This window comes from Pseudomonas hunanensis (assembly GCF_013393325.1).
GTDB lineage: Bacteria > Pseudomonadota > Gammaproteobacteria > Pseudomonadales > Pseudomonadaceae > Aquipseudomonas > Aquipseudomonas putida_P.
Genome location: NZ_QJRC01000095.1, coordinates 451,050 through 506,849, shown reverse-complemented (window position 1 = coordinate 506,849; position 55,800 = coordinate 451,050). Strand labels below are relative to the sequence as shown.

General features: G+C 54.9%; 55 protein-coding genes and 2 pseudogenes (2 of these 57 running past the window's edge). 29 read left to right on the top strand and 28 right to left on the bottom strand.

All coding sequences use genetic code 11. The features are described 5' to 3' along the window. Together DM807_RS19105 and DM807_RS19100 are read left to right on the top strand one after the other, a co-directional pair. A protein-coding gene (locus DM807_RS19105) for a LysR family transcriptional regulator (RefSeq protein WP_179027739.1) crosses the window boundary here: on the top strand, positions 1-970 show its 3' portion. Its footprint begins 8 nt before the window's first position; 970 of the gene's 978 nt are visible here — the last part of the coding sequence; the start codon falls outside the window, past its left edge; it ends in the stop codon at positions 968-970. A gap of 169 nt (positions 971-1,139) precedes the next feature. Further along, entirely contained in the window at positions 1,140-1,280 is a 141-nt protein-coding gene (locus tag DM807_RS19100; RefSeq protein WP_179027738.1) for a hypothetical protein, read from the top strand. 81 nt (positions 1,281-1,361) lie between these two features. Here DM807_RS19100 and DM807_RS19095 read toward each other — a convergent pair whose 3' ends face one another. From DM807_RS19095 to DM807_RS19075, 5 genes are all read right to left on the bottom strand, one after another. Further along, positions 1,362-1,811, bottom strand: a complete 450-nt coding sequence (locus DM807_RS19095) for a MarR family winged helix-turn-helix transcriptional regulator (RefSeq protein WP_179027737.1) — start codon at positions 1,809-1,811, stop codon at positions 1,362-1,364. Positions 1,812-1,945: 134 nt separating this feature from the next. Continuing rightward, a complete protein-coding gene (locus DM807_RS19090; protein ID WP_179027736.1) occupies positions 1,946-3,334 on the bottom strand; it encodes an efflux transporter outer membrane subunit in 1,389 nt (462 codons plus the stop codon). 56 nt (positions 3,335-3,390) lie between these two features. Beyond that, on the bottom strand, positions 3,391-4,281 hold the full coding sequence (locus tag DM807_RS19085; RefSeq protein ID WP_179027735.1) for an efflux RND transporter periplasmic adaptor subunit: 891 nt from the start codon (positions 4,279-4,281) through the stop codon (positions 3,391-3,393). Positions 4,282-4,289: 8 nt separating this feature from the next. Then, a complete protein-coding gene (locus DM807_RS19080) occupies positions 4,290-4,511 on the bottom strand; it encodes a DUF1656 domain-containing protein (RefSeq protein WP_159266407.1) in 222 nt (73 codons plus the stop codon). Further along, a complete protein-coding gene (locus DM807_RS19075; RefSeq protein ID WP_179027734.1) occupies positions 4,508-6,481 on the bottom strand; it encodes an FUSC family protein in 1,974 nt (657 codons plus the stop codon). Before DM807_RS19075 ends, DM807_RS19080 begins: the two co-directional genes overlap by 4 nt. 387 nt (positions 6,482-6,868) lie before the next feature. Between DM807_RS19075 and DM807_RS19070 the strand changes: the two genes are divergently transcribed. The 3 genes from DM807_RS19070 to hpaR (DM807_RS19060) all read left to right on the top strand — a co-directional run bounded on the left by DM807_RS19070 (position 6,869) and on the right by hpaR (DM807_RS19060) (position 8,988). Then, positions 6,869-8,025, top strand: a protein-coding gene (locus DM807_RS19070) for an IS3 family transposase (RefSeq protein ID WP_179027733.1) whose coding sequence is annotated in 2 segments (ribosomal slippage) — positions 6,869-7,127 and positions 7,127-8,025 — 1,158 coding nt in all. Because the reading frame shifts where the segments join, the coding sequence is not laid out codon by codon here. A gap of 4 nt (positions 8,026-8,029) precedes the next feature. Next, entirely contained in the window at positions 8,030-8,287 is a 258-nt protein-coding gene (locus DM807_RS19065) for a Rossmann-fold NAD(P)-binding domain-containing protein (RefSeq protein WP_218647995.1), read from the top strand. Between the two features lie 278 nt (positions 8,288-8,565). Continuing rightward, positions 8,566-8,988, top strand: a complete 423-nt coding sequence (gene hpaR, locus DM807_RS19060) for a homoprotocatechuate degradation operon regulator HpaR (RefSeq protein WP_179027869.1) — start codon at positions 8,566-8,568, stop codon at positions 8,986-8,988. Between the two features lie 90 nt (positions 8,989-9,078). On the opposite strand, the gene hpaI is transcribed toward hpaR (DM807_RS19060), so the two are convergent. The 7 genes from hpaI to DM807_RS19025 all read right to left on the bottom strand — a co-directional run bounded on the left by hpaI (position 9,079) and on the right by DM807_RS19025 (position 15,171). After that, complete coding sequence (gene hpaI, locus DM807_RS19055; RefSeq protein ID WP_179027732.1) at positions 9,079-9,882, bottom strand: 4-hydroxy-2-oxoheptanedioate aldolase; 804 nt, start codon at positions 9,880-9,882, stop codon at positions 9,079-9,081. Positions 9,883-9,892: 10 nt separating this feature from the next. Next, a complete protein-coding gene (gene hpaH, locus DM807_RS19050) occupies positions 9,893-10,696 on the bottom strand; it encodes a 2-oxo-hept-4-ene-1,7-dioate hydratase (RefSeq protein WP_179027731.1) in 804 nt (267 codons plus the stop codon). A 96-nt stretch (positions 10,697-10,792) separates the two neighbouring features. Next, positions 10,793-11,203, bottom strand: coding sequence for a 5-carboxymethyl-2-hydroxymuconate isomerase (locus DM807_RS19045; protein ID WP_179027730.1), 411 nt, complete (start codon positions 11,201-11,203; stop codon positions 10,793-10,795). 54 nt (positions 11,204-11,257) lie between these two features. Continuing rightward, positions 11,258-12,181 carry a 3,4-dihydroxyphenylacetate 2,3-dioxygenase gene (gene hpaD / locus DM807_RS19040; protein ID WP_179027729.1) on the bottom strand — a complete coding sequence of 308 codons (924 nt, stop codon included), beginning with the start codon at positions 12,179-12,181 and terminating at the stop codon, positions 11,258-11,260. Between the two features lie 89 nt (positions 12,182-12,270). Next, the gene (gene hpaE, locus DM807_RS19035) at positions 12,271-13,731 is read right to left on the bottom strand and encodes a 5-carboxymethyl-2-hydroxymuconate semialdehyde dehydrogenase (RefSeq protein ID WP_043199800.1); all 1,461 of its coding nucleotides are present in this window, start codon (positions 13,729-13,731) and stop codon (positions 12,271-12,273) included. 5 nt (positions 13,732-13,736) lie between these two features. After that, positions 13,737-14,501 (bottom strand): fumarylacetoacetate hydrolase family protein, encoded by a 765-nt coding sequence (locus DM807_RS19030; RefSeq protein WP_179027728.1) that lies wholly within the window; start codon positions 14,499-14,501, stop codon positions 13,737-13,739. Positions 14,502-14,511: 10 nt separating this feature from the next. Beyond that, positions 14,512-15,171 carry a fumarylacetoacetate hydrolase family protein gene (locus DM807_RS19025; protein WP_179027727.1) on the bottom strand — a complete coding sequence of 220 codons (660 nt, stop codon included), beginning with the start codon at positions 15,169-15,171 and terminating at the stop codon, positions 14,512-14,514. A 317-nt stretch (positions 15,172-15,488) separates the two neighbouring features. On the opposite strand from DM807_RS19025, the gene hpaR (DM807_RS19020) reads away from it, so the two are divergent. Next, complete coding sequence (gene hpaR / locus DM807_RS19020) at positions 15,489-15,911, top strand: homoprotocatechuate degradation operon regulator HpaR (protein WP_159266359.1); 423 nt, start codon at positions 15,489-15,491, stop codon at positions 15,909-15,911. A 198-nt stretch (positions 15,912-16,109) separates the two neighbouring features. Here the strand turns inward: hpaR (DM807_RS19020) and DM807_RS19015 are convergent, their stop codons facing one another. The 3 genes from DM807_RS19015 to DM807_RS19005 form a co-directional block, all read right to left on the bottom strand. Further along, positions 16,110-16,961, bottom strand: a complete 852-nt coding sequence (locus DM807_RS19015; RefSeq protein ID WP_179027726.1) for a transporter — start codon at positions 16,959-16,961, stop codon at positions 16,110-16,112. A gap of 138 nt (positions 16,962-17,099) precedes the next feature. Further along, the gene (locus tag DM807_RS19010; protein WP_179027725.1) at positions 17,100-17,612 is read right to left on the bottom strand and encodes a 2,4'-dihydroxyacetophenone dioxygenase family protein; all 513 of its coding nucleotides are present in this window, start codon (positions 17,610-17,612) and stop codon (positions 17,100-17,102) included. 43 nt (positions 17,613-17,655) lie between these two features. Continuing rightward, the gene (locus tag DM807_RS19005; RefSeq protein ID WP_159266356.1) at positions 17,656-18,447 is read right to left on the bottom strand and encodes an SDR family NAD(P)-dependent oxidoreductase; all 792 of its coding nucleotides are present in this window, start codon (positions 18,445-18,447) and stop codon (positions 17,656-17,658) included. Positions 18,448-18,752: 305 nt separating this feature from the next. Between DM807_RS19005 and DM807_RS19000 the strand changes: the two genes are divergently transcribed. Beyond that, a complete protein-coding gene (locus DM807_RS19000) occupies positions 18,753-19,499 on the top strand; it encodes a helix-turn-helix domain-containing protein (protein ID WP_159266355.1) in 747 nt (248 codons plus the stop codon). On the opposite strand, the gene DM807_RS18995 is transcribed toward DM807_RS19000, so the two are convergent. Then, a complete protein-coding gene (locus DM807_RS18995; RefSeq protein WP_159266354.1) occupies positions 19,489-20,409 on the bottom strand; it encodes a LysR family transcriptional regulator in 921 nt (306 codons plus the stop codon). The genes DM807_RS19000 and DM807_RS18995 overlap by 11 nt on opposite strands. A gap of 113 nt (positions 20,410-20,522) precedes the next feature. Between DM807_RS18995 and DM807_RS18990 the strand changes: the two genes are divergently transcribed. From DM807_RS18990 to DM807_RS28175, 4 genes are all read left to right on the top strand, one after another. Next, a complete protein-coding gene (locus DM807_RS18990) occupies positions 20,523-21,584 on the top strand; it encodes an aromatic ring-hydroxylating dioxygenase subunit alpha (RefSeq protein WP_179027724.1) in 1,062 nt (353 codons plus the stop codon). Then, complete coding sequence (locus DM807_RS27960) at positions 21,577-22,536, top strand: PDR/VanB family oxidoreductase (RefSeq protein ID WP_218647994.1); 960 nt, start codon at positions 21,577-21,579, stop codon at positions 22,534-22,536. The genes DM807_RS18990 and DM807_RS27960 overlap by 8 nt, the downstream gene beginning before the upstream one ends. A 45-nt stretch (positions 22,537-22,581) precedes the next feature. Further along, a complete protein-coding gene (locus tag DM807_RS18980) occupies positions 22,582-23,481 on the top strand; it encodes an alpha/beta hydrolase (protein ID WP_159266351.1) in 900 nt (299 codons plus the stop codon). A 397-nt stretch (positions 23,482-23,878) separates the two neighbouring features. Next, positions 23,879-24,013, top strand: a complete 135-nt coding sequence (locus tag DM807_RS28175) for an NAD(P)H-dependent oxidoreductase (RefSeq protein ID WP_425326930.1) — start codon at positions 23,879-23,881, stop codon at positions 24,011-24,013. A 364-nt stretch (positions 24,014-24,377) separates the two neighbouring features. On the opposite strand, the gene DM807_RS18970 is transcribed toward DM807_RS28175, so the two are convergent. Then, positions 24,378-25,145 (bottom strand): class II aldolase/adducin family protein, encoded by a 768-nt coding sequence (locus DM807_RS18970; protein ID WP_179027722.1) that lies wholly within the window; start codon positions 25,143-25,145, stop codon positions 24,378-24,380. Between the two features lie 134 nt (positions 25,146-25,279). Beyond that, positions 25,280-26,341: an AraC family transcriptional regulator gene (locus DM807_RS18965; protein ID WP_159266348.1), complete on the bottom strand. Its 1,062-nt coding sequence runs from the start codon at positions 26,339-26,341 to the stop codon at positions 25,280-25,282. Positions 26,342-26,921: 580 nt separating this feature from the next. On the opposite strand from DM807_RS18965, the gene DM807_RS18960 reads away from it, so the two are divergent. Then, positions 26,922-28,169 (top strand): OprD family porin, encoded by a 1,248-nt coding sequence (locus tag DM807_RS18960; RefSeq protein ID WP_179027721.1) that lies wholly within the window; start codon positions 26,922-26,924, stop codon positions 28,167-28,169. A gap of 75 nt (positions 28,170-28,244) precedes the next feature. Here DM807_RS18960 and DM807_RS18955 read toward each other — a convergent pair whose 3' ends face one another. Beyond that, a complete protein-coding gene (locus tag DM807_RS18955; protein ID WP_179027720.1) occupies positions 28,245-28,844 on the bottom strand; it encodes an HD domain-containing protein in 600 nt (199 codons plus the stop codon). Positions 28,845-28,954: 110 nt separating this feature from the next. Between DM807_RS18955 and DM807_RS18950 the strand changes: the two genes are divergently transcribed. Both DM807_RS18950 and DM807_RS18945 read left to right on the top strand, forming a co-directional pair. Continuing rightward, positions 28,955-29,998 carry an AraC family transcriptional regulator gene (locus DM807_RS18950; protein ID WP_342356493.1) on the top strand — a complete coding sequence of 348 codons (1,044 nt, stop codon included), beginning with the start codon at positions 28,955-28,957 and terminating at the stop codon, positions 29,996-29,998. A gap of 362 nt (positions 29,999-30,360) precedes the next feature. Then, positions 30,361-31,695, top strand: a complete 1,335-nt coding sequence (locus tag DM807_RS18945) for an MFS transporter (RefSeq protein WP_159266344.1) — start codon at positions 30,361-30,363, stop codon at positions 31,693-31,695. Between the two features lie 117 nt (positions 31,696-31,812). On the opposite strand, the gene DM807_RS18940 is transcribed toward DM807_RS18945, so the two are convergent. The 3 genes from DM807_RS18940 to DM807_RS28170 form a co-directional block, all read right to left on the bottom strand. After that, entirely contained in the window at positions 31,813-32,727 is a 915-nt protein-coding gene (locus DM807_RS18940) for a LysR family transcriptional regulator (protein ID WP_179027718.1), read from the bottom strand. 129 nt (positions 32,728-32,856) lie between these two features. Next, complete coding sequence (locus DM807_RS18935) at positions 32,857-34,014, bottom strand: OmpP1/FadL family transporter (RefSeq protein WP_159266342.1); 1,158 nt, start codon at positions 34,012-34,014, stop codon at positions 32,857-32,859. A gap of 77 nt (positions 34,015-34,091) precedes the next feature. Continuing rightward, positions 34,092-34,280, bottom strand: a complete 189-nt coding sequence (locus tag DM807_RS28170) for a tautomerase family protein (RefSeq protein WP_159266341.1) — start codon at positions 34,278-34,280, stop codon at positions 34,092-34,094. Between the two features lie 371 nt (positions 34,281-34,651). Here DM807_RS28170 and dmpE point away from each other — a divergent pair, with 371 nt between their 5' ends. The 11 genes from dmpE (at position 34,652) to DM807_RS18875 (ending at position 46,411) form a co-directional block, all read left to right on the top strand. Next, complete coding sequence (gene dmpE / locus DM807_RS18925; protein WP_179027867.1) at positions 34,652-35,443, top strand: 2-oxopent-4-enoate hydratase; 792 nt, start codon at positions 34,652-34,654, stop codon at positions 35,441-35,443. After that, the gene (dmpH, locus tag DM807_RS18920) at positions 35,440-36,228 is read left to right on the top strand and encodes a 2-oxo-3-hexenedioate decarboxylase (protein ID WP_179027717.1); all 789 of its coding nucleotides are present in this window, start codon (positions 35,440-35,442) and stop codon (positions 36,226-36,228) included. The genes dmpE and dmpH overlap by 4 nt, the downstream gene beginning before the upstream one ends. A gap of 25 nt (positions 36,229-36,253) precedes the next feature. Further along, entirely contained in the window at positions 36,254-37,507 is a 1,254-nt protein-coding gene (locus DM807_RS18915) for an acyl-CoA dehydrogenase family protein (protein WP_179027716.1), read from the top strand. A 3-nt stretch (positions 37,508-37,510) separates the two neighbouring features. Next, the gene (locus tag DM807_RS18910) at positions 37,511-37,768 is read left to right on the top strand and encodes a tautomerase family protein (protein WP_159266338.1); all 258 of its coding nucleotides are present in this window, start codon (positions 37,511-37,513) and stop codon (positions 37,766-37,768) included. Beyond that, positions 37,765-38,682, top strand: coding sequence for an acetaldehyde dehydrogenase (acetylating) (locus DM807_RS18905; protein ID WP_159266337.1), 918 nt, complete (start codon positions 37,765-37,767; stop codon positions 38,680-38,682). Before DM807_RS18910 ends, DM807_RS18905 begins: the two co-directional genes overlap by 4 nt. After that, positions 38,679-39,776 carry a 4-hydroxy-2-oxovalerate aldolase gene (dmpG, locus tag DM807_RS18900; RefSeq protein ID WP_179027715.1) on the top strand — a complete coding sequence of 366 codons (1,098 nt, stop codon included), beginning with the start codon at positions 38,679-38,681 and terminating at the stop codon, positions 39,774-39,776. Before DM807_RS18905 ends, dmpG begins: the two co-directional genes overlap by 4 nt. Before the next feature lie 290 nt (positions 39,777-40,066). Then, complete coding sequence (locus DM807_RS18895) at positions 40,067-40,423, top strand: 2Fe-2S iron-sulfur cluster binding domain-containing protein (RefSeq protein ID WP_159266336.1); 357 nt, start codon at positions 40,067-40,069, stop codon at positions 40,421-40,423. Beyond that, the gene (locus tag DM807_RS18890; RefSeq protein WP_159266335.1) at positions 40,420-40,896 is read left to right on the top strand and encodes a GlcG/HbpS family heme-binding protein; all 477 of its coding nucleotides are present in this window, start codon (positions 40,420-40,422) and stop codon (positions 40,894-40,896) included. The genes DM807_RS18895 and DM807_RS18890 overlap by 4 nt, the downstream gene beginning before the upstream one ends. Beyond that, on the top strand, positions 40,889-42,379 hold the full coding sequence (locus DM807_RS18885; protein ID WP_179027714.1) for a 2-hydroxymuconic semialdehyde dehydrogenase: 1,491 nt from the start codon (positions 40,889-40,891) through the stop codon (positions 42,377-42,379). Before DM807_RS18890 ends, DM807_RS18885 begins: the two co-directional genes overlap by 8 nt. 114 nt (positions 42,380-42,493) lie before the next feature. Continuing rightward, positions 42,494-43,426, top strand: coding sequence for a catechol 2,3-dioxygenase (locus tag DM807_RS18880; protein WP_159266333.1), 933 nt, complete (start codon positions 42,494-42,496; stop codon positions 43,424-43,426). A gap of 390 nt (positions 43,427-43,816) precedes the next feature. After that, positions 43,817-46,411, top strand: coding sequence for a helix-turn-helix transcriptional regulator (locus tag DM807_RS18875; protein ID WP_179027713.1), 2,595 nt, complete (start codon positions 43,817-43,819; stop codon positions 46,409-46,411). Here DM807_RS18875 and DM807_RS18870 read toward each other — a convergent pair whose 3' ends face one another. From DM807_RS18870 to DM807_RS18860, 3 genes are all read right to left on the bottom strand, one after another. Continuing rightward, positions 46,412-47,359 (bottom strand): PDR/VanB family oxidoreductase, encoded by a 948-nt coding sequence (locus DM807_RS18870; protein WP_179027712.1) that lies wholly within the window; start codon positions 47,357-47,359, stop codon positions 46,412-46,414. 62 nt (positions 47,360-47,421) lie between these two features. Further along, positions 47,422-48,483, bottom strand: coding sequence for an aromatic ring-hydroxylating oxygenase subunit alpha (locus DM807_RS18865; RefSeq protein WP_159266330.1), 1,062 nt, complete (start codon positions 48,481-48,483; stop codon positions 47,422-47,424). 150 nt (positions 48,484-48,633) lie between these two features. Next, positions 48,634-49,713, bottom strand: a complete 1,080-nt coding sequence (locus DM807_RS18860; RefSeq protein WP_179027711.1) for an SGNH/GDSL hydrolase family protein — start codon at positions 49,711-49,713, stop codon at positions 48,634-48,636. Between the two features lie 47 nt (positions 49,714-49,760). On the opposite strand from DM807_RS18860, the gene DM807_RS18855 reads away from it, so the two are divergent. The 4 genes and pseudogenes from DM807_RS18855 (at position 49,761) to DM807_RS28160 (ending at position 53,224) form a co-directional block, all read left to right on the top strand. Next, on the top strand, positions 49,761-50,807 hold the full coding sequence (locus tag DM807_RS18855) for a GlxA family transcriptional regulator (protein ID WP_233454277.1): 1,047 nt from the start codon (positions 49,761-49,763) through the stop codon (positions 50,805-50,807). 99 nt (positions 50,808-50,906) lie between these two features. Beyond that, positions 50,907-51,605, top strand: coding sequence for an NAD(P)H-dependent oxidoreductase (locus tag DM807_RS18850; RefSeq protein WP_179027710.1), 699 nt, complete (start codon positions 50,907-50,909; stop codon positions 51,603-51,605). A gap of 53 nt (positions 51,606-51,658) precedes the next feature. Then, a pseudogene (locus DM807_RS28165) lies at positions 51,659-52,369 on the top strand (HAMP domain-containing protein); the annotation flags it as partial. Further along, entirely contained in the window at positions 52,361-53,224 is an 864-nt protein-coding gene (locus DM807_RS28160) for a methyl-accepting chemotaxis protein (RefSeq protein ID WP_425326931.1), read from the top strand. The pseudogene DM807_RS28165 and the gene DM807_RS28160, both read left to right, overlap by 9 nt. Positions 53,225-53,256: 32 nt before the next feature. Here the strand turns inward: DM807_RS28160 and DM807_RS28155 are convergent. The 3 genes and pseudogenes from DM807_RS28155 to DM807_RS18835 form a co-directional block, all read right to left on the bottom strand. Beyond that, positions 53,257-53,382 (bottom strand): annotated as a pseudogene (locus DM807_RS28155) (3-keto-5-aminohexanoate cleavage protein); the annotation flags it as partial. Positions 53,383-53,744: 362 nt separating this feature from the next. Further along, the gene (locus tag DM807_RS18840; protein ID WP_179027709.1) at positions 53,745-55,016 is read right to left on the bottom strand and encodes a tyrosine-type recombinase/integrase; all 1,272 of its coding nucleotides are present in this window, start codon (positions 55,014-55,016) and stop codon (positions 53,745-53,747) included. A gap of 151 nt (positions 55,017-55,167) precedes the next feature. Continuing rightward, positions 55,168-55,800: the 3' portion of a LysR family transcriptional regulator gene (locus DM807_RS18835; RefSeq protein ID WP_012272580.1), read on the bottom strand. It continues 282 nt past the right edge of the window; 633 of the gene's 915 nt are visible here — the last part of the coding sequence; its start codon lies beyond the right edge, outside the window — the gene reads right to left on this strand; its stop codon occupies positions 55,168-55,170.

Sequence of the window (55,800 nt, the reverse complement as noted above, 5' to 3'; positions counted from 1 at the left end):
CTTCAACGCTATTAATGTATTCGTTCATGTTGCAGACAAGGGCAGCCAAAGCGCTGCGGCGGATTCACTCCACTGTTCCAAGCCTCAAGTGTCGAGGGTACTGTGTGAGCTGGAGCAGCATTTACAGGTTAAGCTCATTCACCGAACAACCCGCCAGCAGGCGCTGACGGATGCTGGCGCACGCTTCCTGCAACGCTGCAGGCTCCTGCTGGAGGATCTCGAGTCTGCTCAATTGGAGGCTGTCCGTTCGCGGCAAGAAGTGGCAGGCACATTGCGTATGCATGCACCCAACGGAATAGGTAAGCATTACATCATCCCGTTGATTGCCGAATTCCGCCATCAACATCCCGATTTAAGTATTGATCTTACGCTGAATCCAACTCCGCCGGACATGCTGGCGGGTGGGTATGATGTGGTCATTCTGGACAGCTGTGAGATTCCGGACTCTGCATTCATCTGCCAAACACTAGGGCGCTCGTACAGTGTGATTTGTGGGGCACCAGAATATTTGGCGAGACGAAGCGTACCTCACACCTTGTCCGATCTTTATGCGCACACCTGCCTTGAATTGGATGACGCAGCATTTCCGCATGGGTGGGAGATCGCTGGGCTGGATGCTGCTAAGTTTGAGCTTGGTCAGCAAGCCTTCAAAACCAACTTGGCCGATGGGGTAGCTGAAGCTGCGAAAGCTGGTCTCGGTCTGGCATTGCTCCCAGGTCACGCGGCAGCAGCAGGTATACGCTCGGGGGAATTGATCCGGGTGTTACCGGACGTTCAGGCCCATCATCGAGGAATCACTGCGCTCTATCCCTCTCGACGTTTCCTTTCGGCCAACGTGCGTAAGTGGATCGAGTATCTCAAAGTACAGATCCCCGCGCGTCAGCAAAAAGATAACGAAATCTTGAGCAGGTTCACGCGATCTGATCTATCGCGTCCGCCATTGCATAAAGTACCTGTTTATAATTGGTAACGCGTAGAGTATGAACTAGAGCTTACAGATGAATGCTGCCTTTACGTACCCGACAAAAAAACCAATAGGGGGGTGTATGAGTTGTCTTATTTGCGCAGGCCATGCTCAATCGATCGATTGCCCGGCAGGTTGGGAGGAGCGGAGCTGCCCGGCATGTGGGGACTACCTGATGTCGCATGCACTGATCATGATGATGATGGAAGAAGGGCAGATTTTTGATACCCGCCGCATGCGTGAGTGGCTCAAGATTCGACGCAGGGTGACGCTCAAGCCGACCGTCGATGTGCTGGAAGCCATTTTGCTCAGTTAGGAGAGGGGCGCGGAGGCCGGTTCTTTGATGACGACTGGCCCCCTCACACGTACGCCACCCAGGACGTCGACGAAAGAGTTTTTATGATTTGCTTAGATGACTCAAAATCCGCTCTTCAAAGGCCCGCAGGGTTCTGACGGCTGATTCAATTTCATCAGGATCAATGCCTGCAAACATTTCTTCGCGCAGTTCAGCTAACTGGTGTTCTACGCGAGTGGCCAATACTTTGCCTGCGGGCAGCAAATGCAGGGGCTTGATTCGTCGGTTGTTCGAAATTTCCCGCCGCTCACAAAGCCCCAGGGCTTCTGCCTGGTCCAATGTCCGCAGCATGGCTGCGGGGTTTACTCCCGCCAATTCTGCTAATGTGCTTTGTTGTGCACCGTCTCCAAGACGTGCCAGCAGAACGACTGCAGTCGCCACCGGAAAAGGTATCCCACTGTCCGCTGTTGCTGCTGCTGAAGCCTGTATCCACGCTCGCCTGACCGGTTGCAGTGCATTAGTAAGTTCAAACAGCCAATTTGATTCGCTCATCTGAAAGACGTCCTGAAATTATTGCCTTGTAAATTATATGTCTTTGTCTCCTCGAGTCAAAAGCGGACTGGTCTGCGGGCTGCGATGCTCTCATTGGTTGGTAATTCCTTACAACGAAGGTAATTCCGGCCACGCTACCAGCCTCCGCCGAGCGCAAGGAAAATTTGCACGCGGTCGTCTGCCAATTGGCCGCGAGCGGCCACGAGTGCGCTCTCGGTGGCTGCTAGTGTGCGCTCAGCGTCGAGTCGATCGAGGGTGGACACCGTCCCGCCAATGCCTCGGCGGTGGACAATATCCAACGACTTGCGACTCTCTTCACGTGCGACTTCAAGATCACGATACCAGTCCAGATGGCCTGCATAGGTCGCCAGCGCATCTTCCGTTTCCTGCAACGCCTTGAGCACTACGGCATCGAAGCGCGCCAGTGCAATACGCTCTTCTGCACCAGCCGCATCGATGCGTGCATGAGCGAGCTGCCGGTTAGGCAATGTCCAGGATATGACCGGCCCCAGACTGTAGTGAATGGCGGCATTGGCTAATGCATCGGTACCCATGCGGGCTGTAGTGCCAAGCCCGGCGCCCAAGCTTATAGAAGGGTATAGTTCAGCCGTTTCCACCCCGATTTTTGCCGTAGCGGCAGCTAATTCGCGTTCGGCTGCGCGCACGTCGGGGCGACGCCTGAGCAAGGTCATTCCGTCTCCAACGGGGATTGGTCGGGTCAATTGCGGAGGTGTAACGCACTCCTGCAATTGTGTAGGGAAATTTTCCGGACGACGGCCCAGCAACACCGCCAACTCATAGAGCGAAGACTTGCGTTGCGCTTCCTGCAATGGGATCTCAGCTCGCAACTGGGCGAGGAGTGCGCGCGCACGGGATAGGTCCAGTGAGGAATAGATGCCAGCCGTCGCGCCGCGCTGCAGCAGCGTCAAGCTCTGTTGTTGAAGAGCAACCGATTGTTGTGCAACGGCTTTCCTCTCACCTAACGAACAGATTTTGCCATAGGCCCGCACGACACGGGCAACAACTGTTGTGCGTGCTAAGTCGCGAGCGGCGGCAGTTGCTTGCAAGCTGGCTGTGCTCATCTCAAGAGTACGGCGCAGCCGCCCCGCGACATCGACCTCGTAGGAAATGCCAAGGGAAATATCATACTGACCATGCGCTTCACCTGCGGGGGAAAGACCTTTATTGGAGGATTGTGTCCAAGCAATTGCCGGCGCACCTTCGGGGGTGGCGACGTGCGTCTGTATGCTGCCTTGGCTCTGAACACCACGCAACGCAGCCTCGGAGACTTCGATGTTAGCGATAGCGACGCGAAGGTCCGTGTTGTGCGCTATGGCCTCTGCAACCAAATCGTCCAGCGCTGGAGCAGCATACAGTCGCCACCAATCTGACGGTAAATCTTGAGATTCATAGATGAGCTCATCCGAGGCTTCAAACTCCACCTGTGGCTTTTGCGACAAGCCCGCAGGCAACTGCGGTAGTTGGTAGTCCGGTCCTACTGCAGAGCAGGCTGAGAGTAACATACAGACAGCCGGTATGAATCGCGGTAGCCATCGACGCGGAGCTATTATCGGCATGCTCATTGCGCCATTTCCATATCTTCAAGCTCTATGGTCGCGGTGCGTCCGGCAATCAGGTGAACGCCTTCTGGCACCTCATCCAAGGTGATGCGCACTGGAATTCGCTGTGCTAAGCGGACCCAACTGAAAGTGGGATTGATGTTGGCCAGCATCGAGCCGGTCGATGTGCTGCGCTCCCGATCTTCAATGCCGGCCGAGAAACTTTCGACATGGCCCGACAGCGGGCGCGTTTCACCCATTATCTGGACTTTTGCCAAGCTTCCCGTGCGTATGCGTGCGAGCTTGGTCTCTTCGAAATAGCCCGCGATGTAATAGCTGTCTTCATCTACCAACGCCATGACGGGCTGGCCGGCCATGGCATAGGCGCCGGGCCTGAGTGAGAAATTGGTGACGATCCCGTTGACTGGGGCGCGCACCCTCGCACGGTCGAGATCAATTCGCGCACGCTCAAGGTCTGCGGCTGCCTGCTGGCGCCTTGCTGCGGCTTCTTTGGCCGCGGTCACACGCTGGTCGAATGCTTGCGGTGGGACCACGCCTTGCAAATTACGATATCGGCGCTGCTCGCGCTGCGCTGCTTCGTTCTGCGCTTCAGCAATAGCCAAGACAGCTTCAGCAGTTTTAAGCGCATTGCTCAACCTGTCTTTATCGACCGTGAAAAGCAGTTGCCCTTTTCGTACGCGCTGGTTGTCGCGCACTGAGACCTCGTCGACGCGGCCCGATACATCAGCGGCAAGCGCGACTACATCCGCGCGCACTTTTCCGTCGCGCGTCTGCGGGGCATATGTGTAGTACACGTAGATATACCAGGCAGCCGCCAAGGCCAGTGCACTCACGCTGAGCGTACCAGCGGTCTTCAGTAATCGAGACGACAAGTTGGAAAAGACACTCATATCAGGGATCAGCCATGTAGCCAGTGCGGGGTGGCAACCAGAACTACGAAGGCCAACCCCACCAGGACGAAGAAAACAGAAAGATCGAACAGCGTCCGACGCCAGATGTAGCGATAAAGATCAAGCGCGGCTAACAGGCGCGACAACAGGAGGCGACCGAGGAATGCGATCATCAAACAGAGCATCAGAGGCGAGAAGAGTACGCCTGCCACATTCAGTTCACCCGTCATACCGGCTCCTTTACAGGCTGCTGCGCTGCGCATAGTGCAAGTCGTAGCCCTATGAGCCCCCTTACCAGGCTATCGGGATACGGCCTGGCCTGGCGCCATACAAGGGCGATGGTCGTATCAATGGCATCGGTGAGCTCTGGGGTAAGTGCGAGTTCGTCACCCTTCAACGCTTCTCGTATGCGAGCGAGCAGACCCTCGCATACCCGACGGCGTTGGCCAGTCACGCCCTCCAGCGCTCGACGTGTGCTGCCGACCGCCATCCCAAGGCGCAGCCAGGCCAGCAGGCCAAGGCGTTGATATTGCAGTTGGTCATCCGCAGTGATCCGTGTTGCCAAGGCTGCTGCACGGTCCAACGCGCGGTTGGCATATTCGCCCAAGCTCCTTGCATCAGCGCGGTAGCTCAGTTTCAAGACATCGCGTCTCTCGAGCTTTATGAACCGTTCGCGCAGGTGCGCCGGTCCCATGTGGCGAATGGTTACCAAACAGAAGTAGCCCGTCAGGATACCCAATAAGCTGCCGCTGGCCGTATCAAGGAAAACCCCGAATTCCAGAGGCGTGTACTGAGCTTGAAGATTGATATTGCTCAGCGCGATGGCCATCATCAGCACAGCCATTGGATTGGTAGCGGCCCAGGCGCCGAGGGGCAGCATTACCATGGCCAGGACGAGCGCCAGGGATGGGAAGTCTTGAGCGAAGGGCAGCAGCCCATAAGCAACCACCGCCGCCAGCGCAAGGGCTAGAGCGTTGAACTTGCCGAATTTACCAATAGCCTTGCCGGCTTCGTCCAGATGACCAAAGAACCCAATTGCCACCATGCCCATCAGCGTCGCGTTGGCGCCCTGAGTCCAGCCGGTAATACACCACAGTGCAGCAACGGCGCTATAGGCCAGCGCAGCTGCCAGAAAAACCCGCCGGGCCATATAAAAGTCCGGTTGCAGGGGAAATGGCGCAGTTCCATGTGCCAGCGCTTTAAGCGCTGGGCTAAGCCGTTGGGGCTTTGCCAACCCCTCGGCAAGATGCTGGATGGTGCCCCAGATGCGCAGCACATCGCCGGCGACGTGTCGCAGATTGAGTTCTATCAACGTCGGCCATTCGTCTGCGGCGCTTGGCGTTGCTTCTGGTGAGCGCAGGTGCTCGTCAAGCTGGCTGTCCTGTGTGTTCGCCACTCGCCAGGTTGCTTCCAGCCACGCCAGCATTCTGCTCCGGCGATCTGGCTCAAGGCAGTCGAGATGCCCCCTGATTGAAGAGAGCATGGGCATCAACTGCAGCAGCCGATGCTGGATGGCCACTGCGTATTCTCGCTCCTGCCGATTCACCATCGGGTCGTAATCCAATTGGCTCACGAGCAATGACAGTGAGGTGATGTCGGTGATGCTCTTCTGTTGTTCAAGGCGGCCCTGTTCGCTATTGGGGCGGACGAGAAATTCGTCTTCAAGCCAACTACGCATATGGGGAATCCATTGACGGATCCGTTGGTGCAGTACGGGAGCTAATGAGCGTGGTGCAAGGATGCTATCGACTATCCAGCAGCAGAAGATGCCCAGACCGATCTCCAGAACGCGCGCTGCAGCGGTGTCGAATATCAACTGCGGTTGATCGATGCTGGCCAGTGCAACCAAGAGCAGTGTGACGCCGAAGAGTTGGTAGCCATAAGCCCTCGGTGTACGGTCAAGTACGGCCCAGGCAAAGGCTGCACAAGCTATCAGCCCGCTGACGGCCACCAGCATCAAAGGAATGGTGCTCAACATCCCAGCCAGTATGAGGGCACTTACGCCACCACACAGCGTGCCGGTGAAGCGATAGACGCTCTTGGAATAGACACCGCCCGTGGTCGGATTCATCACTACGCAGCAGGTCACGACGGCCCAATAACTCTGCGGCAGTGCCAGATGGACTGAGAGCCAGTAGGCCAACATGGCAGCTAAGAATAATTTAATGGAAAAGGTCCATCGGGACCGTTCGAAGAACATCGGCCTTACACTCGCGAAGCGTGCTGCACGCACACCGGTTCAACTGAGCCGGAGTTCGCTTCGGAGCCAATAGCCACAAGTGGAGTGGGCATCGGACGTCGGTCAGTACACCCTTGATCAGTTAGCATGGAATGCCTCTGCCATCACGCGTCGAAGTCATGCTGAATCGGTCGCTCATCAATGAATCGAGAAGAATTTACAAGATAACGATTTACAAGGCAACTGTTAGCATGGCATCTATTTATTCCTGCTCAGTCTGCAACGCTCGAAGGTTGGCGACGCCCTACGCTAGGTGAGGATTGACAGTGGCAAGGGGAATGCAATGAATTGATCTTGCCCAGTCCCAGTGGACACCCCGTTAAGCGATAAACTGCAACGAGGTGAATCATGGCAAGACAAGCAACCCCAATGAAACAGACCCGCACCCGCCATTCCCAAGCCTACAAGGACGAAGCGCTGGCTTTGGCCGAGCGCATTGGCGTTAGCAAGGCTGCCGAACAGCTCGGCCTGCATGCTTCCCAGCTCTACGGCTGGCGGAGCAAGAAGCACCAGACTCAGGCCGGCAGCGAGCGCGAGCAGTCGCTGGCCGACGAGAATGCCCGACTCAAGCGGCTGTTGGCCGAGCACGCCGAGGAGCTGGCCATCGTAAAAAAGGCCGCCGCGTACTTTGCCAAGAGCCTCAAGTGAAGTACGCCTTCATGAGGACTCATACCGCGCATTTCTCGATCCAGGCCATGTGTCGCGTGTTGGGCGTTGCCCGCAGCGGTTACTACGCTTGGTGCTCTCGCAGGCCGTCAATGCGCCAGCGGCGAAGAGCCGAACTGGATCGGCAGGTCGCTCAGGCATACAGCGCACGCAAGGGCCGCAGCGGGGCTCCACGGCTGTGCCACGACCTGCGGGAAGCCGGCCTACCCTGCAATCGCAAGACGGTAGCCGCCTCGATGCAACGGCAAGGACTGCGTGCCAAGGCCGCCAAGAAGTTCAAGGCCACGACCAATTCTCAGCACTCCCTGCCAGTGGCAGAGAACTTGCTCAAGCAGGATTTCAAGGCATCTGCGCCAAATCAGAAATGGGTGGGTGACATCACCTACCTGCATACGGAGGAAGGCTGGCTGTATCTGGCAGTGGTCATCGATCTGTATTCACGGATGGTGATCGGCTGGGCCATGAACGAACGCATGACGGCCGACTTGGTTTGCTATGCCTTGCACATGGCGCTGTGGCGACGCAGGCAGCCTAATGACGTGATCGTGCATAGCGACCGCGGCAGCCAGTACTGCTCAGCGGCTTACCAGGAGCTGATCCGCGCCCATCACTTGCGATGCAGCATGAGCGTCAAAGGCAACTGCTACGACAATGCCTGTGCAGAGAGCTTCTTCCACAGCCTGAAGGTCGAGTGCATCCACGGCGAGCGCTTCACGAGCCGCGCCCAGATGCGTGAAACCGTGTTTGAATACGTCGAAACCGATTACAACCGCCAGCGGCGACACAGCACGCTGGGGCACATCAGCCCAGAGGCCTTCGAGGCCAGGATGTGTGCTTAAACCCGTGTCCACGGCTGCTGGGCAAGATCAAACCGGTAAGGAAGTTCCCTATGTGGACATTCCAGTAAATGATTACGCGGCGGCGCTCAAGCAGGCAGGACTACCGGAGGCTTTTGCTTTGGGATTGGCATCCTGGGATGTTGATGCCGCCAACGGCGCGCTATTCAATCAGGACCACCAATTGTCCAAGCTCTTAGGACGTCCTACTACGCCATTTGAGGACGTTGTCAAAGGTGAGCTGGGGCGGCTCGCGGCCCGATGATTCTTGATGTTCGCAAGAGATCATGCCATGGATAGCTGCTCCTCCAATCGCCGCCAAGGCGCCAGGAGGATAAGGAGTGAAGGCATTTGGGGGTACGTCGTGTGAGGGAAGAGCCCATCCATACGATTAGCTAGGAGCCCCATCTTTGGGTGTTCAGCGCCTCGACAATCGAAGTGGCTAGGTTGCCTGAGAATACTGGCAACTAATGACTTATTAATATATTAATGAATGTGCTGGCATCAGCCAGCACCATTCATTTACATGATCCTCAGGCCCGCATGCACCCCCGAACACCCTCACTCACCCTCACGCTTTTACAGGCTCGAGAAGCCACGATGGCATTCTTTCGCCCTTCATTGAATACTCATGAACTGACAGAACAACAATGGCGTGTCGTCCGTATTCTGCGCAGACAAGAGGAACTGGAAAGCTATCAGTTGGCGGAGCTTGCCTGCATTCTCAAGCTCAGTATGACCGGCGTCCTGAAGCGTCTTGAGCGAGACGGGCTGGTGGCCAGGCGCAAGTCGCAGGTCGACCAGCGAAGGGTTTTGGTCAGTTTGACAGTGAAAGGCCATCAGGCCTTTCTGGCAATGAGCGAGGAGATGAAGGACGGCTATGAAAAAATCGTCAAGCAAGTTGGTGAAGACAATCTGCAGCTACTCATGCAGCTACTCAATGACATGAAAAATATCAAGCCCTAAGCTAAAGGTCTTTGTCCTTTATTGGCTGACTAATTGAAGCGCTAACAGAAAACGGCGCCAGTGGCACCGCTTTCACCAGCAAACTAAAATTCAGTAGACCCCATCGCGTGCAGTGTTTTGTTGTGGGGCTTCCTTAAATTTTCCGACAAGGCCCTGAAGACCTCGCATCAGCACCGTGGTATCGACGCCGACTGCCACGAAGGCGGCGCCCAGCTCGATGTACCTCCGAGCCAGTTTCTCGTCCGCGCTGAGAATGCCCGCAGCCTTGCCCGCCTTGCCAATGCGCGCGATTGCGTCTTCAATCGCCGCCTGCACCTCCGGGTGCCCGGGGTTGCCCCGATGCCCCATGGCCGCACTCAGGTCCGCAGGCCCGATGAACACGCCATCCACACCCTCCACTGCAACGATCTCGTTCAGGTTGGCCAGGCCTTCCTTGTTCTCGATCTGCACCAGCAGGCACATCTGCTCATCAGCGTGGTCCAGGTAACCGGGGATGGTGTTCCAGCGCGAAGCCCGCGCTAGCGCACTCCCCACCCCGCGAATGCCCTTGGGCGGGTACTGCATGGCATTGACCAGTTGCTGCGCCTGTTCAGCAGTTTCCACCATCGGCACCAGCAAGGTCTGCGCGCCGATATCCAGCACCTGCTTGATCAGCGCGGTGTCACCGATCACCGGGCGGATCACCGCCTGGCTGGGGTAGGGCGCCACCGCCTGCAACTGGGCGAGCATGCCGCGCAGGTCGTTGGGCGCGTGTTCGCCGTCGATCAGCAGCCAGTCGAAACCGGCATTGGCCGCCAGCTCTGCGCAATAGGCATCGGCCAGGCCGAGCCACAGGCCGATCTGCGGTTCACCGCTGCGCAGGCGTTGCTTGAAGTGGTTGATGGGCATGTCCATGGGCAAGTCCTCAAACGAAGCGGCAGGCGATGGAGCCGAGCATGTCGTAGTCGACGTGGAAGGTGTCACCAGGGCGTGCGGCGACCGGGCGGGTGAACGAACCCCCAAGGATGATCTGGCCGGGCTGCAAGGTGACATCGTACGGGGCCAGTTTGTTGGCCAGCCAGGCAACGCCCTTGGCCGGGTGGTTGAGCACGGCGGCGCTGACCCCGGACTCCTCGATCACGCCATTGCGGTACAGCACCGCCGGCACCTTGCGCAGGTCGATTTCGGTGGGGCGTACGGCCCGCCCGCCCATTACCACACCGGCATTGGCGGCATTGTCGGAGATGGTGTCGAACACCTTGCGGGTGGCCTGGGTTTGCGGGTCCACCTGCTGGATGCGCGCGTCGATGATCTCCAGCGCCGGGATCACCCATTCGGTTGCGTCCAGCACATCGAATACGGTGACGTTCGGGCCCTTCAGCGGTTTGCCGAGGATGAACGCCAGCTCCACTTCAACGCGTGGCACGATGAAGCGCTCGAAGGGGATGTCGCTGCCTTCGTCGAACAGCATGTCATCGAGCAGGGCACCGTAGTCGGGCTCGGTGATGTTCGACGACACCTGCATGGCGCGCGAGGTCAGGCCGATCTTGTGGCCCACCAGCTTGCGCCCTGCGGCGATCTTTTTCGCGACCCAGGCGCGCTGGATGGCGTAGGCGTCTTCGATGGTGATTGCCGGTTGCTCCAGCGAGAACTGGCGCACTTGCTCGCGGGAACGTTCGGCCTGGTCCAGGCACTCGGCCGCTTGCTGGATGAAAGAGTTATCGAGCATCGTGAAATCTCATGGTTTGAGGGTTAACAAACCGCACAGCGAGTAGCTCCAATTGAATTACCGGTCACTGTGCGTGACTTGTCAGCACTCGCTGTTTCAGACGGGTCTGCTAAATAGTGGATGCAAACTGCTGTGCTTAGCGTCATAGACCTGTTCACGACTTTCGTCGATCTGCACTGTGATGCCGATCGGTCTCTGTCGCAGTAAATCGTCCAGATGACTTCTCAGTACGTGTAAAAGGCCGTCGCCGACGCGCTTGTGAACGGCATCGGAGCGGCCGCTACCCATACGTAAATTCGCGTAGAGAAACCCATAGGGGCCTTGACCGTCGGCTACCGCGCAGTGAGCGGCTGGATAGGCCAGCACGCGGGTACCGCCGGTGGGGAATACCGGCTTGCCGCTCTCGTCACGCTGTTCGAGCATGTTGTCGGCTAGGGCGCGGCACAGATCGGCGATCTTGGCGTCGGCTTCGAGGTCGGGGGTGTAGAGCAGAACCAGGTGGGGCATGGGGCTTCTCGGGGCGCGAAGTGCTGACCTCCACTCGGGGCGGCCAGCAGGTTTTCAGAGGCGGCTGGTGGACACTACGGCTGCCAGGTTTGCGGCCTGGGCCGGAGGAATGGCCGAGCCGTCTTGTGGAGTGACCGGGAAGATCGCGTTGATCTGACCTGTGCCAGAAGAGCCGAAGTAGGGCGTCACTACCTCGGCTTTGCCGTCGTAATTCGACCACCCGAGGGCGCCCATCAGCATCGCGGTATCATGCATGAAGCCCTCGCCATGTCCTTTTGCGGCGTACTCCGGAAGCATTCCGCAGAAGGCTTCCCACTCGCCGTCTTGCCACATCTGCACTACACGGTGATCGAGGGTTTCCAGGAACGGGCTCCACACCTTGGTGGCGAAGTCCGGCGCCTGTCCGTTCTGGGCGAAGCGGTGCGACAGTGAGCCGCTGGCGAGGAACGCCACGGTGCCATCGTAGTGGTCTTCCACCGCCTTGCGCATGGCCCAGCCCAGTCGGGCGCTGTCGGCCAGATAATGGGAAGTGCAGAGCGCCGAGACCGAGATCACTTTGAAGTGCTGGTCCTGGTTCATGTAACGCATCGGCACCAGTGTGCCGTACTCCGGGCCGAGAGTGGTGGCGTGGTGGGCCATGGTTTCGACATTGAAGCGGTTGCATTCTTCGGTCAGCAGCAGGCCGAGTTCACTGTTGCCGGGAAACTCATAGGGCATGTTGCTGATGAAGTGTGGCAGCTCGTTACTAGTGTAAACACCCGCGAAGTGCGGCCCACAAAGGACGTGGTAGTTGGCGTTGACTAGCCAGTGGGTGTCGAATACGACGATGGTGTCCACTCCCAGTTCACGGCATCGGCGGCTGATTTCGTAATGTCCGTCGATGGCCGCTTGGCGGAAACCCTGGCGTGGGCCCGGCAGTTCGGACAGGTACATGGAGGGGACATGAGTGATCTTGGCGGCGAGTGCCAGCTTGCCCATGATGTAACTCCTAATTGTTGTGAAGTCATCGAGTCGGTACCCAGGCTATCCGTCAGAACCGTCTACGTACCGACCCGATGACGAAAGTGTTACACCCCCCAACGAGGGATGTGGTGGCTGCCCATAGAAATACAGACGTTTTTGATTTCGGCAAAGACTTCGAAGCTGTACTGGCCACCCTCACGCCCGGTACCGGAACCTTTCACACCACCGAACGGCTGGCGCAGGTCGCGTACGTTCTGGCTGTTGATGAAAACCATGCCGGCCTCGATGCCACGCGCCAGGCGGTGGGCCTTGCCGATGTCCTGGGTCCAGATGTAGGAGGCCAGGCCGTACTCGGTGTCGTTGGCCAGTTGCAGCGCCTCGGCTTCGTCCTTGAACGGGATCAGGCACACCACCGGGCCGAAGATTTCTTCTTGGGCAATGCGCATCTTGTTGTTCACGTCGGCGAACACGGTGGGCTGGATGAACTGCCCTTTGGCCAAGTGCGCCGGCAGGTTGGCCGGGCGCTCCAGGCCGCCTGCGACCAAGCGTGCGCCTTCTTCGATGCCGATGCGGATATAGCCGGTGACCTTGTCGTAATGCTGCTGGGTGATCATCGAGCCGACCTGGGTTTTCGGGTCGGTCGGATCACCGACGATCAGGCGCTTGGCGCGGGCAGCGAACTCGGCAACGAACTGTGGATACACGCTTTCCTGGATGAAAATGCGGCTGCCAGCGGTGCAGCGTTCGCCGTTCAGCGAGAAGATGGTGAACAGCGCGGCGTCCAGCGCGCGTTCCAGGTCGGCGTCTTCGAAGATCAGCACCGGCGACTTGCCGCCCAGTTCCATCGAGTACTTTTTAAGGCCCGCAGTCTGCATGATCTTCTTGCCGGTGGCGGTGCCGCCGGTGAAGGAAATGGCGCGCACATCCGGGTGGCGCACCAGTGCATCGCCGGCAGTAGCGCCGTAGCCCTGGATCACGTTCAGCACACCGTTGGGGATGCCGGCTTCAACAGCCAGGCGGCCCAGTTCGTTGGCGGTCAGTGGCGACAACTCGCTCATCTTCAATACGGCGGTGTTGCCCAGGGCCAGGCACGGCGCAGTCTTCCAGGTAGCCGTCATGAACGGTACGTTCCACGGGCTCACCAGGCCGCACACACCCACTGGCTGGTACAGGGTGTAGTTGAGCATCTGGTCGTCGACCGGGTAGGTGTGGCCGTCCATGCGCGTACACACTTCGGCAAAAAAGTCGAAGTTGTGCGAGGCACGCGGAATCAGCACGTTCTTGGTCTGGTGGATCGGCAGGCCGGTGTCGAGGGTTTCCAGCTCGGCCAGTTTTGGCACGTTCTGCTCGATCAGCTCACCCAGCTTGCGCATCAGCCGGGCACGTTCCTTGGCCGGGGTATTGGCCCACTTGGGGAAGGCTTCCTTGGCCGCAGCTACGGCTTGGGCCACTTCTTCGGCGCCGCCGCTGGCAACTTCGCAAATGGCATCGCCGGTGGCCGGGTTGTAGTTGACGAAGGTGTCTTTGCTCTCGACCTCACGGCCGTTGATCCAGTGCTTGATCATGCTGCTCATGCCTTGTTGTTCTTGAAGAAGTCAGCTTCGCTGACGATACGGTTGACCAGGCGACCGACGCCTTCCACTTCCACCACCACTTCATCGCCCGGCACCACATCGGCCAGGCCTTCTGGCGTGCCGGTGGCGATCATGTCGCCCGGTTGCAGGGTCATGAAGCTGGAGAAGTATTCGATGAGGTGCGGAATGTCGAAGATCATGTCTGCGGTGGTGCCTTCCTGCTTCAGCTCACCGTTGATCCAGGTGCGCAGCTTCAGGTTGCTGACGTCTGGCACATCGGCCGCATCGACGATCCACGGGCCGACCGGGGTGGTGGCGTCGCGGTTTTTTACCCGCAGGTTGGGGCGGTAGTAGTTTTCCAGGTAGTCGCGGATGGCGTAGTCGTTGCACACGGTGTAGCCGGCTACATAGTCCAGGGCGTTTTCACGCTTGACGTTTTTTGCCGGCTTGCCGATGACCGCGACCAGCTCGCACTCGTAATGCATGTACTCGACGTTGTCTGGGCGCCAGGTGACCTGGTTGTGGCCGGTGTAGGTGCCCGGCGACTTGATGAAGGCCAAGGGTTCGGTGGGTGGCGCGAAGGCCAGCTCCTTGGCGTGGTCGGCGTAGTTCAGGCCCAGGGCGAACATGCTGCCGGTGGCCGGTGGCAGCCAGGTGACCTGGTCCTGATGCACTAGGCGGCCATCGGCCAGGCGCAGGTGATCGTCTTCGACAGTAACGTCATGAACCTGGCCGTCGAACTGGATACGGGCGTGTTTCACAGGTAATTCCTCACTCGGCGACGATGTAGTTGGTCAGCTTGCCCAGGCCGTCGATCTCGATATCGACGCGGTCACCTGGCTGGACATCGACGCGGCCCTCGGGGGTGCCGGTGATCACGATGTCGCCGGCGTGCAGGGTCATGAACTCACTCAGTTCGGCAATCAGTTGCGGGACGCTGCGTACCATGTTGGCGGTGCTGTTCTCCTGAGCGACTACACCGTTCACATACAGCTTCAGGGTCAGCTGATGTGGGTCGGTGATGGCTGATACCGGGACAAGGTCCGGACCTATGGCGCAGAAGCCGTCGCGGCATTTGGCCTTGACCGCAGGGCGGTAGTAACTGTCTTCCGGCAGGCTGTATTCATTGACGATGGTGTACCCGGCCACGTGCGTCAGCGCATCGGCCACGCTCACTCGGCTGGCGTCCTTGCCTATCACAACGCCTAGGGCAGGGCCCGGCTGGAGGCGTTCGCCGCCAGCGGGATGGATGACTTCTGCGCCGTGGGAGTTACGAGTGTTCGGGGTCTTGATGAACAGTACCGGCTTAACTGGCGCCTGTTTGTAGGGCGGCTGTTCGAACTCGGTAAGACGCTGCTGCAGCAGACCGTTGTAGTTCAGCGCTACGCCAAACAAGGTGCCGTTTGCAACGTCATGCAACGCATGGCTCATGCTTCTCTCCTGGCAGGTGGGGCAGCGCGCTGCCCCCAATATTCGTTAATGTGTTAACGTTATAGTTAATATGTTAACGAAGGTCAAGGGCTCTGCTGCCGATCTGACGCGAGGCAGCCGTCGTTGACCCTCACCTCAGGCTGAAAAACCCTGGAACCGATGTGCCGCGTCCGTCCTGCTCATTCAAAACTGTCTTCAGGCTCGGATGGAAAATGTGTGCTGCTTGTTGTTGGCGGTGACCGGGGGCATTCACAGTATTGTTGTTGATCGTTGATAATGACTCTATTCTTGCGAACTTCCATTACTAAGGTCCCACCATGTCCAGTACGCCACCTTCACTCACATTGAGCCTTCTCCAGGCCAGGGAGGCTGCGATGGCATTTTTCAGGCCATTGCTTAACGAACATGATCTGACCGAGCAGCAGTGGCGTGTTATCCGCATACTCAGCCAGCAAGGCGAGCTTGAGAGTCATCAGTTAGCCCAGTTGGCCTGTATACTAAAACCCAGTATGACAGGCGTTCTGAGTAGGCTAGAACGAGACGGGTTGGTGCTTCGGAATAAAAGTTCACAGGATCAACGGAGAGTCTTTGTCTCCCTTACTGAGGTGGGTGAAAGATGCTATACCTCTATGCGCGAGGGAATGGAGCGTAACTATCAGAAAATCCAATCTCAGTTTGGAGAGGCTAAGCTGCAGCAGTTAATGGATCTGTTGAATGAGCTCAAACGTATCGAGCCTTAAACCCGCACGCGATGTGCGACGCTGCCGCGTGGATCAAGCCGTCACGCGGCGCGTGCTGGTTAAAGGTTGCATTGGCGGCTAGGAGCTCGTAATCGCAGGCAGATAATTTCCTGCCCATGAACGGCACCAAACCTATGCGCCATCATTCATGTGACACTCTTGCGGCAAGTGGTGCTGAAATTCTTGATGCTACGGCGCTTAATAAGCGTATACGAATCTAAGCTGAAGAGAATTTTCCATTTTAGCCCCTTCACTGACTACCGTGTCGTGCATAAGCTGACCAAGTACTTGGACTTGGGGGGTAAGGGACGTGGCCAATGAAAAAACCAATGCTCCGTTATTTCGGTTGGTGGTTAAGGTGGTTCCCGAAAGTGAAGTTTTACTGCCCCAACTATGCCGATAGGTGACTGCAGCCCAAGTGTCTGGCGTTAAATGGTACCGCAGGTGGTTGTGAAGCTGGAATAATGGATCCTTGGAACTGCGTGTATGAACGCTTTTAGAATAAAATTCGGTTTCTGCAATGACATCCCAACTGATTTTCGAAGATAGTCTGCGTAGGTAGGCTATCTGGAAGTCTGCGGCATATCGATCATCGCTGAGAGAAAAACCTTCATTGCGGTGGCTACCGGTAGGGGCAGTGAAAAATGCCGACCAGCCCAGGTACCTATCGCGCTGACGATCAGCGATCGTCCAGACCGTTGCGCCAACTGATGCATCGCCAACCCCCGACATTTGATTGTTGTCGCCAATCCGCTGCCTGCCATAAGGGATAAAGAATTGCGGGGCCCATGTGTAGCCGGTGTTGAAAAACTGAGCGAAATGAACGTACTTGAAAACCCCTAGATCTAACTTCAGATCAAGTTTTTGCGGGCTCTTCTTGCCGTTGGTGTAATAGTCTTCAGCTCGGAGGTTTTGCTGGTAGAAAATCAGAAGGTCAGTGCCATTAGGTAATGCGGTGTAATCGCCGGGATCCGGTTTTACATCTGCCCAAAGCACATTTGAAAGGGCGAGTAGGCTGAAACTCGCAGCAAGGCGCTTAGTGTGTAACATTGTCGTCTCGGCTGTTATTTTTATTATTGATGAGTGCTATTCTCAGTCTCCAAGTGCGGAGCTGATCATGCTTTGATAAACGGATGAGCGGGCATTTAGACGCCAGCCTCTGTTGTGAGGCTGGCGCTTGTCATTTATTTAGTGCTCTTGAAAGTAACCAATTTGTCCGCCAGTAATGAACGCTGGGATGTGATCATTTTGGCTTCGGAGGGCTTTGGTCCAATCGTCATGCTGACTTTGAGCATCCAGCACACCAGTGATATTGCCGTGATCGTCGAGCAGTAGCATAGCGCCATATATGATGAATACGACATCAGTTTCTTCGGTGTTGTGGTCGGCGACCTTTAGCGTATGGACCGAACCTGGTGGCTCATAAAGGTACGAGCCTGCGGTGCTCGATGGCGACCCAACGTGCTCCAAATAGGTCCATTCACCCTTCAAGGTGTAGGCATGCACCGCGCCGGTATGTTTATGAGGGGGCAATTGCACGCCAGGAGCAAAGCTGATCCGTACGGCGAATACGCCACCCTCGACATCTGCCTGAAGTAACTTCAGGTTTAGACCTTCCGCGTAGTAGTCGCGGGCGAAGGGAAACGCGTCGGTGTCTACGTGCAACGACATAGGCAGTGGAGCATTCATAGAAGCGGTCATGGGTATCTCCTCGTTATTATATTTTGGCTTGAACTTACAGTGGCTACCCGTTGTAGGGAATTGTGGCCAGCGTGCCGCCATCAATCGGCAGTGCAACGCCATTAATGAAACTTGCATCGTCCGAGAGTAGGAAAACTACGCCAGCCGCGATTTCCTCAGGCTGTGCAACGCGATGCATTGGCGAAACGCTGCCCATGCCTTTCAGGCCTTTATTCAGGTCGCCGTCAAAGGTCTCATGAATGATTTTTCGCAGCATGGGGGTATCAACCATCCCAGGCATTACGCAGTTCAAACGAACATTTGTGCCAGCGAGGTCGGCGGCACCTGTGCGCACCATCCCCAGCACGGCGTGTTTAGCTGCGGTGTATGCGATCGAACCAGCTAGTCCACGTGCGCTCGCGATGGAGCCGGTGTTCACGATGGAGCCGAAACCTTGTTTCACCATGATCGGCAAGACATAGCGCATTCCAAGGAAGACACCTTTCAAGTTGACTGCTATGACCTTGTCAAAATCAGCCTCCTGAAACGTCAGAACTGAGCACATAGGCCCTTCGATGCCGGCGTTATTGAAGAAAAAGTCGATGCGGTCAAAGGTGTTGCTTGCCTGGGCAACGTAGGCCTGGACCGATGCGTCTTCAGAAACATCGGCTACCGCAAAGTCGCATTCGCCACCCAGTGCGCGGATCTCGTCTACCAACGTTTTGAGCGCGACTTCATTGCGGTCGACAAGCAGGAGCTGGGCTCCTTCGGCAGAAAGGCGTCTAGCGGTTGCACTGCCGATACCACCTGCCGCGCCGGTGATAATGCCCGCTTTGCCTTGAAAGTTACCATTCATCGTGTTGCTCGCTTTTGTTGTTGGTTTGAGCAGACTATAAGCATGATCGAGCGGTTGTTAACATGTGCATGAAAATTGCCCGGTAGGATTTGGTAAGCGTGGCAGGAATTGTCATCAGTAAAATGGGAGTGCAAATGCCTGGAGTACTTGAACGAAGCGAGGGAGCGTCAGCGTTTGAAGCCCTTCGATCAAACCCTAACGCGGAGTTGAAGTGGCGACTGGACGATGCACAGGGCAGACCAGCGGCGGCGATGTGGCATGCGAATGATCTGGAGCTCAGCGAGGCTGCCCTTGAGGAGGTCCGATTGACCTACCACATTGCGGGTAGTACCCGAGTCGACAGCATTCACCAAGGACGAAGAGCATGTGCGGGCGTCAAAGCGCGCTCCTTGGCCATCACCGGGCCCGGCTCTTACGAATGGCGATTGCACGGCACGCTTGATTTCGCGCAGCTTTATCTCTGGCCAGACAGTTCCGGCGAAGATGAGTCAACACTGGCAATCAAGCCCATGCCTGCCTATTTTCGTAATGCTTTAGGGGCTAAGGATCCTTGGATCGAAGGACTTTTCTTGATGCTCTTGTCCTATCCCCTCGAGGAAGGGCACCGTCGAGCGGAACTGCTGCGTGGTATGCACGAGAAGATCGTGGAGCATTTGCACCTGCGATACTCCACCTTGGATCGGCCCTCAGGCGTCAGCCGCCTGACGGTGCAAGGCGGCCTCTCCTCGGAGGTGCTTAGGCGAGTGCAGCAGGAAATGGCGGAGCATCTGTCGGATCCCCTACGGGTATCAGACCTCGCAAGACTCTGCGGATGTTCGGAGAGTCATTTTTATCGCGCTTTCAAAGAGTCTGCAGGCCGTTCACCCTATCAATACCTGCTGGATCTCCGTGTACAGGTCGCGCGCGACCAACTCGCGAAATCGGATGTGCCGATTTCTGAAATTGGCCGTAACGTGGGTTTCCCCAACGCAGCGAAATTCAGCGCGGCATTTGCGGACCGACAAGGTGTCACGCCAAGTGCTTACCGACGCCTCAATTCCATCAGCTCATGAAATTGTCAAAAAGCTCTTTCGTCATCTGGCGAAGCCAGATATTCGCGGGGTCGTGATGGTGTCGGGGATGCCAATACTGGCGCAGGGAAAATTTCGGTAGTGGCATCGGGGGCTCCAGCATTCTAACGGCATTGTAACGTTCAAAAACCCGGGCCAATTCCCTGGGCACGGTCGCGACCAAGGTAGGGTTGTTTTCAAGGATCATCGGCACCATCAGGAAGTGCGGAGTGGTGAGGTAGATGTCGCGTTTTACTCCCCCTTCGTCGATCGCCCGATCGTACAGGCCGCTTCGATCCGAGAGCGTCACAGATACATGCTGCATGCTAAGAAAACGTTCGATCGTAAAATCAGTTTGGGTCATCGTGCTCTTGTGGCTCACGATGCAGGCGAAGGTGTGGGGGAACAGTTCTTGTCGGAACAATTCGGGCGCTTCCAGATATGGCGAACCGAGTGCCAAATCGGCGTCTCCTGACTCCAGGCAGGCCGCAATTTTCTCGCTGGGGGCCTGGATCGTGCGGATGCGGCAGTGCGGAGCGATGCTTCGTAATCGCTCGATCAAGCGCGGCAAAAAAACCAACTCTCCCATATCGCTCATGCAGAAGCTGAAGACCCGCCGGGATGTAGCGGGATCGAAAGAAGCCTGAGTCATGAGCTTTACCCGCACAGTAGAGATGATCTCTAGCACCAGCGGGGCCAAGCCTTCTGCGTACGGGGTAGGGCGCATAACATCGCCAACTCTGACAAACAGGGGGTCGGCATAAAAATCTCTCAACCGACGCAGCGCGTGACTCATGGCGCTCTGGGTCAAGCCAAGCTGATCAGCGGCCTTGGTGACGCTGCCTTCACGTAATAACGCATCGAATGCAAGAAGAAGATTCAAGTCGAGTTTTCTTTCATGTATGTCATGCATGCTGTGTATGCGCCGTATGATCTGTGCGCATGCATGATCAGGTCATATCATCAATCTGGCAAGCCACCCCCGCGGTGGATATCTATAAAAAGAATTGGTGATGAGGTCTTTGTATGCTTCTGAAAAACGCCTGGTATGTGGCCGCTTGGTCGTCTGAGGTCCCCAGCGGGGGCTTTCTCGCCCGCACGCTTTTGAACGTTCCTGTGACCCTTTGGCGAGATACCAGCGGCAAGGCAATTGCGTTTGAGGACCGTTGCTGTCACCGCGGTGCTCCTCTGTCAAAGGGTCGCCTGGAGGGCGACAGTGTGCGCTGCATGTATCACGGCCTGGTATTCGACACCAGCGGTGCATGCATAGAAATCCCCGGTCAGGATCGTATTCCCCCCCAAGCCAAAGTGCGGACATTTCCGATCGTGGAACGGCACAAATGGATCTGGATCTGGATGGGCGATGTGGCACTCGCTGACGAGTCGCTAATCCCAGATACGCACTGGCTGGACGATCCCGAATGGAGAAGCTTGGAGGGGTATACCCACTATGCGACCAACTACTTGTTGATTGCCGATAATTTGCTCGACCTTGCCCACTTGCCCTATGTCCATCCGACTACTCTGGGCGGTGACGAAGCATATGCAGCCTGTATTCCTGAAGTTAAAAAGCTTCCCAATGGTGTACGAGTCACCCGTTGGGGGGAGGGCATCAAGCCTGCTCCTTTTGTGCAGAATGTGAAGAACTACCCTGGCATGGTGGACCGTTGGAACATCTACGACTTTATTCTTCCAGGTATTTTCCTGATGGATTCGGGCATGCAGCCAACGGGATTGGGCGCAAAGGAGGGCGCGCGCGTTGACGCGGCAGAATTCCGTAGTACCCAGGCACTGACACCGGAAACGGATACCTCGACCCACTATTTCTTCGCACAACCTCACAACTTCTCGCTGGACGAGCCTGCGGTAACAGAGGCGATCCATCAGCAGGTGATCACGGCCTTCAAGGAAGACAGTGAAATGATCCACGCCCAGGATCACAGTCTTAATTTGATGCCTGACTTCAAGATGATCCCTATTGGGGCCGATGCAGCGCTGTCCTACTTCCGCTGGCTGGTCGCCAAAACCTACGCCGCCGAGCAGGCAGCGTCGAATCCAGTACAAATTCAGGAGGTCGCTCGTGGCTGAGTGGCGGGAGGTCCGCATCGAGTCGGTCGCTCAGGTAGCAGAGGGCATTCTCGATATCCTGCTCTGTCCAATCACTGAGCAGCCGCTCGTACTCGCTGAGCCAGGCGCGCATATTGATGTGCGCCTGCCTAATGGTCTTATCAGGCAATACTCGATTCATCAGTGTCACGGCGCGGGTGGAGGCTACCAACTTGGCATCGGGTTGGCAGTTCCATCCAGAGGAGGCTCTTCGTTCATCCATGAGCACTTCAAAGCTGGACAAACTGTAGAGATCAGTGCGCCGCGCAATCATTTTGGTTTGGACACCAACGCTCCCGGCTATGTGTTTATCGCGGGTGGAATTGGCATAACCCCGATCTTGAGCATGATCCGATGGTGCGAGGTGCACGATAAGCCCTGGCAGTTGTTGTACTGTGCACGTAATAGGGCTCGTGCCGCTTACTACCAGGAGATACCAGCAGATCGGGTGACATTGCACCTTGATGACGAGCATCAGGGGCGGCCGGATTTGAAAGCCTTCATTGGCCAGGCCAGGCCAGGAGAGCATCTGTATTGTTGCGGCCCTGCACCACTAATGGATGCAGTTGATGATGTAGCCCGGGCGGTGATGCCGGCTCAGAATATTCATTTTGAGCGATTCTCCGCGCCTGTTGCAGATGTTGATTCGCAGCGAAACGGCCAGGACTCGAGCTTCACGATCGCATTGGCTCAGAGTGGCGTGGAATATACTGTGCCTGCCCAATCCAGCGTATTGGATGTGCTTGAAGCAGTGGGCGTATCAATGCCTTATTCCTGTCGGGAGGGGCTCTGCCGTACCTGTGAATGCACCGTGCTGGAAGGGGAGGTCGACCATCGGGATTACGTACTGAGTGATCAGGAGCGCGACAGTAACCAGGTGATGTTGCTGTGCGTCTCGCGGGCGCGATCCTCCAAGCTTGTATTGGATCTATAGTCGTACTTTTCCCGATGCAGTAGATCATGGTTATCGGAGTTTCTTATGAAATCAGCTGAGCTTAATGAGATCCATGCGCTCCTGAATGCTCGCAAATCAACCCCTCCAGGGTCTCTTCAAGAGGCGCGGAAAGGGTATGATCAACTGTGTGCAATGTTTCAGCCGCATGCGAGTCTCAGGTTTGAGTCGCTTGAACTGGGAGGGGTGCCAGCACTTCGTGGTGCCACTGCCAACTGCCCGACGGTGGGTAACACGATACTGTACGTCCATGGCGGTGGTTTCATGGTTGGCAGTGCAGCAGGTTTCAAAGGCCTTGCTGGCTCACTTGCGCTTCACGCAGATGCCCAGGTTTTTGTTCTGGATTATCGTCTCGCACCCGAGTATCCATTCCCTGCCGGACGAGATGACGTCCTTCGGGCCTACAAGGCGTTACTGGCAGCGGGGATACCTCCCCAAAAAATTGCTCTGGCTGGTGACTCTGCGGGCGCGCAACTTATTCTAAGCAGCCTGCTTGAGGCTAAGGCCCAAAACGTGAGTCTCCCTGGCGCCATCTTGGCGCTCTCGCCTTGGGTTGATCTAACCCTTTCAGGGGGCTCGCTCTACAGTAAGGCCGATGATGACGTATTCCTGTCTGCGGCCAAACTCACCGGATGCGCCCAGGCTTACTTTGGAGCGGGCAATGCTTCCGACGAGGCCAGCGTCGTACTGACGGGGGACTTGCAGGAGTTTCCACCGTTGATGATTCAGGTCGGTTCTGCAGAGATTCTCCTGGACGATGCGCTCCGCTTGGCCAATCATGCCATTTCAAATAATGTGATGACCCGTCTGGAGGTTTGGCCAGACATGTTCCACGTCTGGCACGCTTTTGCTCCAAGGCTACGGGAGGGGCGAGAGGCTCTGGCTCAGGCTGGTGAATTCTTGAAACAGCATCTCCAGTCTCACTGAAGCCATCAATTAGGCCGGTCGCTGTTCATGACCTGAACAGCTGCTGGTGGTTTTATGCAGAAGGTCTATTTCAGGCCGAAACTTAGGCCTTCTTGCTAGCCGCATGCTCCCGCGCACTCTGCAAAGAGCCTTCGAGCAAACGTGAGTTGTCATAAGTGCGTCTGATCGTGCAAGCGACACGAGCTTTCCGAAGCAGATTGGGAGATGGTCGAAGACCTCTTCACCGCTTATCGAGTACATGTGGTTGAGACCACGGATCCTTACGCGATCAATTTCAACCCTGTCGCGAGCAAAATCGGATTTTCAGAAGCGTGCTGGTCGAGACTATTTAGTATACGCAATTGAGCAAGGCCACCCCTATCAGAATGGTTAGATCCGGGAGGACATTTGAGCTGAGGTGGAAAAGTTACGGAGGTCTGACCTGTTGGTCCTGAACTCCCCCATCTATTGGTTCTCAATGCCTGCGATGATTAAGGGGGGGCGAAAAGGTCTTCCTATCGAGGCTTTTCTATGGGCTTCGACGGATTTTTAATCACGGCGGCATGGAGGGAAAGCAAGCGCTGGTCTGTGCCAGACTGGTGGCCGGGAAGCGATGTTCGGATACCCTGGAAACTATTCTGACGCCTTTTCTCAAAGGCCCCTTAGGCTACGCTGGGGTTGACGTGCTTGAAAAATTTTTCAACTTCCATATTCCATACTTGGATAGCAGCGTACGCAGCGAGGTTTAGGCCGAGTGGCAGGCCTGCCTAGTGAACCTGTCCACTCGCCAAGCGCTACCTATGCCAGACCTTGCGCATTACAACGAGCGGCTGCAACTGCGCTAGCAAGTCCTTCGATCATGGATCACAACGCTTTTGGTTGAATTTAATAACCCAGAGTTTCGTGTGGTCACGGTATCAATACCGGTAGCTTATATCAACTCTGTCGATCAGGCGCGTCATGGCGGCGAAAACGTCTTCCCCTGCACCGTATTTCGGATGAATGCTCAGGTTTTCGCGAACGCAGCTCTCAAGTACAGGTTGCGGTATATTGATCGGGATGCCCATGCTCATAGTGGCTAGTTGAACTTCACAAGCTCGCTGTACCAGCCACATGAGCGAAAAAGCTTCGGCTAGCGTATGGCCGATGACGACCGGGCCATGATTTTTCAGGAGCAAGATCGGCTTGTGTCCTGCGCTTTGAACAATTCGCAAACCTTCATCCGCATGGACGGTTATGCCTTCAAACTCATGATAGGCCACGCGTCCGTGCAACATCGCGGCGTAGAAGTTGCTGTAGCTGAGCCCTCCCTCCAGGCTGCAAACCGCGAGGGTAGGGGTAGTATGCATATGCATTACACAATGCCCAGTAGGGACATGTTGGTGAATTGCCCCGTGGAAAGTGAAGCCTGCCGGATTGATCGGCCAGTCGGATGCTTCAACAAGGGCCCCATTGACGTCGACTTTTATCAGGTTTGAAGCGCGGACTTCACTGTAATGCAGGCCGAAGGGGTTGATTAAAAAGTGCGCGTCCGGCCCTGGGACACGTAAAGAAATGTGATTATAGATGGACTCCGACCAGCCCAAGTAATCAAAGATTCTGTAGCATGCTGCGAGTTTGACCCTGGCTTGCCATTCGAGCTCGCTGTATTTAAGAGGGCGGTTGAAATAGTGTGCGGTGGACAAGGCGAGTCTCCTTGCAAAAAGTGGATGGTAGAGATTGATGAGGCGACATTTGCAGGTTGCAGGTTAGCGAGCTCAAAAGGTTCAGCGGTAGCCGAATTAAGCGCTAAATATCCACATCCGGCTGGAAACTCCTGTCAGCGGCGTAAGGTTTCAGAGGGTAGCTCGGAGAATCGGTTTCTATAGGCTGCACTGAAGCGCCCTAGATGAGTGAACCCACAGCGCTCGGCAATATCGGCGATAAGCGTGCCGGGTGGTGATTCTCTCAAAAGTTCGCGAGCATCTTGCAGTCGGAGCTCTCGCAAATAACGCATTGGGGTGGTCTGGTGTGATTTTGCGAAGCTATCGCATAGGGCGCGTACACTCGTATTGGCAGCGCGCGCGATTTCTCCCAGTGTCAGAGCACGTTGGCGCTGCTCGTGAATGAAGGCCAATGCTATTTTTACCTGTTTGGGCAACACAGATTGGTGGCGAGTCGTTATGAATCGCGCGGACTTGTAGTACTCCTCCAGTGCAAACATAAGTACTAATTCGCTGATGCAATGGGCGGTACCGTGATTTGCAGCCTGAGACGGTGAAGTCGCGTTGCAGAGAAGGACGTTCAGCAAGCCTAGCCATCTGATCTGTGCTTCACCGCACGCCAGGGCAGGATTGAAATCGAGGGGCGAGGCATGGTCATGCCCATATACCTCCAGATGCTTGGACCTGAGCAAATCCTTGGGAATACGGACGTGGACTCTCCAGCTGTCCTCGCTGAACTGCTTACTTGCGCTGCAATGACTGCCGTCAAACATGACTAAGCCCGCACCGCCGGCGCTCGCACCTTTATGGTTACGGGTCTGTGCCCAGCCCTGCAACTGGGTGCTAATAAGTAGCGTTCCTGTTGGTGACTGTTGGAGATCCACCTCTGTGCCAAAACTAAGGCTTGCCAGTTCCAGACTATTGAATTTGCAGCTGTGCAGGTGCATGTCGAAGGTGGCACGGTCTTTCTCTACGGTGATGACGTTACCGCTGTACACGTTTTCAAGGCACTGTGACGCCTCTTTCAAATCTGCGCTGCTATGGGAGTTTGACCACGACGCAATTGCCGCACGGGCTTGCACTTTTAGCGTGTGGATGAGCGCGCCCTGCAGGTGATGATTCTCGCCCTGAGCAGGCTGGGTATTATGGCCAAGGATGGCCGGACGCAATCTAACCATTGTTCATACCTCAAGGGTCGCCAAAGGCTTGCAGGCTCCGTAACTGGCCCTTATGCCAATGATTCTCAAGCAGCCACCAAGCTAGACCTCTAGCGAGGTGGCACCTTGAGTGGTGCCGGACTGCCATGAAGGCAAAACGTCATTCTCATGGTTTGGCGAGCGAATTTGCCATGAGCGTCGTTCATGGGGCGTATGTGCAATACGGCATAGAGATTCGCGTGATGTCAGGGTTAATATGAAAACAATTTAAATCACAATAATAAAAAATGAGTGATTGCCTCTATGTTATTCCTGTCCCTATTCCTCATGCTCCCTCCCTTGAATGTGAAGTCGCCAATTACTTACTGCAAATCGAATCCAGCGCATTTGTCAGTGTGCGATTAATCCGCGCAGCGCATGCCCCGTGTGTGTTGGATGCCAGGCAAAATTATGAGGTTCGCGCCACCTGAGCGGCTGTGGCTAGAGATTATGGCCCGGCTCGAATACGCCTAATCGATGCCTGCGCATCGTTGTTCGTATGTTTCAATTAAAGCTGTTTGTAGAACAAAAATAATAATTTGAGGGTTTTAACGTGCGTGCTATGTCTATCCCTGTTGTCATCTGCATGAGTGCCGGCAGTGTTGTTTTTCCCTTTGAAGTGCGTGCGGACTGGCTTGATGACAGCTCAGGCTCGCTTGAGTTTCGAAATTTTTATATGAATCGAGACTTTAGACAATCCGGCGCACAGCAGAGCAAAGCCGATGAGTGGGCTCAAGGCTTTATCTTCAAGATAGAGTCTGGGTTTACACCCGGCGTGGTCGGACTAGGGCTGGATGCGATAGGCATGTTGGGAGTCAAGCTTGATTCGAGCCGCGCTCGGCGTGGAACGGGACTCTTGCCATTCGACCATGATGGAGAGCCGGTAGATGATTACAGTGAGCTTGGTTTGAGTGCAAAACTGAAATTGTCCAAAACGGTGCTCAAGGCCGGGACCTTGATGCCTCAATTGCCCGTAGCGTCCTATAATGATGTACGCCTACTTCCCTCAACATTTACAGGTACATCGGTTTCCTCCCAGGAAATTGATGGATTGACCTTCAATGCGGCACGCTTGGAAAAGCAGAATTATCGTGATTCCTCGAGCAATGACGAGATGAGCTATGGTGGCGTTAACAGCAGTCATTTGGATCTGGCGGGCGGCAGCTACGCGCTAACCGAGAGCTTGTCCGCATCCTACTATTACGCCGAGATGAAGGATATTTACCGGCAAAACTATTTTGGCTTTGTTCATAATTATCAACCCGCTTCGGCTTTGAGTATCAAAACGGATCTACGCTTATTTGAAACTACAGGGGCTGGGAGCAAGAAACTACGTGGACCGACAAGAGTGGATGGGGGGGCCATTGACAACAGATTCTTGAATGGCATGGTGGCTGTCGGGTTCAAAGCCCATCGCCTGTCACTAGGGTTTCAGACGCTGAGCGGGGAGGGAGACTTCGCCTATCCTGGGCTGGACCCATATTCGGTGAATCTCGGTACCATCGACGTATTCACCCGTGCCAACACTGATTTGTGGCAGGTGCGCTACGACTACAATTTCGTCGCTCAGGGAATACCCGGTTTGACATTCATGACACGTTATTTCGACGTAAAGCACATCGAGACCGCATCGGTGAAAGGGGGTACGCAGTGGGAACGTGACTCCGATCTCATCTACACAGTGCAAAGTGGAACGTTTAAAGGCCTAAACATCAGGCTGAGAAATGCATCGCTGCGATCGGGAAATGGTCTCTCCACAGCTATTGATGAGAATCGGATTATCATCGGTTACAGCGTGGCCTTGTGGTAACCCCTTAGCCATCGTGGGCAGTCAGCAGAAGCCCTGCATATGATGCAGGGCAGCAATATCAACGAGTATCAAACCCTACACGGCGGCATCGGATTGCCTGGGGGCGATGGCCCTCTTGTAAATCGAGTGTTTCGGCTTGGCAAATAGCCGCTTCAGCATGGGTTCAAAAAAATCAAGCGGGAGGTGATCGTAGTCTGGGTCAAAACTGGGGGCGTCATATTTTGCGCAAAAGTCGATCGTATATTGATACTGCGGGTGCTCTCTAAATTTCTCCCTAAGATGACGTTCCATACCCAGAAAATGGAAGAAATAATAACCTTGAAAAATTCCGTGATTCTGAATCATCCATAGATTCTCACTACAGATAAATGGCTGAAGAATAGCCGCAGCTATATCAGGGTGGTTAAATGTGCCCAGTGTATCGCCTATATCATGCAGCAAGGCACATATTACATACTCCTCATCGCGGCCATCTCGGTATGCGCGAGTGGCTGTCTGCAGCGAGTGGGTCATACGGTCAACCGGAAAGCCGCCGAAATCACCTTCCAGCAATCGCATATGGGCCATGATACGAGATGGCAGACCTTGGGCGAACGTAGCGAGATCAGCTGCAATAATAGCCCAGTAACTTTCATTGCCGTCTTTTAAATGGGTAAACGTTGCGAGTTGGCTCATGATTATCCTCAGTCAGCAGAAACGAGAGCGATCAAATTTAAACGTTCTCGCGTCCGTAGCTTTGGCATTTATGGACAAATTCGTAATCTTGCGAACACACTCAACCCGAAATGGAGGCTGTCATGTACGCACGGACAACATCTGCAAGCTGGGCTCTAGAAGTTGTCAGATTGCTCGAAAATTTTGGCTTGGACTGCATTTCGCTGCTTGCAGAGCTAGGTGTCGAGTACAGCGCACTCGATGACCCCCAAGCACGGTTGACGCAAGACACACTGACTCGACTTTGGAGGAAAGCGGTCGAGGTAAGCGGTGATCCATCAGTGGGCCTTGCCTTGGGCAGAGCTGTAGGGCCTAGGTCATTTCACGTCGTAGGGTTGGCGATGATGACGAGTGATACATTGCGTCAGGGCTTCGAGAGGTTGGTTCGGTATCAACGAGTCATGTCTGAAGGAGCGGAATTGAGCCTGGTGTCACTAACGGAAGGCGAGGCTTTGATCCTGGGGATGCAGGGAGACCGGCTACCGGTTACTCGTCATAGTATCGAGGCGCCCTTAGCGGGGGTTCTGTCTATAGCTCGGGCCCTGTCAGGACAGACACTGTGTCCGGTAAAAGTCCTGATGGTGGGGCCTCGCCCGGCAGATATCGGTTCATACCGAGCGATGTTTCGATCGCCGCTGTATTTCAATGCGTCTGATTACGCGCTGATTTTCAAGCGTGAGGATGTCGAAAAGCCACTTCGTTCGGCGAACCCTGAGATCGCTAGGTGCAATGACGCATTAGCGGATGACTACTTACGGGGCCTATCCGGCTCACGGGTAACCTATCAGGTGCGACGAGTCCTGCGAAAACTCCTTTCTGAAGCTGATGCGACAAGACAGCGGGTCGCTAGTGAATTATGCGTTTCGGGACGAACGTTGCAGCGTCGGCTTTTGAATGAAGGGGTGAGCTTTCATGCCCTGCTCGATTGCACGCGTCGGGAGCTTGCACTTGAGTACATGGCCCAGTCAGATGTGCCGCTGGTAGAGATTGCAGAACGGCTAGGTTTTAGCGATGCCACCAGTTTTAATAGAGCATTTCGGCGATGGTTTGACATTTCACCTGGAAGATACAGGAATTTACTCAATCAGGACCATGAGAACGTTTGCGGTTGTTAATACTGGTAACTGCCTGCGAGTGGCTCTTGCACGGTTGCCTTCCGTGCCCAGTTCGCTTTACATCGACGCTCCCGCAGGCCATGCATACGATGCATTGTATCCATTAGTCTGGTGATTATGCAGTGATCCACGTATGCAATAGTATCCTTGGAGGGCCGCGCTGGTTACAACATGGCGGTAATTTTAACAAAAACAATAAAGTTGGGCGTGCAATGTTCAATGCTATCAGGCTGAAGCCACTTTGATTGGCTCCAGGACGGTGTTCACTGGTTTAGTAGGCCCCTAGTCGAGGCTGGTGCGAGCGTTAGATTTGTGCTGCTCAGACTTTGGGTGGGCATTTATAATAAGAAAGGAGAAATCGATTGAATACTACAGATCCACGCGTCTCTGTCAGGCTCAATAAAATGAGCCGGTTCCAACTGTCTCTGGTGCTGTTCTGTGTACTATTAGCTGCGCTAGACGGGTTCGACGTTCTGGTTATGGCCTTCGTCGCGCCGGCGCTTGCTAAGAGCTGGCAACTCAGTGCAACTGCGTTAGGAGGCTTGTTTAGTGCAGGGTTGATTGGTATGGCCTGCGGTGCTTTCTTTATCGCTCCGCTAGGTGACAGGTTTGGTCGGCGTCCAGTGGTTCTAGGTTGCCTTCTATTGCTCACTATCGCCATGTTTGCATCTGCCTTTACTGGCAGTTTTACCACGATGTTCATTGCCCGCCTACTGACGGGTATTGGTGTCGGCGCAATGTTGACGACAGTCAATATTGTGATCACTGAGTTTTCCAATGACAACCGTCGGAGCCTCTGCAACGCTGGGATGTCAGTGGGTGTGCCACTTGGCGCAACGCTGGGTGGGTTACTGTCGGTTGCGTTGATTCACGCTTATGGCTGGCAGGCGCCTTTTATCTTCGGTGGTGTTCTGGGGGCGCTTTTACTTCCTGCGGCGTGGAAAATATTTCCCGAGTCTTTGGATTTTCTAATTGAAAAACAGCCATCTGCCGCTTTGCAAAAACTCAATACGACATTGGCTCGGCTAGATGTGCAACCAATGGCCGAGTTGCCTGCGCGATCTGAGCTTGCATCAGGAAGTTTGCCGTTGGTTGGCTTGTTTAGTGAAGGTTTACGTACAAGGCTACTCTTAGTCTGCGCACTTAATTTTTGCATTCTGATGACGTTTTATTTTGTTTCAAGTTGGATTCCAAAAATCTTGTCGGACGCAGGGCTGAGCATTTCCGGTGGGATTTCTGGTTCGATGTTATTGAGCTTGGGTGGAATGGTCGGCTGTCTGGTGTATGGTTTGTACGCTACAAAGGTAGGCACTCATCGACTCGCCGCCCTCGCACTGATCGGATTGTTCGTCATGATGCAGGTATTTAGCAACATGGAATACAATCACTACTTGTTAATTCCTGTTGCGCTGGTGTTGGGGTTCTTTCTTTATTCGACCGTCACGACACTTTATGTCATCGTGCCGCTTGTGTTTCCCCCTGCACTGAGAAGTACTGGAACCGGTTTGGCAATGGGGGTCGGACGAATTGGTGCCTTCTCGGGACCGTTTGTAGCCGGTGTATTGATTGATGCCGGATGGTCACGAGGGGAGTATTTTCTTTTGCTAGGAATGCCAATTTTAGCGTCAGCGCTGATGATCTACGCCTTATATTCCTCCGCCCAGAAAGCAATCAAGCTACAACCCCTGGCTGAGTGAATTGTAGATAGGAGGACCATGCTGCCTGGACTCAATATCTCCAGTCATTGAGGACGTCATGTACGGTGGGCAGCATGGTGCGCTTGGTAATACTTCACAAAACCAAGCCTGTTCAAATTAATGTTTGCGCTTACTGGCAGCATACTCACGGGCCACCGTCAAAAAACCTTCCAGCAGCCTAGAGTCATCATGACTGCGTCTGATCATGCAAAGATCAAAAGTAGCGCGGTCCTGATCTTTGACCGGAAGGTAAACGACGCCAGGAAGGTGAAGATTACATGATGAGTCTACGACGAAGCTCAACCCAACCCCAGCTGACACGAGGGAGACCGCCGTCACAACATCATCTACTTCCTGGGCAATCTTAGGATGGACATTTTGGTCATGAAACATGCTCAGGAGATGATCAATGAATCCGGGCCTCGGACTACGGGGATACATTATCAACTGCTGACCATCAATCTCCGAGAAATTGACATCATCACGTGTAGCGAACGGATGAGATTCGTGCACAGCCAGATGGAGGTTCTCAGTCAAAAGAACCTCCCAGGAAAGGCCAGGCTCTTCCTTGAAGAAACGATTGAACCCTACCGTAAGACGCCGCTCCTCAAGCGCTTTGATTTGGCCCGCCCGATCTAGGTTGTGCAAAACGACTTCGACTTCCGGGTGCAATTGCCTGAAGCGTTGTATGATCCTAGGCACAATATCCAACATCACCGAACCAAAGACCCCCACATCAAGCTGTCCAAGTTTTCCCTGGCCTGCTAGCCGGCTTCGCTCCAACGCCTGCTCCGTGAGAGCCAGGATATTGCGAGCATCCTCCAGAAGTGATTTACCCGCGTCAGTCAGCTCCATGCCACGAGATTGACGGACGAAAAGCTTGGTTTCAAGAAGATCTTCAAGCTGCCGAATCTGCCGTGTGAGAGGGGGTTGAGTGATGTTTAAAGATTCCGCAGCCGAGGTCAGGCCGCCATTCTGGGCCACCGCTACGAAATACCGGAGATGGCGTAACTCCACAGCATTTACATTCATGCTCGCCTCGCTTGTCTTGTAAGCCCGTTATACCCCAAGTCCTCCGGACTCACAATTTGCCAAGCCGATAGGGACGCGTGATCAGCCAGCTTACCTCGGGTAAGGCACCTGGCTGATCATTGTGGACCCCTAGAACTTCCAGCCGTATCCGACCGTAACGGTGTAGAAGTCAGATTCGGTATCAAACCCTTCGCTAGGGCCTTTACCATTTACCTTGGGACCAAAGTCATATTCGAACGTCAGGTTCAACTCGGAGTTTTGTGTCAGCCTACGGGTTACGCCGGTTGTGACTGCTGTAGTATTGAGACCACCCAGGATCGCGTTTTCGGCGGCGTGATTTTCGGTCGTGTGAAGGCGTGCATGACTGACGCCCCCTCTGACGGTCCAATCGTCGTTAATTTCGTAGGCCGCTCCCGCTTTGACGACGGTCTGTGAACGCCATCCGAAGCCCTGCGCGAAAGCCTTAGCTTCGTCCCAATCTATGTATTGGAGGTCCAAAGCCATCGTCCATCGATCGGACAGCTTATACGACGCGCCGACAGCGTACTGCTCGGGACTGTCTGCAGAGCCGCCCCATTGAGATAGAAGGTCGTCTTTGTAGCCCGACAGCTTACTCATTTCGATCTTAGGGGCGTAGCTGGCACCTATCGCCCATTGGTCATTGATTTTCCATAGGGCACCGGCCCTCCAACTCGTGCCATGGGAATACTCTTTTCCGTGGTATGGGTTTTGCCCTCCAGGAAATCCGCCGGGCAGCCCTTGGGCCTCGAACTCTTGAACTGCATAAACGAGCGACAGGCCAAGCGAGAGTCCATTGTCGAACGTGTAAGTCGCGGTCGGCAGTACCTCGAATTGCTTCAGCGTGCCTCGAGTACGACGAAAACCGGGCACCGGAACGAGAGGGTCCTCGTATCTAAAACCCACGCCACTCGCATACGTGGAAACGCCAAATGTCACCTTGGGAGTGACTTGAAAATTCACTCCGAACTCGGGAATGGCCAGAAAAATGCTGCTGTCATGCTGGTTAGAACTTGATCCGAAGTCAGTATCGGAGGTCGCATAGAGCATTTGAACATCTGCATCGAAGCGATTGCCTACCCAAGCCATACCGGCAGGGTTGTTGGCAGCAGCGATTGCATCTTGCGGCAGGGCGACTGATGCGCCGCCCATGGACTGAGCTTTTGCGCCATAGCCCACGAGGTGAGTACCCACGTTCGCGTGCGAAGGTTGGGAGCAGAGGAATAAAACTGGAGTGAGAGAAGCAGCAAGGATAGTTTTCGTCTTCATCAGTAGTACCTGTTGTTATTTTTATATGGATAATGCAAAGCTTTTATCTATTTGCCAGAGGTGAAATTATGTAACCTCTAGTGATCTCCGCTGGCTTTTCCAGCTACCGCGTAATGGTTATTTTCCAGCTCGTGAATTATGATGCGAATATCCTGAGGTTCATAGGATGTTACTGACACAATCGCATTCGTAATTTCCAGCATCATTAGCTTTTTCTCTTCGATGCTGGTCTCTCCTTCGATGATGTTTATCGTAATTATTGGCATATCTCTCTCTGCATGTAAGGGCTGATTTAAGTTCTCTGACTAAGGAACAAGTATCGTCCCTTCTCTGATTTTATTACTCGCACAGAAGATCCTAGTCAGGCTCGAGCCATAGCGTCAAATGCCTTTGGCGTCGCACATTGATACCTAATCAGTATGGGCTAGAAAATATCTGCCAGTCCCAGGCGGTATGGGTGATCTGCCTTAAAGGTATTAGACGGTATGGGTTCAGGCGCCTAACCTCGGATTGATCGTACGGTTCTATTTGAGCGCGATTGCCGAACCTGAAGTGTCGGAAGGCGCCCGGTCCCGCTTCAAGAATGATCCGCTACGTGCGAACTCAAAAAATAAGAGGGGCGTCAGTTCAAATGGCCATCAATATCAGCAGCATCAAAGCGTATGGAGATGAGCTTTACTCAGCTCTTCTAGATCGGCGCACCATCTCACCGCTTCGGGATCGCGAACCTTTGACTTTGGAGGATGCGTACCAGATCCAATGTCACATGGTTGCACGCCGCATCGAAGCAGGTGAACGGATAGTAGGGAAGAAAATAGGCGTCACCAGCAAACCAATCATGGATTTGCTGGGTGTATATCAGCCTGACTTCGGCCAGCTTACTTCCGGGATGGAATATCAGGAGGGTGAAGATATTCCGCTTGGCACGCTCATTCAGCCACGTGCTGAAGCAGAGATCGCGTTTGTCCTGAAAAACGATCTGAACGGCCCCGGTATCACTGCGATCGATGTGCTTCGAGCAACGGATTATGTGGTCCCCTGCTTCGAGATTGTTGACTCGCGAATCTCTGACTGGAACATCAAGATTATCGACACGGTTGCAGACAACGCCTCGTGTGGCGTTTTCCTTCTGGGCAAAAATCGCATCTCTCCCAAGAAAATCGACCTCAACGTAGCTGGCATGGTTTTGAGGCGCGACGGGGAGTTGTTCAGTACCGCTGCAGGTGCCGCTGTACAAGGCGGCCCGGTGAACGCTGTTGTGTGGCTAGCCAATACCTTGGGCGCCCTTGGGATCCCGTTCCGCGCAGGAGAGGTCATCCTTTCGGGCTCACAGTCCTCATTAGTGCCTTGCGTGGCGGGCCAGACGCTGACCTGTGAGGTCGCGGGACTGGGTTCATGTTCGGTTCGTTTTGCAGGAGGTGAGGCATGAAAATGACATCCCAGGTCATTTCTGAGCTCGCAGACATCGTTATCCATGCTCAGGATCGCGCTCACACCATCACCAAGCTGACCGATCAGTATCCCGACATGACGATCCCCGACGCATACGCGGTCCAGGACGAACTTCGCCGTCGCTGGATTGAACGCGGTGATCGGGTGATGGGCTACAAAGCCGGACTGACGTCCAAGGCGAAGATGCAGCAAATGGGAGTTCATATTCCCAGTTTCGGGATACTGACCAACGCCATGTCGCGTCCGGAAAATGGAGTTGTCCAGATTTCTGAACTCGTACACCCCCGCGTCGAAGCCGAAATCGGATTTGTGCTGCGCAGTGAACTGCGCGGGCCTGACTGCACGATTGAAGAGGTAATCGAGGCGACTGATTTCATCATTCCTGCCGTTGAGATCATTGATTCCAGGTATGAAAAATTTAAGTTCGATCTCACCAGTGTCATTGCTGACAACGGGTCTTCAGCACGCTTCGTAGTGGGCGGTCGCCCCCGAGATGTCAAAGACCTGGATTTACGAACCATTGGGGTCGTGATCGAAAAGAACGGCGACATTCAAGCCGTCGGAGCCAGTGCTGCAGTGCTGGATCATCCAGCCCACGCGATCGTGATGCTTGTTCAACATCTGGCGGCGCGGGATGAAGTTCTGCCTGCCGGCAGCTTTGTCATGACTGGCGGGATTACTGAGGCGATCGCGGTTGAGAAAGGCGACAACGTCCTCGCTCGGTTCCAGGAGATGGGAAGTATCTCGTTCCGTTTCGCCTGAATGCCCAGCCTTTGAGGAGTTGATCATGACCGCTATTCAAAACAATACAGCTAAAAAGACGGCCGGCCCTACACGCCAGCAACCGCGGATGTACCACGACCTTATGACCCCTGCTGAAGCGCTGGGCATCCGAGAGGAGGTGCGCGCGTTTTGTGAGAAACACGTTGCCCCGGTGGCTTGGGATATCGGCCATCGAGAGGAGTCGGTTGAGGCCTTTCCGAGGGTGCTGTTCAAGCAGATGGCGGATGCTGGACTTTTCAGGATTCCATTCGCGGCTGAGGTAGGAGGCAGAGGCCTGAAGCATCGAGCGACGGCTACGGCGATTGTTATCGAAGAACTGAGTTATTTCAGCAACAGTGTTGCCGCAATTTATGACGTGCACTGCATTCTGGCTGGGCATGCCTTGGAGTGGGCAAGTGAGGAACTTCAGGCACGCTACTTGGCTCCGCTGCTCGCTGGAGAAAAAATCGGTAGCTTCGCTACCAGTGAGCCACTTGCGAGTACCGATCTGTCTGTCGACGCTTTGGTGACCGATGCGACCTTCCATGAGGATCATATCGAGATCAACGGCCATAAGCGCTGGATCACCAATTCGCCTGTCGCATCGTTTGTTGTTCTGCTTTGTCGCGATGGGGAGCGGATGACAGAGGTCGTCGTCGACCTGGATGCCGCTGGAGTGACAGTTGGTGCGCCCGACAAAAAGCTCGGGAACCACGGCCAACTTACTGCGGATATCGTCTTCAACCAAGTGCGCGTGCCTCTCTCCAACGTTGTAGGCGATCGGGGCGATGGGCTCAAGATCGCTCTGCAAGTACTCACCTACGGCCGCATCGGTATCGCCGCTAGCGGTGTTGGGATGGCGCAGAGCGTCTTCGATCATTCCGTAGATCGTCTGAAATCTCGACGTGTATTTGGTAAGCCGCTAGGGGCTCAGCAGCACTGGCAGTTCCGCTTGGCAGAGCGGGCCATGAGTATTGAAAACGCCCGCAACCTTTACCTCAAAGCGTCCTTGCGTATGGATGACGGGGTGCTGTTCCCTGAGCCAGAGGCGGCAATGGCTAAGTGGTATGCGACGAACCTTGCAAGTGAGTTCGCTCGTGAAGGCATCCAGATATTCGGCGGATACGGGTTCACCAAGGAGCTCGCCCACGACGGTTCGCGGTATCACGTCGAGGAGGTCTATCGCGACTGCAAGATCGCCGAAATCTATGAAGGGGCAAACGAGGTCCAGATGTGGGTCATCGCCCGCAGCATCTTTGGAAAAGAGATCACGGGGTAAGCCATGCCAATTATCGAATTTCACCTGATGGTAGGTCGCACTCCCGACCAAAAGCGTCAGCTGCTCAGCGCAGTAACCGACACGGTCGTAGATGTTTTGGGCGTTCGTCCAGACCAAGTCCGGATTTTGATTCACAACGTCACGCCGGAGCATTTCTCAATGGCCGGCATAACCGCAGCAGAAAGAATGGCTCGCACTGTGGGTTCAGGTGCTCCTGTAGCCGCAAGTCTGACAGCCGCAGAGAAAGGTGATCAGCAATGAGTAAAAAAATAAAATGCGCAATCATCGGTTCCGGAAACATCGGTACCGACCTGATCTACAAACTCAAACGCAGCGACTTGCTCGACCCGGTTTGGATGGTGGGCATTGATCCGGAGTCGGAAGGCTTGGCAAGGGCATACGATCTGGGCCTGAAAGTGACACATGAAGGTGTCGACGGTCTTCTCCCCCACGTACTTGCTGACGGGATTCAAATCGCCTTCGACGCCACCTCGGCCTACGTGCATGCAGAGAACTCCCGCAAGCTCAATGCACTCGGCGTATTGATGGTCGACCTGACACCGGCGGCCATCGGTCCGTTGTGCGTTCCACCCGTCAACCTTGAATCGTTGGCAAGCGAAGGGGTGATGAACGTCAACATGATCTCCTGCGCAGGCCAAGCGACGATCCCAATCATTCGATCAGTGTCCAGGGTTCAATCGGTTGAATACGCTGAAATTGTGGCAAGCCTTTCGTCTCGTTCCGTAGGTGCCGGCACCCGAGCGAACCTCGACGAGTTCACCTTCACTACGTCTGACGCCCTAGTTCGCGTTGGTGGGGCGAAGCGAGGCAAAGCGCTCGCGATCATCAATCCTGCCGATCCACCGGTGATCATGCGCAACACCATCAGTTGCCTCACCGAGGACAAGCCGGACGAGGAAGCAATCATCGCTTCGGTGCTGGAGATGATTAGCCAGGTCCAGAAGTATGTACCTGGTTACCGTCTCGTAAACGGCCCGGTGTTCGATGGCAAACGCGTGACCGTATTTATGGAAGTCGCGGGCTTGGGCGATTACTTGCCGAAATACGCTGGCAATCTGGACATCATGACCGCTGCTGCAGCTCGAACCGCTGAGATGTTTGCAGAGCAAATCCTGTCTGGGCAAATCAAGTTGAAAGCTGAAGAGGTGGCATGATGAGTAACGGTCAGAGCTTGAAAGGTCGCAAAGTCATTCTGCACGACATGTGTCTTCGTGACGGCATGCATGCCAAGCGTGAGCAGATCTCCGTGGAGCAGATGGTTCGCGTTGCCACGGCGCTGGATGGCGCCGGTGTTCCCTATATCCAAGTAACTCATGGTGGCGGCCTTGGAGGGAACTCACTCCAGCATGGGTTCGCGTTAGCCAGCAATGAGGAATACCTGCGGGCAGTGGTTCCCAAAATGACCCAAGCTAAGGTTTCCGTGCTGCTTATTCCTGGCTTGGGAACGATGAAAGAGCTGCAGTCCGCATATGACTGTGGTGCGCGTAGCGTGCACGTCGCAACGCATTCAACCGAAGCAGATACTTCGCCACAGCACATTGCCTATGCACGAAAGCTGGGCATGGATACCACCGGCTTTCTCATGATGGCACACCTGAACGACCCCGCTGGCCTGGCTCAACAAGGCAAGCTGATGGAGTCTTATGGCGCACAAACGGTTTACGTCACAGACTCGGCTGGCTACATGCTCCCAGAGGATGTGCGCACTCGGGTTGCAGCGCTTCGTGATGTCCTTCATCCGGAAACGGAAATTGGCTTCCACGGCCACCATAACCTGGGCATGGGAATCGCAAACTCCATCGCAGCGATTGAAGCAGGCGCCTCTCGGATCGACGGTTCTGTGGCAGGTTTGGGCGCCGGTGCCGGCAACACTCCGCTGGAAGTGTTCGCTGCAGTCTGCGACCGCATGGGCATTGAAACAGGAGTAGATCTGTTCAAGCTGATGGACGTCGCAGAGGACGTGATCGTGCCATTGATGGATCATCTGGTACGAGTGGATCGCGAGTCTCTGACGTTGGGCTATGCGGGCGTCTACTCCACCTTCCTTCTGCCAGCCAAGCGCGCCGCCAAGCGTTTCGGGGTTTCGGCCCGTGACATCTTGGTCGAGCTGGGCCGGAAGAAGATGATCGGTGGACAGGAAGACATGATTGAAGACACTGCTATGACCATGGCGAAGGATCTTGGCCTTTTGAATAGTCGTGGCGAATTGATCAGTGCTGGTTCGTTAGAGAACGTTCTACCGACGTAACCAACTCCCCGCTGAACCTTTACCAGGCTGCTCAATACGCAGCCTGGCACTGTCAGATCGCTTACGGCAATCACGTGGAGCGACCGCTCTGTTCTCCAATTTGCTCGGGATCTTCGATGCGATAATGCCAATCGAATCGGAATGTCCTCTAAACTACCTGCTATGCGGACTGGGTATGGCGGGGCGGAAATAAAGGTATTAGACGGTATTGTAAATATTGAGTACGGTTAAGCCATCACAAAAATAAATAAGGTCTCATCGAGCCACTCGACTGAGACGGAGGGCACTCCATGGTTTTCAAAGTTGATGTTGACGGCTCGAGCGGTTCCATCATCTGTAGAGAAGGTCAAAGCGTTCTGCTCGCCATGACATCCCAGGGTGGGCAATGCATCCAGGTTGGCTGCCGCAGCGGAGGCTGCGGTGTGTGTCGAGTCCAAGTCCTCTCGGGGCATTACAAGACCGGCAAGATGAGCGCTTTTCAGGTTAATGCCGAGGAACAGAGTCAAGGTATCGCACTGGCTTGTCAGCTGTACCCTGAGTCCGACCTGAAGATCCGTACAATCGGTCGTCTGATTGCGATCCTTCCCAAATCGTCCCCTTCCATCGTTTATTCCGGTCCCGTATCACCCATGAGGCGGCGCGCATGAGCACCTTCCAGGTTGTCCCGCGCCAACCGCTATTTATCAGGCAGGCTGTCATCACTCACGGGGCAGCAACATGCCTTATCCAGGCAGCGATTCGGCACGCTGAAACGATCGGGATAAAGATAAACGTTGCTGTCGTCGACAGCACCGGCACTTTGGCGGGCTTCTTGCGAATGCCGGGCTCCTTCTCTGTCTCGAGTGAAATGGCATGCCGTAAAGCACGCAGTGCTGCCGGCTTGGGGTTCGATGCTCAAACCGCTGAAAGCATTTTGGGATTGGAAAATATGAGGGTCCGAGAAGCGATGCTTCTTCACCCTGACTTTACCCTCGTTCGAGGTGGCCTTCCGATTTTTATCCAAGGCGAATTAGTAGGCGCTGTCGGTGTATCCGGTGGAACTGAAGTGCAGGATGACGCCTGCGCAAAGGTGGCAGTCTCGGCCGTTTTGAATCTACAAGGAACAGATAAAGATGAGTAATTCAGCATCAAATCAATCGTCGACTGTGCAGTTCCGACACTTCATCGATGGTAGCTTCTGCGACTCTTCGGACAACCGCACATTCCTGAAGCGTAACCCAGCCGACAATCGTATTGTCGGACATGTCGCAGAAGGTGGGCGTTCAGAGATCGACCGCGCCGTACAAGCCTCTCGTACCGCTCTGGAAGGCCCTTGGGGCAAGATGTCAGTGGAGGAACGTTCTGCGTTGCTCTACAAAGTGGCGGATGAAATCAATCGCCGATTCGATGATTTCGTTGCAGCAGAAATGGCAGACACCGGCCAGCCAAAATCAATGATGGAGCACGCCTTCATTCCCCGCGGTGCAGCGAATTTTAAAATCTTCGCGGACGTCGTAAAGAATGTGCCTAACGAAAGTTTTCAAACACCAACCCCTGATGGCGCAGGGGCTCTCAACTACGCGATTCGCGTTCCCAAAGGCGTGGTCGGCGTCATCTGTCCTTGGAACGCGCCGTTGTTGCTGATGACTTGGAAAGTGGCCCCTGCACTGGCGTGCGGCAACACTGTCATCGTCAAGCCGTCCGAGGAAACTCCTGGTACTGCCACTTTGTTGGGCGAGGTCATGAGCGCCGTTGGTATTCCAGACGGCGTGTACAACGTGGTTCACGGTTTCGGGAAAGACTCAGCCGGAGAACTGCTCACGCAGCATCCTGGCGTGGATGCAATCACCTTCACCGGTGAGACCCGCACCGGCGCAGCGATCATGAAAGCAGGTGCCGACCTGATCAGGGATGTTTCCTTCGAGTTGGGTGGCAAGAATGCGGGAGTAATCTTCGCCGATTGCGACTTTGATGCCGCTGTTGATAGCGCCGTCAGGTCGGTCTTCCTCAATTGTGGTCAGGTCTGTCTTGGGACTGAACGCTTGTATGTCGAGCGCCCTATTTTCGATCGCTTTGTTGCTGCGTTGAAAGATCGCGCTGAGACCTTGAAGCCAGGCCATCCCGAGGCGAAAACCACCACCTTGGGGCCACTCATTAGCCAGGAGCATCGCAACAAAGTGCTCTCCTATTACGAGAAAGCTCGCCAGGAAGGGGCCACTGTCGTGACAGGAGGTGGAGTGCCTAAACTCGAAGGTGAGCTGGCCGAAGGTGCCTGGGTGGAGCCAACCATTTGGACCGGCTTGCCAGAGACAGCTGCCGTCGTCACCGAGGAGATTTTCGGCCCTTGCTGTCACATCGCACCATTCGATTCCGAGGAGGAAGTGATCCGCCGCGCTAACGCCACGGAGTACGGGTTGTCTACCACCATATGGACCAAAGATCTGTCGCGAGCTCACCGCGTCGCCGCGAAAATTGATGTCGGTATCACGTGGGTTAACTCTTGGTTCTTGCGCGATCTGCGCACACCGTTCGGTGGCTCGAAACAATCAGGTATCGGTCGCGAAGGTGGCGTGCACTCGCTGGAGTTCTACACCGAATTGCGGAACATTTGCGTAAAGCTGTGACGCTACAACGGTTCACCGAAAGTGCTTGCCTGCGCTTTCGGTGAGCTCTGACCGCATAGCATCGAAAAGCGTAGTGTTTCCTACGAATTCAAATAAAAAGAGAGGAAGGTTGCAATGGCCATGAAGGGTTTACTACGGGTTGGCGAGGTCGCCTTGCGTGTCATGGACATGCAGGCGGCTCGTGACCACTATGGGCGCTGCATCGGGCTGCTGGAGGTCATGGAAGATGATCGTGGGCAGTTCTATTACAAAACCTGGGATGAACATGATCATCACAGCTTGGTTTTGCGCCAAGCGGATTCCCCAGGCATCGACTACTTCGCCTTCAAGGTCTCAGATGAGGCTGCGTTGATCGATCTTGAACAAAAAGTGCAGGCATTCGGTTTGCAAGTCGAGCGCATCGAGGCCGGTATTTACCCGAAGAGCGGTCGCCGCATTCAGTTCCAACTGCCAAGCGGTCACACCATGCAGCTCTATGCCGAAAAAGAGCAGTTGGGCAATTCTCTTGGCTATCACAATCCAGGCGTGATTCCTGATGAGGGAGTGATTCGAGGAATGCGTCCAGTCCGGCTGGATCACTGCCTCCTAGGCGGCGTGAACATTGAAAAGAACATCGAGCTTTTCCACAACGTGTTCGAGTTGGGTATCAGCGAAAAGCTTATTCATCATGAAACCAATGCGGTAATGGCGGTGTTTTTCTCCGGCTCCACCAAGCCGCACGATATTGCTTTCGTTCTCCAGCCCGAGCCAAACATGCTCCATCACGTGTCCTTCTTGCTTGAATCGGTGACGGACGTCTACCACGCTGCGGACTGGATGGGAAGAAACCGAATCCCAATCGACGTAGGCCCAACACGCCATGGCGTGACTCGAGGCGCTACGGTGTATTTCTTCGACCCTTCGGGGAACCGCAACGAAGTGTTCACAGGAGGTTACGTCTACTACCCAGATGTACCGACTCTGGTATGGGATACCTCAGATATAGGCCAAGCGACGTTCGCTCAGGACAATACGCCACGTGAGAGCTTCCTGACCGTGCTAACTTGATAGGGGATGGGGTTTATCTCGTGCTATGCGCCTGATTAGGGTGCCGGAGAGGTGTGCACCGGGTGGTTACCACAGACTACCCTGTGTAGACTGGTTGTATTCCTCAAGCCGACTATAAAACAGATAAAGGCGTATACATTGATGGCTGCCGTGCTTCCTGCTGAACTCAAACCAGACATCCCTAGCAGGCTCATAGCTCAAGTGCTGCTCTAGGCCTCATATATGAGTAGCCCTCTCGCGACAGGTCGCCTGGTTCGTAACAAAATCGCCCCTCCGTCTCAGCGGTCGGGTTTGATCACGCGTGAAGATTTGCAGCGCAGGCTTATGGATCAGAGTGACACTCTGGTCACCCTCATCTCAGCCCCTGCTGGGTACGGAAAAAGCAGCTTGATGACTTCGGCTTACCATCAGCTGATCAGTGATGGCAAGAACGCCTGCTGGCTGAGTCTTGATGCCTACGACAACGACATCATCCGTTTTGCCAGACACCTCACCGCCGCAATCAACCACTCCCAAATCACAGATGCAGAGCGCGATGTTGTATCTCATCTCGGTGAATACCAGGGGATGGCGATAGGGGCAGACGTGCAATTTCTCGCGGAAGAACTGCTAGAGCATCTCTCGTCCTTACGCACCGTTGTTCACCTATTTCTCGACGACTTGCACCTGCTTGAAGACGGGCCGGCACTCAGCCTGCTTGGCGTTATTATTTCGAGTGAGCACCCCAACCTCAGATTCGTGATCGCATCGCGAGAGGTTCCGTCATTACCACTCGCACGCCTGCGCGCGCGGGGTCAACTTCACGAACTGGAGGCAAGCGCGGTCGCTTTCTCCGCCGCCGAAGTCAGGACCTTTCTGAAGCAGTCTTTCGGTCCAGAGCTCCCTGAGCACCAAATCGAAATGCTACTCGAGAAAACCGAGGGGTGGCCGGCGAGCTTGCAGATGGTGTCGATTGCGATGAAGTCTGCGCCTGATGCTCACGAATTCATCTCCAGGCTGTCAGGAGCGGACAAGGACATTGCCGATTTCCTTGTCGAGGAGGTTCTCGCTAAGCAACCTCAACCGATGCAACGTTTCCTTCTCGGAACGTCGGTGCTGAGATCACTGAACGCAGATCTGGTTAACGCCACTCTTTTGGGAACCGATGCATCTGCGTTGATAGAAGAGGCCGAGACCAGGAATTTATTTTTGCTCAGGCTTGATAGGGAGCGCTCCTGGTATCGTTACCACCACCTGTTTGGGGAGTTACTCCGTCGTGTCTTGACGGAGCGCTTCCCGGAATCTGTAGAGGGTTACCGCAGGAGGGCTGGAGAATGGTTAGCAGGACATGGTCGAACAGTCGAGGCGATCGAGCAGGCCTTTGCAGTTAGAGACCAGGCTTGGGCGGGGGGACTACTTGAGTCCACGTGCGCTGAGTTGTTTGCAAGCGGCCAGACAGCGATGCTGCAGCATTTGGCGGATCAGTTAGACGAGCGCGAACTCCAGAAGCTACCCGGACTTCAGTTGGAATTGGTATGGGATAGCGTAATCCGCTGGCGCTTCAAGCATGCACGTGAGCTGCTCAACAAAGCCCAGAAACGCCTGACAAGCCCTCAAAACCCTTCAGCGCTCAATCCGGCTGAGAGCTTCGACATGCAGCAGCTTCAAATGAAGTCCTTGCACCGCGAAGGCATGCTTCAGGCGTTCACCGACCGACTTTTAAATGCTGCCCACTCATCCTCAGAATGGCTGGCTACATATGCGCATCACGACCCCTACATGGAAGCCTCTTGCAGGACGGCACTATGGATGTGTGATAGGCAGCGGTTCGTCTGTGATGCCTCGGCGGCTGAGGCTGAGGAGTTGCGTCAACTCTTCAATGATGCTGGTGCAAAGTTCGGTACCGTATTTCTGGACACGGTGGCGGGCGGAGTCTTTCACGAGCGTGGCCAGGTCGAGTCGGCCGAAATGTTCTTCAAATCTGCGCTGGATACGGCGATTCGGATTCAAGGCGAAGCGTCTTCTCTAGCAGCAATGGCAAGCGCGCAGCTGGCAATGAAGCGGTACTGGAACAACGATGTAGATGAGGCGTCAACGATCTTGGTAGGGCTCGTTGGCCAACCACTTGAGTTCGGCCTGCTTGACTCCATCATTGCTCGCCAACTGACACTGGCCAGGCTGGCCAGAATGAATCGCAATTTCGCCGATGCGCATGATGCATTGGACGTTGCAGATGAGTTGGCTAATCGCTTCGACCTGCCCAGATTGCATACAAATGTCTTGTCTCTTCGTGTTCAGCTTCACATCGAGCAAGGGCACATCCATTACGCACAACGATTGGTCGAAGCGCACGAAGAATTTCGTGAGCACAGGACGCTAGCTCCCGATGGGTGTGTGACCATGAGTAAGCTGCTGATCACGCTGGCTTACTCAAGAGTTGCGCTCGAATCTGGTCACTATCCGGATGCGATAAAGTTGCTTCGTCGGTGGGGCACTTGGATATTGGAGCGCCAATGTGTTCTGTCATTCGTTCAGATCGCACTCCTTCTCGCGAGACTCCTCTGGCGCTCGGGTGACGTTCTCGCTGCTAGACGAACGATGATAGACGCCTTGATGAACGCCCGGGGCAATTTCTCTCGAGTCTTCCTCGACGAGGGCCAAGAGGTTTGTTCGATATTGCAAGATCTTGCGCAGTCCAATCCCGAATTGGAAGCCCCTTGGCGAGGTTGGCTCAATTATCTGCTGCAGGAATTTGGTTCGGATGTTGACCTCCCACGGGTACTTCCCGCAGCTGTCACTGGCGTTCGCTTGGAAAGCCTGTCTGACCGCGAAATGGAAATAATCAGACTGACTGCACGCAACCTGGCAGCCCAAGAGGTAGCTCACGCTCTTGGGCTAACGGAAAGCACCGTCAAATGGTACTGGCAGCGAATTTTCGAAAAGCTGGGCGTTCGTCGTCGCAAGCTTGCCGTCCGAGCAGCGAAAGAACGTGGGCTGCTGGTGTAGTCACAACTCCAGCTCAAGCGTGTCCGACAATGCTCGCGATACGCAGATCATCATGCACGAATTCGACTCACGTTCGGCTTTGGATAATACGCTGTCTCGATGATCTGGAACCCCCTTGATCACGCCCGTTCTGCAGGTTGCACATAGGCCCTCACGGCATGAGTAAGGCACCCCCTCATCCCGTTCCTCCAAGACATCCAGAATGCTTTTTCCGGGTGGGACCTCGAACTCTGCGCCCGAGAGCATGATGACTTTGAATGGCTTATCCTTGGTCGTATCCACTGCAGTCGCAGTGAACCACTCAAAGTGAACGTGGGAAGGGGCTCGCCTACACTCGGCCGCCTCTACAGCCTTCATGAGGGGCTGCGGACCACAGCAGTAGATGTGCGCTTGAGGATCGATATCGATCAGCGCCTGCGTCGGCTGGAAGAAACCGGGCTCTTCATCGTCGAAATGGAAGGTGCAATTATTCGGTGCGAGCGCCTTGAGTTCTTCATAAAAGGCGGTACGTTGCCGGTTGCGTGCACAATAAAATAACCGCCACTTTTTCCCCTCTCTTATGCACGTCTTGATCATCGCCATTATGGGTGTGACACCGATGCCGCCGGCGACGAATACGTGCTCCGCAGCATCTGAAGCCATGGGGAAATTGTTACGCGGGGGGCTACATTGGATCGTCATCCCTACCCGGACGGTTTGGTGGATGCTTCTGGATCCACCCCTGCTTTCCTTGGCCAAACCAACGCCAATGCAATAGCGCCCGCGCTCTGCTGGGTCGTTGCACAGGGAATAGTGACGGATCAGGTTGCCCTGCAGGTAGATCTCAATGTGCGCGCCGGCGGTGAAGGCGGGAAGATCTTTTCCTTCAGGATGTTTGAGTTCCAGAACCATGACATCTTTGGCTTCGCAGCTGATGTCGGTGACTTTTAGGGTAAGTTTCTCATTCATGACGGCGATCTCTCGAATCTTAAAGAGTCACGAGCCCATGACCGGGCTCGTGACGTCGTACATCAAGCCATTGACGCTATCAGTGACTCTGATTGAGAGGTTTCTTCCTTGATCAATTTATCGAGCACCCAAAGCATCTTTCCGGGCCCGGCATCTGCAGCGATATCGAACGTCTTGAAGTCGGGCTTCTCTTCAATACGCTTCTGTTGACCCTCGAGCATGGCCTTGTCTTCATTGAAAGCTTGGTCGAGCCCTTCCTTGAGGAGGTCGCTCAGTCCAGGTCGGTCGGTCGCCTTACTCACACCCCAGGAGTAGTAGTAGTCCACCGATTTCTCGTCCCGCGGCGTGATCGCTTGGCAACTCCAGGAATCGAGAACCAGCATTCCATCTGACTCACCTTCAGTGGCAGTACCAGCCATGAAGACGCGGAAGTGCAGAATCCAGTTACACGGGACGGTTTGGGTGATGTCGAAGTGCGCATCACACATGAACCCAGGCGGGAAAAGGTGCTCCACGAACTTAGGAACAGGAACGTTACGCACCCAATAGTCAGTTTTGATGCCGCGAGGCAGGACTTTGTGATGAGGTTTGGCCAGGGCCTGCGCCCACCCCATGGCGATGGTTGCATCGTGAGTGAAGGAGCTGTGTGAGAGGTCTGCCAGGTTGGCATTTTCCAGACGATAGTCAGCATCGATCTGGATGTAGCAGGGACGCGTGTTGTAATCAGGGTGACCCGGCCCAACCGCATCTGTGATCAGGCTTGGGTCGGCCTTGAGGGGATCTCCCATCCATACCCAGATCCAGTTGTCTTTTTCGACAACCGGGAATACACGCACACAGGCTCGTTCCGGGATGTTGGATTGACCAGGGATTTCGGTGCATTTTCCATCAGCCCCAAACTTCAGGCCGTGATACATGCAGCGCAGCTCATCCCCTTCTTTGGCACCCATGGACAAAGCGGCTTGGCGATGAGGGCAGCGGTCTTCCATCGCGACCACGTCGCCGTTCAATTTGCGGTACAGGACTACTCGTTCACCAGCGATTTTGCGCGCGATAAGGGCAGTTTTACCTTGCGAGACTTGATAGTCCCAACCGGCACAATACCAAGCATTTTTTAGAAACATGCTTCCTCCAATCAGGTTTGCTGTCTTCCAGCTGTTATTTTTGTTGGTCGAACTCTTGGAGCAATGCCGCTGAGCGACATGTGTGTTTAACGTTATCCAGTCGACAGGGGGGGGCGCACCCACCTTTTGGGTGGGCGGAGAAGGAATAGGTCAGTTTCCGGCGAGCAGTTGCGAGTCACCGGAAAGGAAATCACGGTGATGGTGGTAGAAGCGCTCTCCGATCAGTTGATAACCCTCAGCGCTAGGGTGCAGGCCGTCAACCAGCAGCTCAGCATCCGCAGGACCGAAGAGCGCTAGGCCATCTTGATAACTGATATTGTTGTCACCCTTCGAGATGTGAGCGTCCACTGCGGCCTTGAGCCCCTCGCGGATCTGCTCCAGGGATAACCCGCCGTTTTCCCCTACCTGTTCACGGGCGGGCGAACAAATAGGCGAGACGATCACAATGGGCAGCGAGGGATAGGAGTCACGTAGAATGGAGATCACTCCGTGGGCGGAATCATTCAACGTTCGCTGGTTGAGGGCACCACCATCCCAAATGTTGATACCAAGCTCTAGGACGACCGCGTCTATGGACTGCTGGGCAATGATTTGAGCCGCCAATGCACTGAGGAGGCAGGACCCAGCCCACCCCATGTTGGTGATTCTGATGTCCGCCAGCTGCCCAGCCACTGCGGGCCATGCACCAGAGCCACCATTGGCCTCCATCCCATGGGTAATCGAACTGCCATGGAATAGTACATGGCGTCGATCGTCAGCCCATGGTTCCCAAGCCGCCTCTGAATCCACCTCCAGCGAATTTATGACCTGCAACGAGGATTGCGGAAACCAAATTTCAACGTCCTTTACCGCGTCTCCCAGGCCATCGATAGTGAGGATTGCGTGTGGATCACCCTCGGGAATTGCTCCTGGGGTGAGGAACGAGCCACCATGGGCAGCTACTTGGCGGACGATTGTACCATCGACATACACCTCGAAATTCCGTGCCCACTGCTCTGGCCCAGTGAGGAAAAGCTGAGTTTGCGACGTCACCAGCTTAAGGGTCGTGCTGTTTGTCTTCAGCCTCAATCTTACGCCGGATGTCATGGAGGCGGTGAGACTGTTGAGTGGATCCAGCATGAAGCCCATGGACGGGTCGAACCGGACGGGCTGGACACCTGTGGGCTGATCAACGACACCAAGGTGACCGTGCAGGAGCGTTGAGAGAGCTGACAAAGGAATGGTTTTCATAGGGGGCTCGTTGGCAGAGAAACGATGGAGAGACCCGAGTCTATGAATTGCCAAAGGAGCCCTGTAGTGTAAAAAAAGCCACTATCTATGCGAATAACGACAATATGCCAAACGCAGCGATTCTGCTCTACGACGGTTGCTATGCCTCCAGCGCGGGAGGTGTGGCGGATATTTTGCAAGTGGCCAACGCACATCTCGCGCAAAATGTTGCTGCTCACTTGCGGTACTCATGGGATTTCATTTCGATGGATGGAGGTGCGGTGGCGGCGAGCAATGGCCTTGCCTTCTCTACCCGAAAGCCTCTCGCTGATGAACAGTTTGACTTCGTCTACATCCCCGCCAGCCATTACCGTGGCTATAAGCATTTCGTCGATCTGCTGGCGTCGCTCGGAGCTACCTACGATTGGCTAACGAAGCAATGGAGTAACGGCGCACAGTTAGCGGCTACCTGCACCGGCACATTCTTGCTAGCAAAGACGGGCCTTCTAGACGGTCGTACCGCGACTACCACTTGGTGGTTGGAGGAGCAATTCCGCTCATGGTTTCCCAATGTCGATCTGCAGATGAAATCCATATTGACTGAAGTCGACGGATTGTTTTGCGCCGGCGCGCTTTCTTCGTACCATCTTCAGTCAATCAAGCTCATAGAACGCTACTCTGGCGCATCACTGGCGTCGCTATGTGCCAAAAGCATGCTGATTGATGTGAGTCAAACCCTTCAAACCCCTTACCTGCCGTTGCTTGCAAACAGGGCGCATACGGACACCGTCGTACTGCGTGCTCAAGCGTTCATGCAGGAGAATTTTGCGGGTCGAATCCGCTTGGCTGACCTTGCCGACCGCCTTGCAGTGAGCGAGCGTACGCTGATCAGACGGTTCAACAATGTGCTAGGGCAATCTCCAGTCTCATACCTCCAGAACCTCAGAATTGAGGCCGCCAGGTCATTGCTCGAGACGGGAGAAATGCAGATAGAAAGCGTTGCTGAAGCGGTAGGGTATCAAGACAACAGCTCGTTCGTTCGACTTTTTCGAGAAAGGTTGGGGCTCACCCCTGGCGCATACCGGAAGAAATTTCGCCTTGCCATGAGTAGTTAACCGCGATGTCGTTTTCTGCATAGATTGCGTCATTTTAGCCACTGGGTGGTCTCCAGTGAGCCGCCGTATTCTCAGGCTTTTCCTGATAGGCGAAAGACGATGAATGTACTGATAGTTCACGCGCACCCTGAGCCGCAATCATTCACTTCCAGTCTCTATGCGGATGCAGTTGAGTACTTCTCGCAATTAGGGCACAAAGTTGAGACTTCAGACCTGTATGCGATGAATTTCAACCCTGTTGCCAGTAGCGATGATTTCAAGCAGCGCACAAATCCCGACTATTTGGTTTATGCCCTAGAACAGAGAAACGCCGCCAAGTACCAGCAGTTTAGCTCAGACATTGCTAATGAAGTAGATAAGGTCCTTCGTTGCGATCTTCTTATCCTTACGTTTCCTATTTACTGGTTTTCCATGCCAGCGATTTTAAAAGGATGGATAGATAGAGTTTTCATCTCTGGGACGTTCTATGGAGGAAGGCGAGTTTTTGGGGACGGCGGTATGGTCGGGAAAAAAGCGTTGGTTTGCGCAACGCTTGGTGGCAGGGAAGGCATGTTCGGGCAGCGTGGAATTCATGGAGACCTTCAGACCCTGCTGCGGCCCCTACTGAAAGGTTCTCTCGGATATGTAGGGTTCGATGTACTGGCCCCTTTTGTTGGCTTCCATATCCCCTATCTCAGCACAGATGAAAGAAAGCTGATTCAACTCAAATGGCGTGAAGCTCTGGCAACCCTGTCTGAGCGAAAGCAATTATTGATGCCAAATCTTAGCGACTACGACGAAAATTTCAGCCTCCGGTAGTTATTCGTGTCATTGTTTGTCGATCCAAATCATAAAAACTATAGGAGCCACCCATGAAGTCTGCCTACAGTTTTTTTTCACATTTTAGTGTCAAGACCAAATTAGCCATTGGATTTGCTTCAGTCATTTCCGTAGGACTTACCTGTATGGCTTCTGGTTTTTTTGGCGCATACACGCTTTCCGGTCTGATCACACAAGCCGGGTTGGTATCTGAGTTCAAGTTCAAGCTTGAAGCGCTCCGCAGTGCGGAGCAGCAATATTTATTAGCCAGAGACGCGAACTCTCTTGGTGATCGAAATACAAAAGAGTCAGCCGCCGAAGCGCAGCTGTACCTCATCCAGGAAAAGCTGAGTACCGATTATGACCAGCAGGTTGCGGTACTTAATCAGGCTTGGGCCAAGCATGACGCAGCTTTCCAAGCTTTATTTTCATCGCCGAACAGCGGTGAGTCGGCATCTGAACAAAATAATCGAGATAATTTCGCTGGTCTAGACTCGGCCTTGGGCTCGCTTCAAAAACTGATGCAGGATAGCATCTCGAACAGGATTTTATTGGTATACGTCCTGCTTACCGCCACTGCAGGTTTAGCGATGCTCGTCAGCGTTGTTGCAGTATGGTTGCTATCTCAGCAACTGGTGTCTGGACTCAAGCATCTACTCGCCCAAGCTCGCCAGATCGAAGCAGGAGACTTGCGCGAGGTGCGTCTAAATTCAAGAGGAGATGAGATCGGTCAGCTTCAACGTGCCACTCAGGCGATGTCCGACGGCCTTCGAGAGTTGGTTGCCCAGATTAGCCAGGGAGCAGAACAGCTCGCTGTCGCTTCGCAACATCTGGCTCACGAAAGCGCCGAGGGGCGGGCAGAGCTCGAAGCTCAGACGTCAGAAGTGGAGCACGTCTCGGTTGCCATGAATCAACTGGTGGTAACGGTACAGCAGATCGGAAGAAGCACCGAGGAAGCAGCAAAGACTGCGTTCGCGGCTGATCAGAAGGCACGAGACGGCAATCAGGTAGTCGGGGTTGTGTTAAATCAAATTGAGCTGCTTTCCCAGGATATGGATGAATTGGGAGAGGCTATGAAACATCTGCAGGATGGTAGCGAGCGTATCGGCCAAGTCGTCAACGTAATCAAGGATGTTGCTGATCAGACTAATCTATTGGCGCTCAATGCTGCGATTGAAGCCGCTCGAGCAGGTGAGCAAGGTAGAGGCTTCGCAGTTGTCGCAGATGAGGTTCGCGCCTTGGCGCAACGTACACAGCATTCGACCAGCGAGATTGCGGAGCTTGTCTTGGCAATTCAAAAAGGTGGTGAGAGAACCGCCCGGGTCATGAATCGGAGCCATCAGCGAACCTTGGACGCGGTTCAACAAGCTGAAAGCGCACGTGCGGCACTCAATGAGATCAACGTTTCTGTTGCTACCATTCAGGCCATGAACCAGCAGATCGCCTCTGCTGTTGAAGAGCAAAGCGCAGTCGCTGATGTCGTGAGCGGAAATGTGTCCAAGGTTAGGAATATGGCAGACCGCTCAAGCACTAAAGCTTCACGAGTCCTGGACGCTGTACGGGAGCTGGCCAAGCTAGGGGAGGGGCTCAAAGGTGCCGTCCATCGCTTCCGTCTTTGACTGTCACCTTGATCGAGCCCCACTTCGTCGTTTTCGGTGCGCACGCCTTCGACGACTTCCTTGAACACCGCCGGCGAGCGGTCGCCTTCACCGGCTGCCGGGTTGCGGCCATGGATATGAACCACGGCTGCACCGGCCCTAGCCGCCTCCAGGCACAAGCGGGCGATCTGTTAAGGACTGACTGAATAGTCCGGACACTTAGGGTGCAGCGGGCCATCAGGGTTACTGCACAAGGTCCGTCCTACCCCAAATATGCCGTTCTAGAGTGGCCGGGCGTCGGGATTTGGATGCCGGTGGTCGGGGGTGGAATCACACTTCGAATCACTACGCTGCATTCGAACTCAATTTTCTATCTTGTTGATTGTTATAACTTTATTTTTATCGAGCTGGCTAAAACGCGTGAGTTCGAATCCCGAGTGCTCCGCCATACTCACAAAATTGAATTGGCTCTTCCTGGTAGGGCAGTTGTTGCGGTCGTGGCAGGAAGGAAGTGCAAGTAGGATCTGTACTTTCCCGACAACTATTCTGCTGTTGTATGTTTGGAATTTTTTCGAAGCCGATCGAGGTAGTCCGCCCAATGCTGCGCCGCTTCTCGTCGCTGCGGCAGCAACTGCGCGCGCGCATACACGGCACCCAGTGCGCCTGGCATGCGGTGCGATAACGACAACTCCAGTACAATCGGATCGATACCTAAATGCTCGTGAGCGATAGTGCGGTAGGTGGCGCGGAAACCGTGCGCAGTGATGCGGTATTCCGGCCAGATCCGCTGGTAGGCCTTGGCCAGGGATGTGGCGTCAACTGGATAGCCTGGGTAGACCGGCGATACAAAGACCCAGCCATTGCCCGCTTCATCCACCACCCGCCGTTCATGTAGTTCACGCAACAGCACAAGGGCTTGCTCCGGCAGTGGCACGATGTGTTTGCTCTTATCTAGATGGCGTGTTTTCCCTACTACATAGCGCCAGTCGGCGCTGACCAGATCGATGTCTTCCCAACGCATTTTCACCAGCTCGCCGGGGCGAACGGGCAGCATGACCAGCAAGCGCATCGCAATGCTCACGCTGCTCGGGCTGAGCTCATCTAGACGAAGCAGAAGGTGACCCAAATCGGCTGGTCGTTCGATCGCTGGATTACTGGTCACCACATGGCGCACCTTGAGCTCTTCGGTGTTGCTCAGGGCCACGTTACGCTCCACCCAGCCACGCCCCTCAGCGAAACCGAGCACGGCACGGATGATGGTACGCACGCGCTTGGCCATGGCCAGTGTGCGTGCTCGGCGCAGGGTAGCGATGATCTCGATGATGTGGTCCAGTTTGATCTCGCTGACGGGAATGTTGCCGATGGTGGGCAGGATGTGATTGTTCAAAGCGCCGCGAAAGCCCGCGAGGGATTTGCTCACGAGGTCGTGCGACTTGAAGGCCAGCCACTGTTCGGCGACGTAACTGAATGTGCGCTCCTCATTAAGTAGCTGATCGGCGATTTTCTTGCGTTTGGCCTTCAGCGGGGCGACGTGATGAGCTACGTTCTGGCGCGCGGCTCGGGCCAAGTCGCGCGCGTCTTTCAAGCCAATGTCGGGATAACGGCCGATCGCGTACACGTTTTCCTTGCCGTTCAGGCGATACCTCATCCGCCAGTATTTTGCGGCAGGCTTGTTCGACTTCTGCGAGGCCTGAACATGCAGGTAAAGACCGGGTACCTCGCCGTCGGCGTACTTGCCGGGTTCAGCAATGGCACGCAAGAAGGCATCGCTGAGTTTACGCCGCAATGCAGGCGTGGGGAGGGAAGTCGTCATGTGCGGGTACTTTTTTTCGAAACAGGAAAAGTACCCAAAAATATACCCGCAGGAGCGTTGGAAACGAGTGGAATACGACGGACGGCCTTGGACGTAAAATAAGATTAAGACACTGATTTTATTGGTATTTTTGGATCTTGATGGAATTCAGTCACAAGCTATCGGGATCCCCGAAGAACATCTGTATCCGCGACCGCAGCCACCGCTCCGCCGGGTCGTTGTCCTGCGCCCCGCGCCAGGCCATGTGCAGTTCGAAACTGCGCACGGGTATGGGCAAGTCCTCGGCGCGCAACCCGCCCGCCGCCGTCAACGCCTCTGCGGTGTAGTCCGGCACCGTGGCGACGATATCGGTGCCCGCCAGCAAGCTCCCCAGCCCGTTGAACTGCGGCACCGCCAGCACGACATGCCGCTTGCGGCCAAGTTCTTCCAGGGCTTCATCGATGAAGCCAGACAGGTCCCCGGCAAACGACACCAGTGCATGCGGCCGTGCGCAGAAGTCGTCCAGGGTGATGTTGCCGGGTACGCTGTCGGCCCGCAGCAGTTTAGGCATGCTGCGGCGCAGCACCTTGCGCTTTGCATTGGCCGGCAGTTCGCTGGTGTAGCTGACACCCACCGAAATCTCGCCCGAGGCCAGCAGCGTGGGCATCAGCAGGTAGTTGACCCGTCGCACCACCAGCACGATACCAGGGGCTTCGGCGCGAATACGCTTGAGCAGTTGCGGCAGCAAGGCGAACTCGGCGTCATCCGAGAGGCCGATGCGGAACACTGCGTTGCTGGTGGCTGG

What these genes read in the sequence shown, in the direction of transcription:
- DM807_RS19100 (WP_179027738.1), top strand. Translation starts at nt 1,140, where the DNA reads ATGTCGCATGCACTGATCATGATGATGATGGAAGAAGGGCAGATTTTT.
- DM807_RS19095 (WP_179027737.1), bottom strand. Translation starts at nt 1,811, where the DNA reads ATGAGCGAATCAAATTGGCTGTTTGAACTTACTAATGCACTGCAACCG.
- DM807_RS19090 (WP_179027736.1), bottom strand. Translation starts at nt 3,334, where the DNA reads ATGTTACTCTCAGCCTGCTCTGCAGTAGGACCGGACTACCAACTACCG.
- DM807_RS19085 (WP_179027735.1), bottom strand. Translation starts at nt 4,281, where the DNA reads ATGAGTGTCTTTTCCAACTTGTCGTCTCGATTACTGAAGACCGCTGGT.
- DM807_RS19080 (WP_159266407.1), bottom strand. Translation starts at nt 4,511, where the DNA reads ATGACGGGTGAACTGAATGTGGCAGGCGTACTCTTCTCGCCTCTGATG.
- DM807_RS19075 (WP_179027734.1), bottom strand. Translation starts at nt 6,481, where the DNA reads ATGTTCTTCGAACGGTCCCGATGGACCTTTTCCATTAAATTATTCTTA.
- hpaR (WP_179027869.1), top strand. Translation starts at nt 8,566, where the DNA reads ATGCACCCCCGAACACCCTCACTCACCCTCACGCTTTTACAGGCTCGA.
- hpaI (WP_179027732.1), bottom strand. Translation starts at nt 9,882, where the DNA reads ATGGACATGCCCATCAACCACTTCAAGCAACGCCTGCGCAGCGGTGAA.
- hpaH (WP_179027731.1), bottom strand. Translation starts at nt 10,696, where the DNA reads ATGCTCGATAACTCTTTCATCCAGCAAGCGGCCGAGTGCCTGGACCAG.
- DM807_RS19045 (WP_179027730.1), bottom strand. Translation starts at nt 11,203, where the DNA reads ATGCCCCACCTGGTTCTGCTCTACACCCCCGACCTCGAAGCCGACGCC.
- hpaD (WP_179027729.1), bottom strand. Translation starts at nt 12,181, where the DNA reads ATGGGCAAGCTGGCACTCGCCGCCAAGATCACTCATGTCCCCTCCATG.
- hpaE (WP_043199800.1), bottom strand. Translation starts at nt 13,731, where the DNA reads ATGATCAAGCACTGGATCAACGGCCGTGAGGTCGAGAGCAAAGACACC.
- DM807_RS19025 (WP_179027727.1), bottom strand. Translation starts at nt 15,171, where the DNA reads ATGAGCCATGCGTTGCATGACGTTGCAAACGGCACCTTGTTTGGCGTA.
- hpaR (WP_159266359.1), top strand. Translation starts at nt 15,489, where the DNA reads ATGTCCAGTACGCCACCTTCACTCACATTGAGCCTTCTCCAGGCCAGG.
- DM807_RS19015 (WP_179027726.1), bottom strand. Translation starts at nt 16,961, where the DNA reads ATGTTACACACTAAGCGCCTTGCTGCGAGTTTCAGCCTACTCGCCCTT.
- DM807_RS19010 (WP_179027725.1), bottom strand. Translation starts at nt 17,612, where the DNA reads ATGACCGCTTCTATGAATGCTCCACTGCCTATGTCGTTGCACGTAGAC.
- DM807_RS19005 (WP_159266356.1), bottom strand. Translation starts at nt 18,447, where the DNA reads ATGAATGGTAACTTTCAAGGCAAAGCGGGCATTATCACCGGCGCGGCA.
- DM807_RS18995 (WP_159266354.1), bottom strand. Translation starts at nt 20,409, where the DNA reads ATGCATGACATACATGAAAGAAAACTCGACTTGAATCTTCTTCTTGCA.
- DM807_RS18990 (WP_179027724.1), top strand. Translation starts at nt 20,523, where the DNA reads ATGCTTCTGAAAAACGCCTGGTATGTGGCCGCTTGGTCGTCTGAGGTC.
- DM807_RS18980 (WP_159266351.1), top strand. Translation starts at nt 22,582, where the DNA reads ATGAAATCAGCTGAGCTTAATGAGATCCATGCGCTCCTGAATGCTCGC.
- DM807_RS18965 (WP_159266348.1), bottom strand. Translation starts at nt 26,341, where the DNA reads ATGGTTAGATTGCGTCCGGCCATCCTTGGCCATAATACCCAGCCTGCT.
- DM807_RS18960 (WP_179027721.1), top strand. Translation starts at nt 26,922, where the DNA reads ATGTCTATCCCTGTTGTCATCTGCATGAGTGCCGGCAGTGTTGTTTTT.
- DM807_RS18955 (WP_179027720.1), bottom strand. Translation starts at nt 28,844, where the DNA reads ATGAGCCAACTCGCAACGTTTACCCATTTAAAAGACGGCAATGAAAGT.
- DM807_RS18950 (WP_342356493.1), top strand. Translation starts at nt 28,955, where the DNA reads ATGGAGGCTGTCATGTACGCACGGACAACATCTGCAAGCTGGGCTCTA.
- DM807_RS18940 (WP_179027718.1), bottom strand. Translation starts at nt 32,727, where the DNA reads ATGAATGTAAATGCTGTGGAGTTACGCCATCTCCGGTATTTCGTAGCG.
- DM807_RS18935 (WP_159266342.1), bottom strand. Translation starts at nt 34,014, where the DNA reads ATGAAGACGAAAACTATCCTTGCTGCTTCTCTCACTCCAGTTTTATTC.
- DM807_RS28170 (WP_159266341.1), bottom strand. Translation starts at nt 34,280, where the DNA reads ATGCCAATAATTACGATAAACATCATCGAAGGAGAGACCAGCATCGAA.
- dmpH (WP_179027717.1), top strand. Translation starts at nt 35,440, where the DNA reads ATGAAAATGACATCCCAGGTCATTTCTGAGCTCGCAGACATCGTTATC.
- DM807_RS18915 (WP_179027716.1), top strand. Translation starts at nt 36,254, where the DNA reads ATGACCGCTATTCAAAACAATACAGCTAAAAAGACGGCCGGCCCTACA.
- DM807_RS18910 (WP_159266338.1), top strand. Translation starts at nt 37,511, where the DNA reads ATGCCAATTATCGAATTTCACCTGATGGTAGGTCGCACTCCCGACCAA.
- DM807_RS18905 (WP_159266337.1), top strand. Translation starts at nt 37,765, where the DNA reads ATGAGTAAAAAAATAAAATGCGCAATCATCGGTTCCGGAAACATCGGT.
- dmpG (WP_179027715.1), top strand. Translation starts at nt 38,679, where the DNA reads ATGATGAGTAACGGTCAGAGCTTGAAAGGTCGCAAAGTCATTCTGCAC.
- DM807_RS18895 (WP_159266336.1), top strand. Translation starts at nt 40,067, where the DNA reads ATGGTTTTCAAAGTTGATGTTGACGGCTCGAGCGGTTCCATCATCTGT.
- DM807_RS18890 (WP_159266335.1), top strand. Translation starts at nt 40,420, where the DNA reads ATGAGCACCTTCCAGGTTGTCCCGCGCCAACCGCTATTTATCAGGCAG.
- DM807_RS18885 (WP_179027714.1), top strand. Translation starts at nt 40,889, where the DNA reads ATGAGTAATTCAGCATCAAATCAATCGTCGACTGTGCAGTTCCGACAC.
- DM807_RS18880 (WP_159266333.1), top strand. Translation starts at nt 42,494, where the DNA reads ATGGCCATGAAGGGTTTACTACGGGTTGGCGAGGTCGCCTTGCGTGTC.
- DM807_RS18875 (WP_179027713.1), top strand. Translation starts at nt 43,817, where the DNA reads ATGACTTCGGCTTACCATCAGCTGATCAGTGATGGCAAGAACGCCTGC.
- DM807_RS18870 (WP_179027712.1), bottom strand. Translation starts at nt 47,359, where the DNA reads ATGAATGAGAAACTTACCCTAAAAGTCACCGACATCAGCTGCGAAGCC.
- DM807_RS18865 (WP_159266330.1), bottom strand. Translation starts at nt 48,483, where the DNA reads ATGTTTCTAAAAAATGCTTGGTATTGTGCCGGTTGGGACTATCAAGTC.
- DM807_RS18860 (WP_179027711.1), bottom strand. Translation starts at nt 49,713, where the DNA reads ATGAAAACCATTCCTTTGTCAGCTCTCTCAACGCTCCTGCACGGTCAC.
- DM807_RS18850 (WP_179027710.1), top strand. Translation starts at nt 50,907, where the DNA reads ATGAATGTACTGATAGTTCACGCGCACCCTGAGCCGCAATCATTCACT.
- DM807_RS28160 (WP_425326931.1), top strand. Translation starts at nt 52,361, where the DNA reads ATGTCCGACGGCCTTCGAGAGTTGGTTGCCCAGATTAGCCAGGGAGCA.
- DM807_RS18840 (WP_179027709.1), bottom strand. Translation starts at nt 55,016, where the DNA reads ATGACGACTTCCCTCCCCACGCCTGCATTGCGGCGTAAACTCAGCGAT.